This is a genomic window from Priestia sp. FSL W8-0524 (assembly GCF_038005965.1).
Lineage (GTDB): Bacteria > Bacillota > Bacilli > Bacillales > Bacillaceae_H > Priestia > Priestia zanthoxyli.
Window position 1 is genome coordinate 4,965,001 of record NZ_JBBOUG010000001.1, and the last position, 57,500, is coordinate 5,022,500.

General features: G+C 39.8%; 51 protein-coding genes, 11 tRNA genes and 6 rRNA genes (2 of these 68 only partly in view). 65 read left to right on the top strand and 3 right to left on the bottom strand.

The genetic code is table 11. From position 1 onward, the window contains the following. The 24 genes from NST66_RS25900 to rsmI form a co-directional block, all read left to right on the top strand. Positions 1–1,023: ribosomal RNA gene (locus NST66_RS25900) — 23S ribosomal RNA — on the top strand (it extends 1,913 nt beyond the left edge of the window). 110 nt (positions 1,024–1,133) lie between these two features. Next, positions 1,134–1,249, top strand: a 5S ribosomal RNA gene (gene rrf, locus NST66_RS25905). A 9-nt stretch (positions 1,250–1,258) separates the two neighbouring features. Then, positions 1,259–1,334: transfer RNA gene (locus NST66_RS25910), tRNA-Val, on the top strand. 3 nt (positions 1,335–1,337) lie between these two features. Next, positions 1,338–1,413 (top strand) — tRNA-Thr (locus NST66_RS25915). A 7-nt stretch (positions 1,414–1,420) separates the two neighbouring features. Then, positions 1,421–1,496, top strand: a tRNA-Lys gene (locus tag NST66_RS25920). 13 nt (positions 1,497–1,509) lie between these two features. Further along, positions 1,510–1,591 (top strand) — tRNA-Leu (locus NST66_RS25925). A gap of 23 nt (positions 1,592–1,614) precedes the next feature. Beyond that, positions 1,615–1,689 (top strand) — tRNA-Gly (locus NST66_RS25930). 14 nt (positions 1,690–1,703) lie between these two features. Continuing rightward, a tRNA-Leu gene (locus tag NST66_RS25935) sits at positions 1,704–1,792 on the top strand. A 9-nt stretch (positions 1,793–1,801) separates the two neighbouring features. Beyond that, positions 1,802–1,878 (top strand) — tRNA-Arg (locus tag NST66_RS25940). Between the two features lie 4 nt (positions 1,879–1,882). Further along, positions 1,883–1,959, top strand: a tRNA-Pro gene (locus NST66_RS25945). Between the two features lie 5 nt (positions 1,960–1,964). After that, positions 1,965–2,040: transfer RNA gene (locus NST66_RS25950), tRNA-Ala, on the top strand. An 84-nt stretch (positions 2,041–2,124) separates the two neighbouring features. Further along, positions 2,125–3,676, top strand: a 16S ribosomal RNA gene (locus NST66_RS25955). Between the two features lie 225 nt (positions 3,677–3,901). Then, a 23S ribosomal RNA gene (locus tag NST66_RS25960) occupies positions 3,902–6,837 on the top strand. 63 nt (positions 6,838–6,900) lie between these two features. After that, a 5S ribosomal RNA gene (gene rrf / locus NST66_RS25965) occupies positions 6,901–7,016 on the top strand. Together the 16S, 23S and 5S rRNA genes with 9 tRNA genes alongside form the textbook arrangement of a ribosomal RNA operon. Positions 7,017–7,154: 138 nt before the next feature. Further along, positions 7,155–7,337 (top strand): sigma factor G inhibitor Gin, encoded by a 183-nt coding sequence (locus tag NST66_RS25970; RefSeq protein ID WP_013081329.1) that lies wholly within the window; start codon positions 7,155–7,157, stop codon positions 7,335–7,337. A 153-nt stretch (positions 7,338–7,490) separates the two neighbouring features. Then, positions 7,491–8,915 (top strand): aminotransferase class I/II-fold pyridoxal phosphate-dependent enzyme, encoded by a 1,425-nt coding sequence (locus tag NST66_RS25975; RefSeq protein ID WP_028412631.1) that lies wholly within the window; start codon positions 7,491–7,493, stop codon positions 8,913–8,915. A 16-nt stretch (positions 8,916–8,931) separates the two neighbouring features. Beyond that, complete coding sequence (tmk, locus tag NST66_RS25980; protein ID WP_328174372.1) at positions 8,932–9,558, top strand: dTMP kinase; 627 nt, start codon at positions 8,932–8,934, stop codon at positions 9,556–9,558. A gap of 63 nt (positions 9,559–9,621) precedes the next feature. Beyond that, positions 9,622–9,951, top strand: coding sequence for a cyclic-di-AMP receptor (locus NST66_RS25985; RefSeq protein WP_013054845.1), 330 nt, complete (start codon positions 9,622–9,624; stop codon positions 9,949–9,951). Between the two features lie 33 nt (positions 9,952–9,984). Next, positions 9,985–10,977, top strand: a complete 993-nt coding sequence (holB, locus tag NST66_RS25990; protein WP_328174371.1) for a DNA polymerase III subunit delta' — start codon at positions 9,985–9,987, stop codon at positions 10,975–10,977. Between the two features lie 4 nt (positions 10,978–10,981). Then, positions 10,982–11,809 (top strand): PSP1 domain-containing protein, encoded by an 828-nt coding sequence (locus tag NST66_RS25995; protein WP_013054847.1) that lies wholly within the window; start codon positions 10,982–10,984, stop codon positions 11,807–11,809. 14 nt (positions 11,810–11,823) lie between these two features. Further along, positions 11,824–12,189: a DNA replication initiation control protein YabA gene (gene yabA / locus NST66_RS26000; protein WP_013054848.1), complete on the top strand. Its 366-nt coding sequence runs from the start codon at positions 11,824–11,826 to the stop codon at positions 12,187–12,189. Between the two features lie 78 nt (positions 12,190–12,267). Continuing rightward, the gene (locus NST66_RS26005; RefSeq protein ID WP_028412633.1) at positions 12,268–13,014 is read left to right on the top strand and encodes a tRNA1(Val) (adenine(37)-N6)-methyltransferase; all 747 of its coding nucleotides are present in this window, start codon (positions 12,268–12,270) and stop codon (positions 13,012–13,014) included. Beyond that, positions 13,001–13,288 carry a GIY-YIG nuclease family protein gene (locus NST66_RS26010; protein ID WP_013054850.1) on the top strand — a complete coding sequence of 96 codons (288 nt, stop codon included), beginning with the start codon at positions 13,001–13,003 and terminating at the stop codon, positions 13,286–13,288. Before NST66_RS26005 ends, NST66_RS26010 begins: the two co-directional genes overlap by 14 nt. Continuing rightward, entirely contained in the window at positions 13,266–14,138 is an 873-nt protein-coding gene (gene rsmI, locus NST66_RS26015; RefSeq protein WP_016762698.1) for a 16S rRNA (cytidine(1402)-2'-O)-methyltransferase, read from the top strand. Before NST66_RS26010 ends, rsmI begins: the two co-directional genes overlap by 23 nt. 32 nt (positions 14,139–14,170) lie before the next feature. On the opposite strand, the gene NST66_RS26020 is transcribed toward rsmI, so the two are convergent. Next, entirely contained in the window at positions 14,171–14,461 is a 291-nt protein-coding gene (locus NST66_RS26020; protein ID WP_170836841.1) for an AbrB/MazE/SpoVT family DNA-binding domain-containing protein, read from the bottom strand. A 566-nt stretch (positions 14,462–15,027) separates the two neighbouring features. Between NST66_RS26020 and metG the strand changes: the two genes are divergently transcribed. The 25 genes from metG (at position 15,028) to NST66_RS26145 (ending at position 38,406) form a co-directional block, all read left to right on the top strand. Then, complete coding sequence (gene metG / locus NST66_RS26025; RefSeq protein WP_028412634.1) at positions 15,028–17,010, top strand: methionine--tRNA ligase; 1,983 nt, start codon at positions 15,028–15,030, stop codon at positions 17,008–17,010. 71 nt (positions 17,011–17,081) lie between these two features. Then, complete coding sequence (locus tag NST66_RS26030) at positions 17,082–17,852, top strand: TatD family hydrolase (RefSeq protein WP_028412635.1); 771 nt, start codon at positions 17,082–17,084, stop codon at positions 17,850–17,852. 223 nt (positions 17,853–18,075) lie between these two features. Continuing rightward, positions 18,076–18,639, top strand: coding sequence for a ribonuclease M5 (gene rnmV / locus NST66_RS26035; RefSeq protein WP_340843741.1), 564 nt, complete (start codon positions 18,076–18,078; stop codon positions 18,637–18,639). Beyond that, a complete protein-coding gene (gene rsmA, locus NST66_RS26040) occupies positions 18,633–19,511 on the top strand; it encodes a 16S rRNA (adenine(1518)-N(6)/adenine(1519)-N(6))-dimethyltransferase RsmA (protein WP_028412637.1) in 879 nt (292 codons plus the stop codon). Before rnmV ends, rsmA begins: the two co-directional genes overlap by 7 nt. Positions 19,512–19,588: 77 nt before the next feature. After that, positions 19,589–20,461 (top strand): sporulation peptidase YabG, encoded by an 873-nt coding sequence (yabG, locus tag NST66_RS26045; RefSeq protein ID WP_340843742.1) that lies wholly within the window; start codon positions 19,589–19,591, stop codon positions 20,459–20,461. Positions 20,462–20,734: 273 nt separating this feature from the next. Continuing rightward, entirely contained in the window at positions 20,735–20,968 is a 234-nt protein-coding gene (gene veg, locus NST66_RS26050; protein ID WP_013054859.1) for a biofilm formation stimulator Veg, read from the top strand. Positions 20,969–21,162: 194 nt separating this feature from the next. Further along, entirely contained in the window at positions 21,163–21,333 is a 171-nt protein-coding gene (locus tag NST66_RS26055) for a small, acid-soluble spore protein, alpha/beta type (RefSeq protein ID WP_034264017.1), read from the top strand. A gap of 193 nt (positions 21,334–21,526) precedes the next feature. After that, positions 21,527–22,396 (top strand): 4-(cytidine 5'-diphospho)-2-C-methyl-D-erythritol kinase, encoded by an 870-nt coding sequence (gene ispE / locus NST66_RS26060; protein WP_013054861.1) that lies wholly within the window; start codon positions 21,527–21,529, stop codon positions 22,394–22,396. Between the two features lie 56 nt (positions 22,397–22,452). Further along, complete coding sequence (purR, locus tag NST66_RS26065) at positions 22,453–23,274, top strand: pur operon repressor (RefSeq protein WP_013054862.1); 822 nt, start codon at positions 22,453–22,455, stop codon at positions 23,272–23,274. Positions 23,275–23,295: 21 nt separating this feature from the next. Then, positions 23,296–23,673: a RidA family protein gene (locus NST66_RS26070; protein ID WP_013054863.1), complete on the top strand. Its 378-nt coding sequence runs from the start codon at positions 23,296–23,298 to the stop codon at positions 23,671–23,673. 155 nt (positions 23,674–23,828) lie between these two features. Further along, positions 23,829–24,119, top strand: a complete 291-nt coding sequence (gene spoVG / locus NST66_RS26075; protein ID WP_013054864.1) for a septation regulator SpoVG — start codon at positions 23,829–23,831, stop codon at positions 24,117–24,119. Positions 24,120–24,313: 194 nt separating this feature from the next. Further along, positions 24,314–25,693 (top strand): bifunctional UDP-N-acetylglucosamine diphosphorylase/glucosamine-1-phosphate N-acetyltransferase GlmU, encoded by a 1,380-nt coding sequence (gene glmU / locus NST66_RS26080; RefSeq protein WP_014462060.1) that lies wholly within the window; start codon positions 24,314–24,316, stop codon positions 25,691–25,693. Positions 25,694–25,711: 18 nt separating this feature from the next. Then, positions 25,712–26,665 carry a ribose-phosphate diphosphokinase gene (locus NST66_RS26085; RefSeq protein WP_014462059.1) on the top strand — a complete coding sequence of 318 codons (954 nt, stop codon included), beginning with the start codon at positions 25,712–25,714 and terminating at the stop codon, positions 26,663–26,665. Between the two features lie 187 nt (positions 26,666–26,852). Continuing rightward, the gene (locus NST66_RS26090; RefSeq protein ID WP_028412640.1) at positions 26,853–27,482 is read left to right on the top strand and encodes a 50S ribosomal protein L25/general stress protein Ctc; all 630 of its coding nucleotides are present in this window, start codon (positions 26,853–26,855) and stop codon (positions 27,480–27,482) included. Between the two features lie 139 nt (positions 27,483–27,621). Continuing rightward, positions 27,622–28,179 carry an aminoacyl-tRNA hydrolase gene (gene pth / locus NST66_RS26095; RefSeq protein WP_028412641.1) on the top strand — a complete coding sequence of 186 codons (558 nt, stop codon included), beginning with the start codon at positions 27,622–27,624 and terminating at the stop codon, positions 28,177–28,179. A 59-nt stretch (positions 28,180–28,238) separates the two neighbouring features. Continuing rightward, positions 28,239–28,469 carry an anti-sigma-F factor Fin family protein gene (locus NST66_RS26100; RefSeq protein WP_340843743.1) on the top strand — a complete coding sequence of 77 codons (231 nt, stop codon included), beginning with the start codon at positions 28,239–28,241 and terminating at the stop codon, positions 28,467–28,469. Between the two features lie 69 nt (positions 28,470–28,538). Further along, positions 28,539–32,069: a transcription-repair coupling factor gene (mfd, locus tag NST66_RS26105; protein ID WP_028412642.1), complete on the top strand. Its 3,531-nt coding sequence runs from the start codon at positions 28,539–28,541 to the stop codon at positions 32,067–32,069. Between the two features lie 249 nt (positions 32,070–32,318). After that, entirely contained in the window at positions 32,319–32,855 is a 537-nt protein-coding gene (spoVT, locus tag NST66_RS26110; protein ID WP_028412643.1) for a stage V sporulation protein T, read from the top strand. 229 nt (positions 32,856–33,084) lie between these two features. Beyond that, positions 33,085–34,689: a putative polysaccharide biosynthesis protein gene (locus NST66_RS26115; RefSeq protein WP_028412644.1), complete on the top strand. Its 1,605-nt coding sequence runs from the start codon at positions 33,085–33,087 to the stop codon at positions 34,687–34,689. Between the two features lie 12 nt (positions 34,690–34,701). Beyond that, a complete protein-coding gene (gene mazG, locus NST66_RS26120) occupies positions 34,702–36,162 on the top strand; it encodes a nucleoside triphosphate pyrophosphohydrolase (protein ID WP_340843744.1) in 1,461 nt (486 codons plus the stop codon). Between the two features lie 20 nt (positions 36,163–36,182). Next, positions 36,183–36,449, top strand: coding sequence for an RNA-binding S4 domain-containing protein (locus NST66_RS26125; protein ID WP_013054875.1), 267 nt, complete (start codon positions 36,183–36,185; stop codon positions 36,447–36,449). 99 nt (positions 36,450–36,548) lie between these two features. Then, positions 36,549–36,854, top strand: a complete 306-nt coding sequence (yabP, locus tag NST66_RS26130; RefSeq protein WP_013054876.1) for a sporulation protein YabP — start codon at positions 36,549–36,551, stop codon at positions 36,852–36,854. After that, positions 36,851–37,474: a spore cortex biosynthesis protein YabQ gene (gene yabQ, locus NST66_RS26135; protein ID WP_028412646.1), complete on the top strand. Its 624-nt coding sequence runs from the start codon at positions 36,851–36,853 to the stop codon at positions 37,472–37,474. Before yabP ends, yabQ begins: the two co-directional genes overlap by 4 nt. A 4-nt stretch (positions 37,475–37,478) precedes the next feature. Further along, positions 37,479–37,850 (top strand): FtsB family cell division protein, encoded by a 372-nt coding sequence (locus tag NST66_RS26140; RefSeq protein ID WP_013054878.1) that lies wholly within the window; start codon positions 37,479–37,481, stop codon positions 37,848–37,850. 88 nt (positions 37,851–37,938) lie between these two features. Next, on the top strand, positions 37,939–38,406 hold the full coding sequence (locus tag NST66_RS26145; protein WP_013054879.1) for a S1 domain-containing RNA-binding protein: 468 nt from the start codon (positions 37,939–37,941) through the stop codon (positions 38,404–38,406). A 121-nt stretch (positions 38,407–38,527) separates the two neighbouring features. Here the strand turns inward: NST66_RS26145 and NST66_RS26150 are convergent. Together NST66_RS26150 and NST66_RS26155 are read right to left on the bottom strand one after the other, a co-directional pair. Continuing rightward, a tRNA-Glu gene (locus NST66_RS26150) sits at positions 38,528–38,599 on the bottom strand. Positions 38,600–38,609: 10 nt separating this feature from the next. Then, positions 38,610–38,683 (bottom strand) — tRNA-Met (locus NST66_RS26155). Positions 38,684–38,995: 312 nt separating this feature from the next. On the opposite strand from NST66_RS26155, the gene spoIIE reads away from it, so the two are divergent. The 16 genes from spoIIE to NST66_RS26235 all read left to right on the top strand — a co-directional run. Next, on the top strand, positions 38,996–41,473 hold the full coding sequence (gene spoIIE / locus NST66_RS26160; protein ID WP_013054880.1) for a stage II sporulation protein E: 2,478 nt from the start codon (positions 38,996–38,998) through the stop codon (positions 41,471–41,473). A 71-nt stretch (positions 41,474–41,544) separates the two neighbouring features. Next, entirely contained in the window at positions 41,545–42,285 is a 741-nt protein-coding gene (locus NST66_RS26165; protein ID WP_340843745.1) for a VWA domain-containing protein, read from the top strand. Next, positions 42,254–43,219 (top strand): protein kinase domain-containing protein, encoded by a 966-nt coding sequence (locus NST66_RS26170; protein WP_034263697.1) that lies wholly within the window; start codon positions 42,254–42,256, stop codon positions 43,217–43,219. Before NST66_RS26165 ends, NST66_RS26170 begins: the two co-directional genes overlap by 32 nt. Positions 43,220–43,315: 96 nt before the next feature. Further along, positions 43,316–44,692 (top strand): tRNA lysidine(34) synthetase TilS, encoded by a 1,377-nt coding sequence (tilS, locus tag NST66_RS26175; protein WP_028412648.1) that lies wholly within the window; start codon positions 43,316–43,318, stop codon positions 44,690–44,692. A gap of 27 nt (positions 44,693–44,719) precedes the next feature. Beyond that, positions 44,720–45,259: a hypoxanthine phosphoribosyltransferase gene (gene hpt, locus NST66_RS26180; protein WP_028412649.1), complete on the top strand. Its 540-nt coding sequence runs from the start codon at positions 44,720–44,722 to the stop codon at positions 45,257–45,259. A gap of 93 nt (positions 45,260–45,352) precedes the next feature. Next, positions 45,353–47,263, top strand: a complete 1,911-nt coding sequence (ftsH, locus tag NST66_RS26185; protein WP_013054885.1) for an ATP-dependent zinc metalloprotease FtsH — start codon at positions 45,353–45,355, stop codon at positions 47,261–47,263. A 221-nt stretch (positions 47,264–47,484) separates the two neighbouring features. Further along, positions 47,485–48,252: a type III pantothenate kinase gene (locus NST66_RS26190; RefSeq protein ID WP_013054886.1), complete on the top strand. Its 768-nt coding sequence runs from the start codon at positions 47,485–47,487 to the stop codon at positions 48,250–48,252. A gap of 12 nt (positions 48,253–48,264) precedes the next feature. Next, complete coding sequence (gene hslO / locus NST66_RS26195; RefSeq protein WP_028412650.1) at positions 48,265–49,143, top strand: Hsp33 family molecular chaperone HslO; 879 nt, start codon at positions 48,265–48,267, stop codon at positions 49,141–49,143. Positions 49,144–49,344: 201 nt separating this feature from the next. After that, a complete protein-coding gene (gene cysK / locus NST66_RS26200) occupies positions 49,345–50,283 on the top strand; it encodes a cysteine synthase A (RefSeq protein ID WP_013054888.1) in 939 nt (312 codons plus the stop codon). Positions 50,284–50,380: 97 nt separating this feature from the next. Then, complete coding sequence (pabB, locus tag NST66_RS26205; RefSeq protein WP_340843746.1) at positions 50,381–51,796, top strand: aminodeoxychorismate synthase component I; 1,416 nt, start codon at positions 50,381–50,383, stop codon at positions 51,794–51,796. Between the two features lie 2 nt (positions 51,797–51,798). After that, entirely contained in the window at positions 51,799–52,380 is a 582-nt protein-coding gene (gene pabA / locus NST66_RS26210) for an aminodeoxychorismate/anthranilate synthase component II (protein ID WP_013054890.1), read from the top strand. 4 nt (positions 52,381–52,384) lie between these two features. Next, the gene (pabC, locus tag NST66_RS26215; RefSeq protein WP_033580816.1) at positions 52,385–53,248 is read left to right on the top strand and encodes an aminodeoxychorismate lyase; all 864 of its coding nucleotides are present in this window, start codon (positions 52,385–52,387) and stop codon (positions 53,246–53,248) included. 21 nt (positions 53,249–53,269) lie between these two features. Continuing rightward, positions 53,270–53,629, top strand: coding sequence for a dihydroneopterin aldolase (folB, locus tag NST66_RS26220; protein ID WP_028412654.1), 360 nt, complete (start codon positions 53,270–53,272; stop codon positions 53,627–53,629). After that, positions 53,630–54,175 carry a 2-amino-4-hydroxy-6-hydroxymethyldihydropteridine diphosphokinase gene (gene folK / locus NST66_RS26225; RefSeq protein ID WP_033580815.1) on the top strand — a complete coding sequence of 182 codons (546 nt, stop codon included), beginning with the start codon at positions 53,630–53,632 and terminating at the stop codon, positions 54,173–54,175. A 272-nt stretch (positions 54,176–54,447) separates the two neighbouring features. Beyond that, positions 54,448–55,932, top strand: a complete 1,485-nt coding sequence (lysS, locus tag NST66_RS26230) for a lysine--tRNA ligase (RefSeq protein WP_013054894.1) — start codon at positions 54,448–54,450, stop codon at positions 55,930–55,932. 282 nt (positions 55,933–56,214) lie between these two features. Beyond that, a 16S ribosomal RNA gene (locus tag NST66_RS26235) occupies positions 56,215–57,500 on the top strand; it runs 266 nt beyond the window's last position.

The following is a 57,500-nucleotide window of genomic DNA, read 5'->3' on the forward strand; positions in this document are numbered from 1 at the left end:
AGCTCTGAATCGAAGCCCCAGTAAACGGCGGCCGTAACTATAACGGTCCTAAGGTAGCGAAATTCCTTGTCGGGTAAGTTCCGACCCGCACGAAAGGCGTAACGATCTGGGCACTGTCTCAACGAGAGACTCGGTGAAATTATAGTACCTGTGAAGATGCAGGTTACCCGCGACAGGACGGAAAGACCCCGTGGAGCTTTACTGTAGCCTGATATTGAATTTTGGTACAGCTTGTACAGGATAGGTAGGAGCCTGAGAAGCCGGAGCGCTAGCTTCGGTGGAGGCGTCGGTGGGATACTACCCTGGCTGTATTGAAATTCTAACCCGCGGCCCTGATCGGGCCGGGAGACAGTGTCAGGTGGGCAGTTTGACTGGGGCGGTCGCCTCCTAAAATGTAACGGAGGCGCCCAAAGGTTCCCTCAGAATGGTTGGAAATCATTCGTAGAGTGTAAAGGCACAAGGGAGCTTGACTGCGAGACCTACAAGTCGAGCAGGGACGAAAGTCGGGCTTAGTGATCCGGTGGTTCCGCATGGAAGGGCCATCGCTCAACGGATAAAAGCTACCCCGGGGATAACAGGCTTATCTCCCCCAAGAGTCCACATCGACGGGGAGGTTTGGCACCTCGATGTCGGCTCATCGCATCCTGGGGCTGTAGTCGGTCCCAAGGGTTGGGCTGTTCGCCCATTAAAGCGGTACGCGAGCTGGGTTCAGAACGTCGTGAGACAGTTCGGTCCCTATCCGTCGTGGGCGTAGGAAATTTGAGAGGAGCTGTCCTTAGTACGAGAGGACCGGGATGGACACACCGCTGGTGTACCAGTTGTCTTGCCAAAGGCATCGCTGGGTAGCTATGTGTGGACGGGATAAGTGCTGAAAGCATCTAAGCATGAAGCCCCCCTCAAGATGAGATTTCCCATAGCGCAAGCTAGTAAGATCCCTGAAAGATGATCAGGTTGATAGGTCAGAGGTGGAAGCGTGGCGACATGTGTAGCTGACTGATACTAATCGATCGAGGACTTAACCAAACTTTAAAAGCGTAAGCTTTACTCAGCAACCTGTTATCTAGTTTTGAAAGAACAAAACTTTTTCAAAAAAAGTCTTGCTTTCTTTTTTAAATCATGTATAATATAATATGTCTGGTGGCGATAGCGAAGAGGTCACACCCGTTCCCATACCGAACACGGAAGTTAAGCTCTTTAGCGCCAATGGTAGTTGGGACTTTGTCCCTGTGAGAGTAGGACGTTGCCAGGCTTTTATATCGGAGGATTAGCTCAGCTGGGAGAGCACCTGCCTTACAAGCAGGGGGTCGGCGGTTCGATCCCGTCATCCTCCACCATTTGCCGGTGTAGCTCAACTGGTAGAGCAACTGACTTGTAATCAGTAGGTTGGGGGTTCAAGTCCTCTTGCCGGCACCAGTTTTTCGAGCCATTAGCTCAGTTGGTAGAGCATCTGACTTTTAATCAGAGGGTCGAAGGTTCGAGTCCTTCATGGCTCACCATTTATATTCACACGCGGGTGTGGCGGAATTGGCAGACGCGCTAGACTTAGGATCTAGTGTCTTACGACGTGGGGGTTCAAGTCCCTTCACCCGCATCTTTACTTAATTTCATATATGTGCGGAAGTAGTTCAGTGGTAGAACACCACCTTGCCAAGGTGGGGGTCGCGAGTTCGAACCTCGTCTTCCGCTCCACATATATAAGTCCTGCCGGGGTGGTGGAATTGGCAGACACACAGGACTTAAAATCCTGCGGTAGGTGACTACCGTGCCGGTTCAAGTCCGGCCCTCGGCACCATTTTAATAAGCGCCCGTAGCTCAATTGGATAGAGCGTTTGACTACGGATCAAAAGGTTAGGGGTTCGACTCCTCTCGGGCGCGCCATAAACGGGAAGTAGCTCAGCTTGGTAGAGCACTTGGTTTGGGACCAAGGGGTCGCAGGTTCGAATCCTGTCTTCCCGACCATTTATGGGGCCTTAGCTCAGCTGGGAGAGCGCCTGCCTTGCACGCAGGAGGTCAGCGGTTCGATCCCGCTAGGCTCCACCAATCGGAATTTTGAACTTTGAAAACTGAACAAAGCGACAAACGTCAACGTTAATTTTTATTTTTTAAATGAGCAAGTCAAACATTTCTTCGGAGAGTTTGATCCTGGCTCAGGATGAACGCTGGCGGCGTGCCTAATACATGCAAGTCGAGCGAACTGATTAGAAGCTTGCTTCTAAGACGTTAGCGGCGGACGGGTGAGTAACACGTGGGCAACCTGCCTGTAAGACTGGGATAACTTCGGGAAACCGAAGCTAATACCGGATAGGATCTTCTCCTTCATGGGAGATGATTGAAAGATGGTTTCGGCTATCACTTACAGATGGGCCCGCGGTGCATTAGCTAGTTGGTGAGGTAACGGCTCACCAAGGCAACGATGCATAGCCGACCTGAGAGGGTGATCGGCCACACTGGGACTGAGACACGGCCCAGACTCCTACGGGAGGCAGCAGTAGGGAATCTTCCGCAATGGACGAAAGTCTGACGGAGCAACGCCGCGTGAGTGATGAAGGCTTTCGGGTCGTAAAACTCTGTTGTTAGGGAAGAACAAGTACGAGAGTAACTGCTCGTACCTTGACGGTACCTAACCAGAAAGCCACGGCTAACTACGTGCCAGCAGCCGCGGTAATACGTAGGTGGCAAGCGTTATCCGGAATTATTGGGCGTAAAGCGCGCGCAGGCGGTTTCTTAAGTCTGATGTGAAAGCCCACGGCTCAACCGTGGAGGGTCATTGGAAACTGGGGAACTTGAGTGCAGAAGAGAAAAGCGGAATTCCACGTGTAGCGGTGAAATGCGTAGAGATGTGGAGGAACACCAGTGGCGAAGGCGGCTTTTTGGTCTGTAACTGACGCTGAGGCGCGAAAGCGTGGGGAGCAAACAGGATTAGATACCCTGGTAGTCCACGCCGTAAACGATGAGTGCTAAGTGTTAGAGGGTTTCCGCCCTTTAGTGCTGCAGCTAACGCATTAAGCACTCCGCCTGGGGAGTACGGTCGCAAGACTGAAACTCAAAGGAATTGACGGGGGCCCGCACAAGCGGTGGAGCATGTGGTTTAATTCGAAGCAACGCGAAGAACCTTACCAGGTCTTGACATCCTCTGACAACTCTAGAGATAGAGCGTTCCCCTTCGGGGGACAGAGTGACAGGTGGTGCATGGTTGTCGTCAGCTCGTGTCGTGAGATGTTGGGTTAAGTCCCGCAACGAGCGCAACCCTTGATCTTAGTTGCCAGCATTTAGTTGGGCACTCTAAGGTGACTGCCGGTGACAAACCGGAGGAAGGTGGGGATGACGTCAAATCATCATGCCCCTTATGACCTGGGCTACACACGTGCTACAATGGATGGTACAAAGGGCTGCAAGACCGCGAGGTCAAGCCAATCCCATAAAACCATTCTCAGTTCGGATTGTAGGCTGCAACTCGCCTACATGAAGCTGGAATCGCTAGTAATCGCGGATCAGCATGCCGCGGTGAATACGTTCCCGGGCCTTGTACACACCGCCCGTCACACCACGAGAGTTTGTAACACCCGAAGTCGGTGGAGTAACCGTAAGGAGCTAGCCGCCTAAGGTGGGACAGATGATTGGGGTGAAGTCGTAACAAGGTAGCCGTATCGGAAGGTGCGGCTGGATCACCTCCTTTCTAAGGATTTTTACATGACGTACGTTTTGACACTTTGTTCAGTTTTGAGAGTTCAATCTCTCAATTATAGAAAGCACACTACTTTCTTCTTATTAGATAAGAAGAATTTTGGTTGCGATTGTTCTTTGAAAACTAGATAACAGTAATTGCTGAGGAAAAGTGAAACTTTTCTTTAATCAAACCAATAAATAACACAACTTTATGTTGTACCATTTATTCGCTAATGGTTAAGTTAGAAAGGGCGCACGGTGAATGCCTTGGCACTAGGAGCCGATGAAGGACGGGACTAACACCGATATGCTTCGGGGAGCTGTAAGTGAGCTTTGATCCGGAGATTTCCGAATGGGGAAACCCACTGTTCGTAATGGAACAGTATCTTTATCTGAATACATAGGATATTGAAGGCAGACCCGGGGAACTGAAACATCTAAGTACCCGGAGGAAGAGAAAGCAAATGCGATTTCCTGAGTAGCGGCGAGCGAAACGGAATTAGCCCAAACCAAGAGGCTTGCCTCTTGGGGTTGTAGGACACTCTATACGGAGTTACAAAGGAACGAAGTAAATGAAGCGACCTGGAAAGGTCCGTCGAAGAAGGTAACAACCCTGTAGTTGAAACTTCGTTCCCTCTTGAGTGGATCCTGAGTACGGCGGAACACGTGAAATTCCGTCGGAAGCTGGGAGGACCATCTCCCAAGGCTAAATACTACCTAGTGACCGATAGTGAACCAGTACCGTGAGGGAAAGGTGAAAAGCACCCCGGAAGGGGAGTGAAAGAGATCCTGAAACCGTGTGCCTACAAGTAGTCAGAGCCCGTTAACGGGTGATGGCGTGCCTTTTGTAGAATGAACCGGCGAGTTACGATCCCATGCAAGGTTAAGCTGATAAGGCGGAGCCGTAGCGAAAGCGAGTCTGAATAGGGCGTTTAGTATGTGGTTGTAGACCCGAAACCAGGTGATCTACCCATGTCCAGGGTGAAGTTCAGGTAACACTGAATGGAGGCCCGAACCCACGCACGTTGAAAAGTGCGGGGATGAGGTGTGGGTAGCGGAGAAATTCCAATCGAACCTGGAGATAGCTGGTTCTCTCCGAAATAGCTTTAGGGCTAGCCTCATGTTGTGAGAGTCTTGGAGGTAGAGCACTGATTGGACTAGGGGCCCCCAACGGGTTACCGAATTCAGTCAAACTCCGAATGCCAAAGACTTATCCATGGGAGTCAGACTGCGAGTGATAAGATCCGTAGTCAAAAGGGAAACAGCCCAGACCACCAGCTAAGGTCCCCAAGTATACGTTAAGTGGAAAAGGATGTGGAGTTGCTTAGACAACCAGGATGTTGGCTTAGAAGCAGCCACCATTTAAAGAGTGCGTAATAGCTCACTGGTCGAGTGACTCTGCGCCGAAAATGTACCGGGGCTAAACGTATCACCGAAGCTGTGGATTGACATCTTTGATGTCAGTGGTAGGAGAGCGTTCTAAGTGCAGCGAAGTCAGACCGTAAGGACTGGTGGAGCGCTTAGAAGTGAGAATGCCGGTATGAGTAGCGAAAGACAAGTGAGAATCTTGTCCACCGAATGCCTAAGGTTTCCTGAGGAAGGCTCGTCCGCTCAGGGTTAGTCGGGACCTAAGCCGAGGCTGAAAAGCGTAGGCGATGGCCAACAGGTTGATATTCCTGTACCACCTCCCCGCCGTTTGAGTAATGGGGGGACGCAGTAGGATAGGGTAAGCGCGCTGCTGGATATGCGCGTTCAAGCAGTTAGGCTGATGAGTAGGCAAATCCGCTCATCATAAAGGCTGAGCTGTGATGACGAGGGAATTATAGTACCGAAGTTCCTGATTCCACACTGCCAAGAAAAGCCTCTAGCGAGGCGGGAGGTGCCCGTACCGCAAACCGACACAGGTAGGCGAGGAGAGAATCCTAAGGTGATCGAGAGAACTCTCGTTAAGGAACTCGGCAAAATGACCCCGTAACTTCGGGAGAAGGGGTGCTCTGGTAGGGTGTATAGCCCGAGAGAGCCGCAGTGAATAGGCCCAGGCGACTGTTTAGCAAAAACACAGGTCTCTGCGAAGCCGCAAGGCGAAGTATAGGGGCTGACGCCTGCCCGGTGCTGGAAGGTTAAGAGGAGGGGTTATCCTTTGGGAGAAGCTCTGAATCGAAGCCCCAGTAAACGGCGGCCGTAACTATAACGGTCCTAAGGTAGCGAAATTCCTTGTCGGGTAAGTTCCGACCCGCACGAAAGGCGTAACGATCTGGGCACTGTCTCAACGAGAGACTCGGTGAAATTATAGTACCTGTGAAGATGCAGGTTACCCGCGACAGGACGGAAAGACCCCGTGGAGCTTTACTGTAGCCTGATATTGAATTTTGGTACAGCTTGTACAGGATAGGTAGGAGCCTGAGAAGCCGGAGCGCTAGCTTCGGTGGAGGCGTCGGTGGGATACTACCCTGGCTGTATTGAAATTCTAACCCGCGGCCCTGATCGGGCCGGGAGACAGTGTCAGGTGGGCAGTTTGACTGGGGCGGTCGCCTCCTAAAATGTAACGGAGGCGCCCAAAGGTTCCCTCAGAATGGTTGGAAATCATTCGTAGAGTGTAAAGGCACAAGGGAGCTTGACTGCGAGACCTACAAGTCGAGCAGGGACGAAAGTCGGGCTTAGTGATCCGGTGGTTCCGCATGGAAGGGCCATCGCTCAACGGATAAAAGCTACCCCGGGGATAACAGGCTTATCTCCCCCAAGAGTCCACATCGACGGGGAGGTTTGGCACCTCGATGTCGGCTCATCGCATCCTGGGGCTGTAGTCGGTCCCAAGGGTTGGGCTGTTCGCCCATTAAAGCGGTACGCGAGCTGGGTTCAGAACGTCGTGAGACAGTTCGGTCCCTATCCGTCGTGGGCGTAGGAAATTTGAGAGGAGCTGTCCTTAGTACGAGAGGACCGGGATGGACACACCGCTGGTGTACCAGTTGTCTTGCCAAAGGCATCGCTGGGTAGCTATGTGTGGACGGGATAAGTGCTGAAAGCATCTAAGCATGAAGCCCCCCTCAAGATGAGATTTCCCATAGCGCAAGCTAGTAAGATCCCTGAAAGATGATCAGGTTGATAGGTCAGAGGTGGAAGCGTGGCGACATGTGTAGCTGACTGATACTAATCGATCGAGGACTTAACCAAACTTTTAAAAGCGTAAGCTTTACTCAGCAAACTGTTACCTAGTTTTGAGAGAACAATCTCTTGTCTGGTGGCGATAGCGAAGAGGTCACACCCGTTCCCATACCGAACACGGAAGTTAAGCTCTTTAGCGCCAATGGTAGTTGGGACTTTGTCCCTGTGAGAGTAGGACGTTGCCAGGCACTTGAAAAAAGACTAGCTATTTTAGCTAGTCTTTTTTTATTATTCACAAAGTATAAGCTATCTACATAAAATGGGGTAAATGAACTGCATAAAGAAGTTACATCTTGTCGATACTTATTTAGTGGAGGTGGAGAGTAATGGAAAAACAAATTAAAACATGTTCCGTTTGTCATGAACAGCATACAAAGGGTATTGAGGTGTTTTCCAGCTTTATATGCCAACACTGCGAGGTAGAGATTGTAGAGGTGGATTCATCTCATTTTCGTTATCAATTGTTAGTAAATCAATTAAAGAGAATATCAGGAGCGTTTTCTTACTAAAAGCCCTTTTTTATAAGGGCTTCTTTATATGGCTCAAAAAAATCATCTAAGTTTGTTATAATGAAAGAAAAATGAATTTTGATAGGAAAAATGCTTACATATTCTTTTATCAAGTTAACAATGTTATATTTACAAAAAGTAAGGAATGGATGTATGGATACATATTTACCTTTATATAACCGTTTAGTAAGGCATAGCGAAAAGAGGTCACTCTCTTACCACGTGCCCGGCCATAAAAATGGTCAAATTCTCCCTTCACATATTCAGTCTTCTTACGCAGATTTTTTGCAATACGATCTAACGGAAATTAGCGGATTAGATGATTTACATGAAGCAGAATCTGTTATTAAAGAAGCACAAGAGTTAACGGCAAAGTTGTATGGAGTAGATGAAAGCTTTTTTTTAGTTAATGGTTCTACTGTAGGCAACCTCTCAGCAATTTTATCTCTTTGTCAAGAAGGAGATAAAATTGCTGTTCAAAGAGATTCTCATAAATCTATTTTTAATGCTATTACTTTATCAAAGGCATCACCTATTTTTTTAGCTCCTGAAATAGATTCAAAAACACATCTTAGTACAGGTGTATCCATTAAAACAATTAAAGCGGCTTTAGAGCGTTCTGAGGATATAAAAGCATTTGTATTAACAAATCCTACTTACTACGGGGTGGCACGAGATTTAAAGGAGACCATTGACTTTATTCATAGCTACAATATTCCTATAGTTATTGATGAAGCTCATGGAGCCCATTTTATTTTAGGCAATCCTTTTCCGTCGTCAGCTGTTACGTATGGAGCTGACCTTGTCGTTCAGTCAGCACATAAAACGCTACCAGCTATGACAATGGGTTCTTATTTACATATGCAGGGAACATTAGTGAATAAGCAAGCGGTGCGCCATTACCTACAAGTACTTCAGTCAAGCAGTCCTTCATACCCTATTATGGCTTCTCTCGATTTGGCACGGTATTATCTGCAGCAGTTTACACAGCATGATATCGATAGAATGACTGACAATATTCATTCGTTTGTTGAAAAGATTAATAAGATTGATACACTTTCAACTATTAATGTGGAAACAGATCAAACTGCTACCGACCTTTTGAAAATGACATTGACTTGTTCAGCGGCAACAGGATATGATTTGCAAAAGGAACTGGAAAAACAAGATATTTATACAGAACTAGCTGACGTTAACTATGTATTGTTTGTTCTACCGTTAAGCAGCAGTTGGGACTTTAATGATACAATTAAGCGGGTTAGACAAGCAGTAGCAAATATACAGCGTAAGTCGTATGAAAAACCACTAATCAAACCATTTCGTTTTTCAAGGGCAACGGTTCTCCTGTCTATGGAAGAAAGAAAATTAAGGACAAAGCATATGTGTTCGTTTGAAGAAGCGATTGGGTGTGTAAGCGCACAATCTATTATTCCATATCCTCCTGGAATTCCTATTTTAATGGAGGGAGAAACGATTACGAGCAATCATATTGACTATATTTTGCATATTCAAAGGTTAAATGGTCATATTCAAGGCGGCTCTTGTATGGAAGAAGGAAAGATAGAAGTATTTAAATAGAGAAAGGAATTTATACATGTCAGGAACGTTTATTACATTCGAAGGGCCAGAGGGTGCTGGTAAGACGACCATCATCCATATGGTTCAACAAAAATTAATACAAGATGGCTATAACATTGTATTAACAAGAGAGCCTGGAGGCATACGAATTGCTGAACAAATTCGTGAAATCATCTTAAATCCATCTAACACGGAAATGGATGCCAGAACAGAAGCACTTCTTTACGCTGCGGCTAGGAGACAACATCTTGTAGAAAAAGTGATTCCTGAGCTAAATAAAGGGAATATAGTATTATGTGACCGTTTTATTGATAGCTCACTTGCTTATCAAGGAAATGCGCGGGGGATAGGTGTAGAAAATATTTTTGCTATCAATCAATTTGCTATTGAGCAAACGATGCCACAGGCCACTTTATATTTTGATATTGAGCCTGAGGTAGGATTAGAAAGAATTAATAAAGGTCGAAAAGATGAGATTAATCGATTAGATTTAGAATCCTTAGACTTTCATTACAAAGTACGAGATGGATATCTATCTCTTTTGAGTCAATTTCCAGAGCGTATTCGCCGAATTGATGCAAATCAATCCATTGAAAAGGTCTGTGAAGAAGCTTATAAACAGATACAATTGATTTTAAAATAAATACAGATGATTGTTATTCTTGCTATACTATTCTTAACAATAAAGTAAAATGAGGTGTTATTCATGAAATTAGTAATGGCCGTTATTCAAGATTCAGATAGCTCAAAGCTTTTAAATGCACTTGTAGAAAGAGGATTTCGTTCAACCAAATTATCAAGTACGGGCGGATTTTTAAAATCAGGGAATACAACAATTATGATTGGTACAGATGATCATAAAGTAGATGAAGTACTTGATATTATTAAGGGCCAATGTGAAAACCGCAGACAGATGATTTCTCCTGTGGCACCGATGGGTGGTAATGCAGATTCATACATTCCGTATCCTGTTGAAGTTGAAGTGGGCGGAGCTACAGTATTCGTACTACCAGTAGATCAATTTCATCAATTTTAAGAGAGAAGATTTTAAATAGAAAGTGATGATTGAATGGGAAATACATGGGAACAGCTTGAAGCTCTTCAGCCGAACGTATTAAAGATTTTGCAAAACAGCTTACTTAAAGAGCGAGTTGCTCATGCTTATTTATTTGAAGGAAGCAAAGGAACAGGTAAAAAACAAATTAGTTTTTTGTTTGCTAAAGCACTGTTTTGCCAAAGTCCAGTTAATCATAGGCCATGCCATGAGTGCAGTAACTGCCGGCGAATTGATTCAGGTAATCATCCAGATATTCACTTGATTGAGCCAGCTGGTTTATCGATTAAAAAAGAGCAAATTCAATTCTTGCAATCAGAATTCACAAAAACCGGTGTTGAATCTAATAAAAAGTTATATATTGTGAATCATGTTGATAAAATGACAGTAAGCGCAGCAAATAGTTTACTGAAATTTTTAGAAGAGCCTGGCAACGGAACTTATGCAATTTTATTAACAGAAAATATACAGCGCTTATTAGATACGATTATCTCACGTTGCCAAGTAATATCATTTCGATCTCTTACACCAGAACAGTTAGCTAAAAAACTAGTAGAAAATGGCCTTTCCGCAGTAGATGCGTCCATCCTGTCTAATTTAACAAACAGCATTGATGAAGCAATTGAATTAAGTAAAGATGAATGGTTTGGACTTGCAATAAAGTTAGTGATACAATTATATGAAGTGTTAACAACGAGACCTCAACAAGCTCTTCTTTTTATTCATGAAAAGTGGGTAACACATTTTAAAGAAAAAGAACAAGCTCATATTGGTTTAACTTTATTGATGCTTCTTTACCGTGATTTGTTGACGCTGCAAGTTGGACAAGAGTCTAAAATCGTCTATCGTCATAAAATAGAAGAATTAAAACAGCAAGCTCTTCAGACAACGCAGGAAAAAGCGATTTATCGCTTAGAGGTTATCTTGAAGGCCAAAAATAAATTAAATTCAAATATGAATCTACAGTTATTAATGGAACAGCTGGTGTTGGATTTGCAGGAGGGATAAAAGCTTGTATGATGTAGTAGGCGTTCGCTTTAAAAAAGCGGGAAAAATATATTATTTTGACCCTGGAGAACTTACAATTCCAGATGGTGAGTTTGTTATTGTAGAAACAGTTCGTGGTGTTGAATTTGGCAGAGTGGTTATTAACAAAAAGCAAGTAAGTGAACATGATGTCGTGCTTCCTTTGAAAAAAGTAATCCGCATTGCTGAACAAAAAGACAGGCTGATTGTGGATGAAAATAAACAAGCTGCTAGAGAAGCGTATGACGTATGCGTGCAAAAAATTCAATCACACGATTTAGATATGAAGTTAGTAGATGTAGAATATACGTTTGATCGTAATAAAGTCATTTTTTATTTTACAGCAGACGGCCGTATTGATTTTAGAGAGCTAGTTAAAGATTTAGCTGCTATTTTCCGTACGCGAATTGAGCTTCGTCAAATTGGTGTACGAGACGAGGCAAAACTGTTGGGCGGGATAGGTCCTTGTGGACGTATGCTATGTTGCTCAACGTTTTTAGGTGATTTTGAGCCGGTTTCTATTAAGATGGCCAAAGACCAAAACCTATCGCTTAATCCAACGAAAATTTCTGGTTTATGCGGACGTTTGATGTGTTGTTTAAAATATGAAAATGATGAGTATGAAACGGCAAAAGAACAGCTTCCTGATATAGGCTCAACAATTAAAACTTCAGATGGTTCAGGACGTGTAGTAGGTTTGAATATTTTGGAAAGAATTATTCAAGTGGAACTGTCAGATCACGAACAAATTTTAGAGTATACTCTGGATGAGATCAATAATGAAGGTGCTGTTTCGTTTCAAGCCACAGATTAACGAGGTGGGCAAAGGTGGATAAAAAAGAGATTTTTGATTCGGTGACAAACATGGAGGAACAAATTGGTCATTTATATAAGCAGTTAGGTGAGTTGAAAGAGCATCTTGCTGAGCTAATTGAAGAAAATCATCATCTGCAAATAGAAAATGATCATTTGCGCCGTCGCCTTGACCAGACAAACTTCGAAACGAAGCTGAAAAATAGACATTCAAAAGCAAGCGCTCAAACAAAAGAGCAAAAACAAATTGATATCGGAGAAGGATATGACAATTTGGCTCGCCTTTACCAAGAGGGTTTTCATATTTGTAACATTCATTATGGAAGTGTGCGTAAAGATGGAGACTGTTTGTTTTGCTTGTCATTTTTAAATAAAAAGTAACAACACCTCTCCCTTTTGGAGAGGTTCTTTTTATGAGTAAAAGATGTAAATAATAGATGTACAAGGAGAAGAACGATTATGGTTGAGTTATATGGAGATGAACGTTTAGATTATCTATTAGCCGATGAGGAAATGCGCATTATTCAAAGTCCATCTGTCTTTTCCTTTTCATTGGATGCTGTGCTTTTATCTCACTTTGCTTATGTCCCAATTCGTAAAGGCAACTTGGTTGATTTATGTTCAGGAAACGGTGTAATCCCACTGTTTTTATCTAAACGAACAAAGGGAAAAATCATTGGTGTAGAAATTCAAGAGCGGCTACATAGTATGGCACAAAGAAGTATTGCGTATAATCAGCTGGATGGGCAGATTAAAATGATACATGGTGATTTAAAAAATGCACCTCAAGAACTGGGTTATGGAAAATATGATGTTGTAACATGTAATCCTCCTTATTTCACCACATCCAATAAAGAAGAAATAAATGAAAACGAACACTTTGCAATCGCTCGCCACGAAATTCATTGTTCGTTGGAAGATGTGATTAGAGCCAGTAGTCAACTAGTTAAGCAAGGCGGAAAAGTAGCATTGGTTCACCGTCCAGGGAGACTATTAGATATCGTTACGTTAATGAGGCAATACCGTTTAGAGCCAAAGAGACTTCAGTTTGTCTATCCTAAAGATGGGAAAGAAGCAAATACACTTTTAATTGAAGGTACGAAGGATGGAAGTCCAGATTTAAAGATTCTTCCTCCGCTGGTGGTCTACCAAGATAATGATGAATACACGGACGAATTAAAAAGGATTTTATATGGAACAGAATAATCATTATTTTTATGTAGTTGAATGCAAGGACTGTACGTATTACGCTGGTTACACGAATAATTTGCAAAAACGTATTTCTGTCCATAATGAAGGGAAAGGGGCAAAATATACGAGAGCAAGAAGGCCTGTTTCATTAATTTGGCATGAGGTGTTTACTTCTAAAACAGAAGCTATGCAAAAAGAGTATTGGTTCAAACAGTTAAGCAGAGTGCAAAAACAGGCTTACATTCGAAGGGAGCAAGAAAAGCAGAATGAAATCACAAAAAAGTTATGATGTATCGAATGAACGAGGCGTTTTATATTTAGTTCCCACTCCTATTGGAAACTTAGAGGATATGACATTTCGTGCGATTCGAATTTTAAAAGAAGTTGATTATATTGCCGCAGAAGATACGAGACAAACGAAAAAACTATGTAACCACTTTGAAATCGATACGCCTATTACAAGTTATCATGAACATAATAAACATACAAAAAGTGAACAGCTGTTAAGCGACTTGGACAGTGAAAAAAATATTGCTTTAGTAAGCGACGCGGGTATGCCCTGTATTTCAGATCCTGGTTATGAGTTAGTGGTAGCTGCCGTTAAAGAAGGATATACGGTTGTTCCGCTGCCGGGGCCTAACGCAGCATTAACGGCTTTAATTGCTTCTGGTCTACCTACAGGGCAGTTTTATTTCTATGGATTTTTAAACAGAAATAAAAAACAGCGTAAAGAACAGCTTCAAGAGCTTCAGTATATTAAAGAAAGCATGATATTTTATGAAGCCCCTCATCGATTAAAAGAAACGCTAAAGAGTATAGAAGAAATTTTAGGGAACCGATCTATTGTGTTATGTAGAGAGTTAACCAAACGCTATGAAGAATTTTTAAGAGGAAGCGTATTAGAAGCAATTGAATGGACAAATGCCACAGATATTAGAGGGGAATTCTGCTTAATTCTTGAAGGGACAAATGAAGAAGCGCCAGATGAAAGTAATCTATGGTGGGAACAGCTCACCATTATCGAGCACGTTGATCACTATGTAGAAGAAGGACTTTCAAACAAAGAAGCGATTAAGCAAGTGGCAAAAGACCGAGATGTATCAAAACGAGACATTTATAGTGAATATCACGTACATTAAAAAAAGCTGTCTATCATAGACAGCTTTTCGTTTTATTTAGAAGCTTGTAAAGAATCTTGAAGTTCTTTCATGATTTGTTCTGCACCTTCACGGCTTAGAATTAATTTGCCGCTAGCAAGTTGAATGTTATCATCAGATACTTCACCTGTTACTTGGCAAGTCATGTTTGGTTTATATTTTTTTAAGATGATGCGCTCTTCATCTACATAGATTTCTAGAGCATCTTTCTCTGCAATTCCTAATGTACGACGTAATTCAATTGGAATTACTACGCGTCCTAATTCATCAACTTTACGAACAATACCTGTAGATTTCATGTTAATCGTTCTCCTCTCAATGATCATTTTTCTATGTTATTACTTTCGTCATTATTCGACAATTTCAACGTACTTTCATAATACCAGCGTTTCCAAAACTAGTCAATCATTTTATATGTAAAAAAATGTAGCTGGGAAAAAATTTTTTCCCCGACTCGTTTAGAAGCTAATTGTGACCGTCAGTCAAGGAATGACAAGGGGTTTCATTGGAAAAAAGATTAATCGCCTAAATAGCTTGATATTAACTATTTTGAAGATAGGGTAAATATAATTCGACATAAAACGACAAAATTAGACCTATTTGTCGTTTTTATCAAAGTGACTTTTTGAATGGGGGTATATTTTTTATAAAAATAGGGCGAAGCTGATACAATTAACAGGATTATTTTTTGGGAAAATAACGATTATTTAAAAATGAAGTGAATCCGTCATATTCCCGTGTATATAGGAAGAGAATGTTTTGAAATTATCATGTAAAATAGTATGATAGATAGTAGAATAAGAAGACAGGGTTTATATGATTACATCCATATAAATCAAAATGTTGAAATGGAATGTTGGAGGTTATGAACATGGCAGATGGAAATAATACATTTTACATTACTACGCCGATTTATTATCCGAGTGGTAAATTACATATAGGGCACGCATACACGACGGTAGCGGGAGATGCAATGGCTCGTTATAAACGTTTGAGAGGGTTTGACGTACGTTATTTAACAGGTACGGATGAACATGGTCAAAAAATTCAGCGAAAAGCAGAAGAGAAAAACGTGACACCTCAGCAATACGTAGATGATATTGTCTCTGGAATCAAAGAGCTGTGGGATAAGATGGATATTTCGTATGACGATTTTATCCGTACAACAGAACCAAGACATAAAGAAATCGTGGAAAAGATTTTCGCGCGCCTTTTAGAACAAGGTGATATTTATCTTGATGAGTATGAAGGTTGGTATTCAGTTCCCGATGAGACGTACTATACAGAGCATCAACTAGTAGATCCAATCGTTGAAAATGGAAAAGTTGTAGGTGGGAAAAGCCCGGATAGCGGACACCCTGTAGAGCTCGTTCGAGAAGAGTCCTATTTCTTTAAAATGGGGAAATACGTAGATCGTTTACTAGCTTTTTATGAAGAGAACCCTTCATTTATTCAACCGGAGTCTCGTAAAAACGAAATGATCAATAATTTTATTAAGCCGGGTCTTGAAGACTTAGCTGTTTCTCGTACGACGTTTGATTGGGGGGTAAAAGTTCCAGGTAACCCAAAACACGTTATTTACGTATGGATTGATGCGCTTTCTAACTATATCACCTCTCTTGGGTATGATACTGAGAATGATGAAAACTATCGAAAATACTGGCCGGCTAACGTACATTTAGTAGGAAAAGAAATCGTACGTTTCCATACCATTTATTGGCCAATCATGTTGATGGCACTTGATTTGCCACTTCCTAAGAAAGTATTTGCTCACGGCTGGTTATTAATGAAAGATGGAAAGATGTCGAAGTCAAAAGGGAATGTAGTAGACCCAGTGACATTGATTGACCGCTATGGGTTAGATGCCCTTCGTTACTACTTGCTTCGTGAAGTTCCATTCGGTTCAGACGGTGTATTCACACCAGAAGCGTTTGTTGAACGTATTAACTTTGACTTAGCAAATGACCTTGGCAACCTAGTTAACCGTACAGTGGCGATGATTAATAAGTATTTTGATGGTGTTATTCCGACTTATGAAGGAAATGTAACAGAGTTTGATGCACTTATCGTACAAGCTCAAAAAGATACAGTGAATAAATATGAAGAAGCGATGGAGGATATGGAGTTTTCAGTGGCTCTTGCTTCTATCTGGCAATATGTAAGCCGCACGAATAAATACATTGATGAAACGCAGCCTTGGGCGTTAGCAAAAGATGAGAATAAGCGTGCAGAACTTGCTTCCGTTATGACACATCTAGCTGAATCAATTCGTCACATTGCGGTATTACTACAGCCATTCTTAACACGGACACCTGAGAAAATTTTTGCTCAGATCGGTGTAAAAGAAGATGTGTTAAAAACGTGGGAAAGCACGACGCGCTTTAATATGCTTAAAGAAGGCACAAAAGTAGAAAAAGGTGAGCCAATGTTCCCTCGTCTAGATCGAGAAGAAGAGGTAGCGTTTATTAAAGAGCAGATGCAAGGAAGTGCTCCGAAGGAAGAAAAACCTGTTGTGAAGGAAGAGCCTTCTGAAGAGATTACGATTGATGATTTCATGAAAGTAGAGCTTCGTGTAGCGCAAGTTACGCAAGTAGAACCAGTTAAGAAGGCAGATAAACTATTAAAGCTGCAGCTTGATCTGGGCTATGAAAAACGCCAAGTTGTATCAGGTATTGCCAAGTTTTATAAGCCTGAAGAATTAGTAGGTCGCAAAGTAATTTGTGTAACCAACTTAAAACCTGTAAAATTGCGCGGCGAACTATCACAAGGAATGATTTTAGCCGGTGAAGATGAGAATGGTCTTTCACTAGCAAGCGTAGATCAAAACTTAGCAAACGGCACGAAGATAAAATAAGTATAGGTAAAAGGGGTGTTTCACGTGTAACATGCGAGGACCCCCTTTTATTCATGGAAAGGATCGATTAGATGTTATTTGATACACATGTTCATTTAAACGCAGAACAGTATGAAGACGATTTGCAAGAAGTAATTAATCGCGCGTTAGAAAAAGGTGTTCAAAACATGGTGGTTGTTGGATTTGATGAACCTACCATTAAAAAAGCTATTCAAATAGCTGAAACGTACGACTTTATCTATGCTAGTGTAGGCTGGCATCCAGTAGATGCAATTGATATGACGGATGAGCATTTAGCTTGGATTGAAGAGTTAGCTCAGCATCCGAAAGTTGTGGCTTTAGGAGAGATGGGATTAGACTATCATTGGGATAAATCACCTAAAGAGGTTCAAAAGGACGTATTTCGCCGTCAAATTCGCTTAGCGCGCAAAGTGAATTTACCTATCATTATTCATAATCGTGATGCCACCGAAGACGTGGTAACCATTTTAAAAGAAGAGCACGTAGAGGAAGTAGGCGGTATTATGCATTGCTTCACGGGTAGTATTGAAGTAGCGAAGCAGTGTATGGATATGAATATGTATATTTCTTTTGGTGGACCTGTTACATTTAAAAATGCAAAAAAACCAAAAGAAGTTGCTGCAGAACTTCCTTTAGATAAACTATTAATTGAAACAGACTGTCCTTATCTAACTCCTCATCCATTCCGCGGCAAGCGCAATGAACCTGGTTATGTGTCATACGTAGCGGAGCAAATTGCAGAGTTAAAAGGCATAACGTATGAAGAGTTGGCTGACATTACAACAGCTAACGCTAAAAAACTATTTGGCATTAATGATTAAAACTTTTTCTCATATAACAATCATTTTCGTGTTAAAGTAAAGATAGGCGCAGAGGAGAATGTTATCCTCTGCCTTTTTCAGTTAAAATAACAGATAGATGCTTTTTAATTTAGTTGATAATAAGATAAAACGTTGATTTCATAGAAGAAAAATGATGTGAGTAACGAGCATTTCATTTTTACTGAAAAGCAAATGAACAAAACTGAATGTTTTGGAGGAAGAAATGAAGATTAAAGAAATTATTGTAGTAGAAGGTCGGGACGATACCGTAGCGATTAAACGTGCAGTGGATGCGGATACTATCGAGACAAATGGATCAGCTATAAATGAAGAAACCATTGAAAAAGTAAAATTAGCTCAAAAAACAAGAGGCGTAATTATTTTTACAGATCCAGATTATCCAGGACAGCGAATTCGAAATATTGTTTCAGAACGTGTTCCAGGATGTAAACATGCATTTTTAGATAAAGAAGAGGCTCGCCCTAAAAACGGCAAAGGTATTGGAGTTGAACATGCTTCTATTGCGTCTATTCAAAAAGCACTAAAAGATGTAAAGCAAGAGTGGGTAGAAGCAGATATGGAGATTTCTCAAGAGGATTTAATCGTAGCTCGTTTGGTAGGAGATAGTAAAGCCAAGTCTCGACGTGAAAGAATAGGAAAGTTATTAAAAATAGGCTATGCCAATGGAAAGCAGCTTCATAAACGATTACAGATGTTCCAAATTTCAAAAGAGGAGTTTATCAAAGCTGTTGAGCAGATAAATAAGGAGGAAAAGGAATCGTGTTAAAAGATATTGCAACGCCTAATCGAACCAAGGAAATTTTAAAGAAATACGGTTTTACATTTAAAAAGAGTTTGGGACAAAATTTTTTAATTGATACGAACATTTTACATCGCATTGTTGATCATGCAGAAATAACAGAAGAAACGGGAGCAATTGAAATTGGACCCGGTATCGGAGCGTTAACTGAACAGCTAGCAAAGCGCGCAAAAAAAGTACTGGCATTTGAAATCGACCAGCGTCTGCTTCCGATTTTAGCCGACACTCTTTCTCCTTACCCAAATGCAAAAGTTATTCATCAAGATGTGTTAAAAGCGGATTTAAAAGAGACGCTCGAACAAGAATTCGAAAACATAGAAGATTTAATGGTCGTTGCGAATTTACCGTATTACGTGACGACACCCATTTTGATGAAATTATTAGAAGAGCAAATTCCGGTACGGGGAATCGTTGTTATGCTTCAAAAAGAAGTTGCCGACCGTATAGCAGCTAAACCGGGAACAAAGGAGTACGGTTCACTTTCTATTGCGATTCAATACTATACAGAGGCTGAGACGGTTATGATTGTGCCTAAAACAGTATTTAATCCGCAGCCTAATGTAGATTCAGCTGTTATTCGGCTGCTGAGAAGACCGAAGCCAGCGGTAGAAGTACAAGATGAAGCATTCTTCTTCCAAGTTGTACGAGCAAGTTTTGGACAGCGCCGAAAAACCATTTTAAACAATCTAGTGAACAACTTGCCAAATGGGAAACAGAAAAAAGCGGACATTGAGCAAGCACTTGCAACTGCTGAAATTGATCCGAAAAGAAGAGGCGAAACGCTGTCTATTCAAGAATTCGGAGCGTTAAGTGACCAACTTTTAAAATCATTTCGCTAAATCATCACATTTTTATCATGAAGTCATAGGCTATGAAGAGAATTTATTTTTGAAGTAGCAAAGACGGAGTGAAGCATATGAACATCAAAATTGGTGATATAGTTACACGACCTTCTTATCAAAGAGATTTGCTTTTTCGTGTTATAGCTATTAATGACAGCGAAGTGGGGAAATATGCGACTTTAATAGGAGAAGACGTTCGGTTGATTGCCGACGCTCCTTGTACAGATTTAGAGGTTGTGGATGCTAAAGAACAGGATCAAAGAAAAAAACAAGAAGAAGAACTTTTAGAAAGATCCTTGGAGCTTATTCAACAGGATTATCGGCTCGTTCGAGAGAAAACTGAATATAGTATGACTAATGGATACAGCCATTCACATCGCTTGTTTCAAATTCCTGGAAAGGTCCTGCACGTAGACGGAGACCCTAATTATTTACGTAAATGTTTGTTGGTTTATGAAAAAATTGGTGTTCCTGTTTATGGTGTTCATTGCGTAGAGTCAGAGATGCCGGAGAAAGTTGGAAAGTTAATTGAGGATGTAAGGCCTGATATTCTGGTGCTGACAGGGCATGATGCTTATTCCAAAGGAAAAGGAAATAAGGATGATCTTCTTGCTTATAGACATTCCAAGCACTATATTCGAACAGTCCAAGAAGCAAGAAAAAGAGTTGGTAATTTAGATCAGCTGGTGATTTTTGCAGGTGCCTGTCAATCGCATTTTGAATTATTGATTCAAGCTGGAGCAAACTTTGCTAGTTCACCTTCGCGTGTAAATATTCATGCGCTTGACCCCGTGTATGTAGTAGCAAAACTAAGTTTTACTCCTTTCACGGATCGTATTAATGTATGGGACGTCTTACGTAATACATTAACGGGTGCTAAAGGTTTAGGAGGAGTAGAAACAAAAGGGCTGCTTCGCACGGGCATGCCTTATGAAAGCGATGAGTAGAAATAAAAACAACTGGTTACAGCATGTACACGCATGATGTGCAACCAGTTGTTTTTTCGTATGAAGCCAAAGTATACGCTGAATTTCACAAAATCATTTTCAATATTTGCTAAAGATATACATATTTCGTTAAAAAACGAGCATACTAACAGCGAAATGTAGATTCATGTTGAAAATTATTTATTGACACAATTAGAGATAGATTGTTATAATTTTATGTTTTTGACTATTTTTCTAACATGTGTTACACTATACATAGTGAGGTGGACCAATATGGCGAAAACTTTGTCTGATATTAAGCAAGCGCTGGATTTGCACCTAGGCCAACGATTAACTTTAAAAGCAAACGGTGGTCGTAGAAAAACAGTAGAACGTTCAGGTGTATTAACAGAAACGTACCCATCTGTTTTTATCGTTGAATTAGATCAAGAGGAAAACTCTTTGGAGCGCGTTTCGTATAGTTACGCAGATGTGTTAACGGAAACAGTGCAACTAAAATTTTTCTAAGAATGACATAGGCAATATAGCAAGTGGTGATGAGCAGTGGACATTGGTTTACTGCTTTTTTATTGGTCTTTTTTTCAAATTATATATACATTATTTTTTATACATACTATACATATCGTCCTCGCATTTTCATGTATAAAGAGCGAGGAGATTCAGGTTGAAATTTCATTTTATACGTAAAGGAGCCATGTGCAATGTCAAGGCGTAGAGGGATTATGTCATCGAAGCTGAAAGAAGAACTGGCTAAAGAACTTGGTTTTTACGATACTGTACAAGCAGAAGGTTGGGGCGCTATTCGGGCAAAAGACGCAGGCGATATGGTGAAGCGAGCAGTGGAGCTTGCACAGCAGCAGCTAAGGCAATAGTGAAAATCAATGCTTATGCGATTATTTAAAGTGAAATGAGGAAAACCGAAGTGTATAACCGCTTCGGTTTTTTTGTCCCAAAATGAAAGATAAAACAGAGGATTAAACAAAGATGTTTAAATGAACAGCTATATCTTGTTCATTTTATGATAAAATAGCGTTAAACTCGATAAGATGAAGTAGGTGAAGTAAGTTGAAATTAATGGTGAAAGCACCGGCTAAAATAAATTTGTCACTTGATGTGTTACATAAACGCCCAGATGGTTACCATGAAGTTAAGATGATTATGACAACAATTGATTTAGCGGACAGAATTGAACTTTCTGATCGTGAAGATGGACGAATTGTTATTTATTCTCATAATCGCTTTGTTCCAGATGACCAGCGAAATCTCGCTTATCAGGCAGCGCAGATTTTGAAGCGACGTTATAACATTTCAAAAGGTGTAAATATATTAATTGATAAACATATTCCAGTAGCTGCTGGATTAGCTGGAGGCAGCAGTGACGCGGCTGCTACATTACGCGGTTTAAATACGTTATGGGAATTAGGGTTATCATTAGACACACTTGCAGAAATAGGGGCTGAGATTGGCTCTGACGTATCTTTTTGCGTGTACGGAGGGACAGCTCTTGCTACAGGGCGCGGAGAGATTGTAGAGCATATTGAGGCACCTCCAAGCTGCTGGGTGATTTTGGCTAAGCCTGAAATAGGTGTTTCTACAGCAGATGTATATCGAAACTTAAAAATTGAGGAAATGGATCATCCTAAAGTAGATGAGATGGTTCACGCCATACAATCAGGAAATTATGATCAAATGTGTAGCCTTGTCGGAAATGTATTGGAAGCAGTAACGCTGAAAATGCATCCGGAAGTAGCTCTCATTAAAGAACAAATAAAGCGTTTTGGCGCCGATGCTGTACTCATGAGTGGCAGTGGGCCAACTGTATTTGGACTTGTACAGCATGATTCACGTATGCATCGCATTTATAATGGATTACGTGGCTTTTGTGATAAAGTTTATGCAGTTAGGTTACTAGGTGAACGAATAACGCTTGAATAAATCCGTATGTTAATGTTATATTTACATTACAATATTCGGATTTTCAGGAGGATGTTATGAAGTTTCGACGTAGTGGACGATTAATTGATATGACCAACTATTTCATTCAAAACCCTCAGCGCCTTATCCCTCTTACGTATTTTGCAGATAAATATGATTCCGCAAAATCATCTATTAGCGAAGATATGGCGATTATTAAACAAACTTTTGAACAGCAGGGTATCGGAACTTTGGTTACGCTACCAGGGGCTGCCGGCGGAGTTAAATTCATTCCAAAGATGACGAATGAAGAAGCCGGTCAGCTTGTTCAAGAATTATGTGGGTTGATTGAAAAACCTGAGCGTTTATTGCCAGGTGGATATTTATATTTAACTGATATTTTAGGGAACCCCCGCGTTGTGAATAAAATCGGTCGCTTGTATGCATCGCTTTTTGCTAACCGCAAAATCGATGTTGTGATGACTGTAGCAACAAAAGGTATTCCTATTGCGTATGCGGTTGCTCAGTATTTAGACGTGCCCGTTGTTATTGTGCGCAGAGACAGTAAAGTAACTGAAGGATCGACCGTTAGTATTAACTACGTGTCAGGTTCATCTAAGCGCATTCAAACGATGCTGTTAGCTAAGAGAAGTTTAGCGGTGGGGTCAAATGTACTCATCATTGATGACTTCATGAAAGCCGGCGGTACGGTAAATGGAATGGTTAGTTTGCTTGAAGAGTTTGATGCAACTGTTGCTGGTATTGGAGTTTTAGTAGAATCAGAAGATATTGAAGAACGTTTAGTGGATGAGTATGTGTCTCTTGTACAATTAACAGATGTAAATATTAAAGATAAACAAATTCGTGTACAGGAAGGCAATTACTTAAAATATATTTGATCAAGTAAGGGAGAGGAACATATGTTACAGGTTCAAACAAAAAATGCACCGCAAGCTATTGGTCCATATTCACAGGGAATTGTTGTGAATAACTTGTTTTACAGTTCAGGTCAAATTCCACTTCGTCCAGATGGTACGTTGGTCGAAGGCGATGTTCAAGTACAAGCTACTCAAGTATTTGAAAATCTAAAAGCAGTTCTTGAAGAAGCAGGAGCTTCTCTAAATACAGTTGTAAAGGCAACCGTGTTCATTAAAGATATGAACGACTTCGCAGCATTAAATGAAGTCTATGGTGACTACTTCGGCGACCATAAGCCGGCACGTTCATGTGTAGAAGTAGCGAGACTACCTAAAGATGTACTTGTTGAAATTGAAGTTATTGCGCTTGTTAAAGGGTAATTAAATTAACAAATTTCTAACAAAAAGCAAGTAACTTCCAATTGTTCACTTTTTTTGCGAAAATTTTCTAAAAATTTTTTCTGAATAGCAGGAAAACACAAAATTCTGTGGAATTAAGTATGTAAAGCTTCGCATAGAAAAAGGTGGTGAACAAGATGGAAGTAACTGACGTAAGATTACGCCGCGTGAACACTGAAGGACGTATGAGAGCGATTGCTTCAATCACATTAGATGGTGAATTTGTTGTTCATGATATTCGTGTGATTGATGGTAATAATGGCTTATTTGTAGCCATGCCAAGTAAACGTACACCGGATGGTGAGTTCCGTGATATTGCACATCCAATCAATTCAAATACTCGCGGAAAGATTCAAGATGCTGTTTTAGCAGAATATCATCGTTTAGGTGAGGTAGAAGTTGAATTCGAAGAAGCGGGTGCTTCGTAAACATATGATACATTAAGAGTCTACTGAAAAGTAGGCTCTTTTCTTTTTGATTACCGCTTATATAATTTCACACCTTTGTAAAACTTTAGCATTACCAAAAAATAAAATTCATGACTTATAAATGATTCCTTGAAATGCTGTCATTTTTGATATAATATTCTTAATGGATAAAAAGGTAAAATTGGAGGCCTGTTATGTCAAAAAGATATGCAGTCATATTGGCAGCTGGTCAGGGTACACGTATGAAGTCATCTTTATATAAAGTGTTACACCCTGTGTGTGGCAAACCGATGGTGCAACACGTAATTGATCAGTTATCACGCTTAGATTTAACAAATTTAATTACAGTTGTAGGTCACGGTGCCGAAAAAGTGAAATCACATGTTGGAGATAAAAGCTTATTTGCTTTACAAGAAGAGCAGTTAGGAACAGCTCATGCAGTAATGCAAGCAGAATCTTTACTTGCACATGAAAAAGGTACGACAATTGTTGTATGTGGAGATACTCCGCTTATTACAGCTGAAACAATTGAATCTTTATTAAAGCATCATGAAGCAACAAATGCAATGGCAACTATTTTAACGGCTCATGCAGAAGATCCAACAGGATATGGACGCATCATTCGAAATGAACAAGGCTCTGTTGAAAAGATTGTTGAGCATAAAGATGCCACAGAACAAGAGCGTCTTGTACAGGAAATTAATACTGGTACGTACTGTTTTGATAATGAGAAATTATTTGAGACACTTTCAAAAGTTTCAAATGATAATGTACAGGGAGAGTACTATTTACCTGATGTTATCGAAATTCTAAAAAATGAAGGTCAAATTATTTCTGCATATCAAACATCCGATTTTGCTGAAACATTGGGCGTTAATGATCGATTTGCTCTGTCTCAAGCAGAAGAAACAATGAAAAAGCGTATCAACAAGCAGCATATGTTAAATGGAGTGACGATTGTGGATCCTTCTAACACGTACATTTCAGCAGATGCTGTCATTGGCAGAGATACGGTTATTTATCCTGGTACGGTTATTCAAGGAACAGTTGTAATTGGAGAGAACTGTGAAGTAGGACCTAACAGTGAAATTAAAGACTGCAAAATAGGTAATAATACTTCTATTCGCCATTCTGTTGCTCACGATAGTGAAATTGGTCACGAAGTCACAATTGGCCCATTTGCACATATTCGTCCTCAATCATTAATTGGAGATGAAGTGCGCGTAGGAAACTTTGTAGAAATTAAAAAAGCATCTTTTGGCAAAGGTAGCAAAGCTTCTCATTTAAGTTATATTGGAGACGCAGAGGTCGGAAAAGGTGTAAACTTAGGGTGCGGATCTATTACAGTTAACTACGATGGGAAAAATAAATTTTTAACAAAGATTGAAGATGGGGCATTCGTAGGATGTAACTCAAACTTAATTGCACCTGTAACAATTGGTGAAGGCGCCTATGTTGCAGCTGGTTCAACCGTAACGGATGATGTGCCAGGAAAAGCATTATCAATTGCTCGTGCGAAACAAGTAAATAAAGAAAACTATGCTGAAAAGCTTGATATTAATAAAAAATCCTGACGGAGGTTTCACAATAAAATGTCAAATGTATATGCTGATGAAAATTTAAAGTTATTTACGCTAAATTCAAACAAGGCTTTAGCTGAAGAGATCGCAAAAGTAATTGGTGTGGAATTAGGTAAATGTTCGGTTGATCGTTTCAGTGACGGTGAAATTCAAATTAACATTGAAGAAAGTATCCGTGGTTGTGATGTATTTATCATTCAATCAACAAGTGCTCCAGTTAACGAACACTTAATGGAATTATTAATTATGATTGATGCATTAAAACGTGCATCAGCTAAAACAATTAACATCGTTATGCCTTACTATGGCTATGCTCGTCAGGATCGTAAAGCTCGTGCACGTGAACCAATCACTGCCAAATTAGCAGCAAATATCATTGAAAAAGCGGGAGCTACTCGTATTATCACATTAGATTTACATGCTCCTCAAATTCAAGGTTTCTTCGATATTCCAATTGACCATTTAGTAGGTGTTCCAATTTTAGGTGAATACTTCAAGAGTAAAAACCTTGATGACGTTGTTGTTGTATCTCCGGACCACGGTGGCGTAACGCGTGCTCGCCGTTTAGCGGAACGTCTAAAAGCGCCGATCGCTATCATTGACAAACGTCGCCCACGTCCAAACGTAGCAGAAGTTATGAACATTGTTGGACAAGTGGAAGGGAAAACAGCAATCTTGATTGATGACATGATTGATACAGCTGGTACAATTACAATTGGTGCAAGTGCATTAATTGAAGCAGGTGCAAAAGAAGTATATGCTTGTTGTACACACCCAGTTCTTTCAGGCCCTGCGATTGAGCGTATTCAAAACTCTACAATCAAAGAGCTAGCTGTAACAAACTCTATTGCTTTAACAGAAGATAAGAAAATTGGTAAAGTAACAGAACTTTCAGTAGCTCCGTTAATTGGTGAAGCGATTATTCGTGTTCACGAAGAGCAATCAGTTAGTACGTTATTTGATTGATAAACAGAACCTCTTTCCATTTGGAAAGAGGTTTTTTAAAAAAAAATTAAATGGGCTAATCCTTGGTTTTAAAGGGATTTGGACGGGATGAGCAAAGAGTATATTGCTGATTGAAACGAGTTTTATGTTTAGCAGCCTTCTAAAAAGGGTACATTTTAAGTAGAAAACATACTGGAAGGTGAATAAAATGAGTATTTCAATTCAAGCAAATAAAAGAACGGATTTCAAAAATTCTACAAATAGAAAAATTCGCGACGAAGGAAACTTCCCAGCGGTTGTTTACGGAAATAAAACAGAATCCACGCCTATTTACTTAAACAGTGCTGATTTTATTAAGACTATTCGTGAAGCAGGACGCAATGGAGTGTTAACATTACAAGTGGACAAGCAAAAATATTCCGTAATGTTACATGATATTCAAACCGATCCATTAAAAAACGAAATTGTCCACGCCGATTTCCAAGTGGTCGACATGAAGAAAGAAATTGATACTGAAGTTTCTTTATCTCTAGTAGGAGAAGCAAAAGGAACAAAAGAAGGCGGCGTATTACAGCAGTCTCTATATGAAATTTCATTAAAAGGCTTGCCGCAAGATATCCCATCATCTATTGATGTAGATGTATCAGATTTGGGAATTAACGATACAATTACAGTAGGGGATATTAAGGTAGATAAAAAGCTAGAAATTACGCATGATGCAGAAGATACAGTTGCTTCTGTACTACCTCCTCAACAGGAAGAAGAGCCGGATAGCGGCGAAGTTCAGGATGCTGAAGGCGACGTTGAAGCAACAAAAGAAAAAGATAGCGAAGAATAATATAAAAAGACGTAACCAAAAGGTTACGTCTTTTTGTGTGAATTGATTATAATAAAAGTGATACTATATAGTAATGTAAAACATTAAAGACATTTACCTATTATGTACAACTTACATAGAGTGGAAAGGAGTATCTATTTTGAAATTAATCGTTGGTTTAGGGAATCCTGGAAAAGAATATGACCGTACTCGTCATAACATAGGATTTATGGCAATTGATAAAATTGCCGAACAGTTTATGATTTCATTAGATAAAACAAAGTTTAACGGAATATATGGAACAGGTATAATAAGAGGAGAAAAAGTCATATTATTAAAGCCTCTAACATATATGAATTTATCAGGAGAAAGTATTCGCCCGTTAATGGACTATTTTGATATAGACGTCGAAGACTTGCTTGTTATTTACGATGACTTAGATTTGCCGTGCGGAAAAGTAAGATTGCGTACAAAAGGAAGTCCAGGCGGCCATAACGGAATAAAATCAATTATTCAGCATTTAAAAACCCAAGAGTTTAACCGAATTCGTATTGGGATTGATCGTCCGAAAAACGGTATGAAAGTAGTTGACTATGTACTAGGGCGCTTTACAGAAGATGAAATGGTTCATATGGAAGAAGCGATGAAAACGTCTGTGCACGCGAGTGAAGACTTTTTAGGTCAAACGTTCTTAGAAGTAATGAATCGCTATAATTAAGCAGAATAAAATTTCTCTCAATCGTCCATACTAACACTAAAAGATTTGGGAGGATTTGTATGTCTATTCATTATTTCTGTAGACATTGTGGCGCAAAAGTCGGTATGATAGAAAAGACAGCTCACAATACAGAAGCACTCGGTTTTAATCACCTGACCGCAGATGAACGAAAAGACTTTATTAACTACCATAATAGTGGAGACATCGTGGTTAAAATTATTTGTGAAGACTGTCAAGAAGCGCTAGAACGAAATCCAGACTATCATCAGTACGAAACATTTATACAATAAAAAGCTTTGGTCTCAAACCAAAGCGTTTTTCTGTTTAGTTTAGACATATCATGGGAGGAGGGAATTCCTTTGCGAGGGATTAGACAGCAATTTGAAGAAAATAAAGAAATTGGAGCTGTTGTCAGCAGTTTAGAAGAAGGTTTGAAAGAACAGTTAGTAACGGGAATTTCCGGTTCAGCTCGATCTGTATTAATGGCACTCTTAAATGAGGATAAAAAATACCCCTTATTAGTAGTGACTCATAATTTATATCAAGCCCAAAAAGTGTATGAAGACCTTTTGCACCTTTTACCGGAAAAAGACGTTTTCTTATACCCTGTTAACGATTTAGTTGCTACAGAAGTGGGGATTGCAAGTCCAGAATTAAAGGCTCAGCGAATTGAAGTACTCAATTATTGGAGTCAACATACAGGTGGAGTAGTTGTAACCCCGCTTGCAGGAATTCGAAAGCTGCTGCCTCCTAAAGCAAGATGGGAGCAAACGCAGCTGCCGTTTCAAATGGGAATTGACATCGACGTCGATCATTATTTAAAAAGGTTAGTTGAGTTGGGTTATGAGCGGGCATCGATGGTTTCAGCTCCGGGTGAGTTTAGTGTGCGCGGAGGAATCATTGATATTTATCCGTTAACAGAAGAGCTACCTGTCCGAATTGAACTATTTGATACCGAGATCGATTCCATTCGTACGTTTACAATTGAGGATCAACGCTCTCAAGAACAGTTAAAAGAAATTTCAATCGGCCCTGCTACGGAAATCATTGTGAGCCAAAATGAAGTGGCCCAAGGAATTGAAGAACTAGAAGCACAGCTGGCTTCGACGCTGCAGCAAGTGAAAAACGCAGCGCTAAAAGCTACCTTAACAGAAAATATTAAAGGTGAAATTGAACAGCTGCGTCAAGGTCAACTTCTTGAAAATATGTTCAAGTATTTATCATTCTTTTACGAATCGCCTGCTAGTTTACTAGATTATTTACCAGAAGGTGGCCTTGTCATCTTTGATGAAACAACTCGAATTCAAGAGACGTCTGATCAGCTTGAAACAGAGGAAGCTGAATGGATAACAGAATTATTAGGACAGGGGCAAATTGTTCGAGATGTTCAATTATCTCATAAGCTCCCATCTCTTATTCAGCGAGCAAAACATCAGTTTTTATACTTATCGTTATTTTTGAAGCACGTATCGTATACGAGTCCGCAAAATATTATTAATATTTCATGTAAGCAGATGCAGCAGTTTTACGGCCAAATGAACTTATTAAAAAGTGAAATTGAACGTTGGAAAAATGCTAATTATACGGTAGTCCTCTTAGGAGCAGATAAAGAGCGCGTGAAAAAACTCGAAGGTGTGCTAGCAGATTATGATATTGATTCATCTATTTTAGATGGAAATGGTCAGCTTGTGCCAGGTCTTGTTCAAATTATTGAAGGCGATTTACAAATGGGCTTTGAACTGCCGATGCAAAAACTAGCAGTTTTAACCGAGGAAGAATTGTTTAAAAAGCGGATCAAGAAATCAAAGCGTCGTCAAAAGCTTTCCAATGCAGAGCGTATTAAAAGCTATTCAGAGTTAAACGTAGGTGACTATGTCGTTCACGTGAACCACGGTATTGGCCGTTATTTAGGAATGGAAACGTTAGAGATTAACGGTAATCATAAAGATTATATCCATATCAAATATGAAGGCTCTGACAAGCTGTACGTTCCTGTTGAACAGATTGATCAAGTACAAAAATATGTAGGCTCTGAAGGGAAAGAGCCGAAAGTATATAAACTTGGCGGAAATGACTGGAAGAAAGTGAAACGAAAAGTTGAGTCTTCTGTTCAAGACATCGCTGATGACTTAATTAAACTGTATGCAGAGCGCGAAGCAAGTAAAGGTTATGCATTTTCCCCGGATGGCGATTTACAGAGAGAATTTGAAACAGCTTTCCCTTATCAAGAAACCGAAGATCAGCTTCGTTCTGTACAAGAAATTAAAAAGGATATGGAACATGAAAGACCAATGGATCGTCTGCTTTGTGGGGACGTTGGATACGGAAAAACGGAAGTAGCCATTCGTGCTGCGTTTAAAGCTGTGACAGATGGAAAACAAGTGGCTATTTTAGTGCCAACCACTATTTTAGCTCAGCAGCATTATGAAACCATCCGTGAGCGTTTTCAAGACTACCCAATTAATATTGGGCTATTGAGCCGCTTTCGCAGCCGTAAACAGCAGCAGGAAACAATTAAAGGGCTAAAAAACGGGACCGTAGATGTAGTGATTGGTACACATCGTTTACTATCTAAAGATGTGATTTATAAGGATTTAGGGTTGTTAGTTATCGATGAAGAGCAACGTTTTGGTGTAACGCACAAGGAAAAAATCAAGCAAATGAAAGCAAACGTTGATGTCCTTACACTTACAGCAACACCTATTCCACGAACATTACATATGTCTATGTTGGGCGTAAGGGATTTGTCTGTTATTGAAACGCCGCCTGAAAATCGTTTTCCGGTTCAAACATATGTAGTGGAGTATAATCCGGTTCTAGTTCGTGAAGCGATTGAGCGTGAGTTAGCGCGTGATGGCCAAGTTTACTTTTTATATAATCGCGTAGAAGATATTGAACGAAAAGCAGAAGAAATTTCGATGCTCGTGCCTGATGCTAGGGTAACGTATGCCCATGGAAAAATGAATGAAACAGAACTCGAAGCAGTTATCTTAAGCTTTTTAGAAGGCGAATATGACGTGATTGTGAGTACAACTATTATCGAAACAGGAGTAGATATTCCAAATGTAAATACGCTTATTGTCAACAATGCTGATAAGATGGGATTATCACAACTGTATCAATTAAGAGGACGCGTAGGTCGTTCAAATCGCGTGGCATATGCGTACTTTACGTATCATAAAGACAAAGTACTGACAGAAGTAGCTGAAAAGCGTCTGCAAGCTATTAAAGAATTCACCGAATTAGGTTCTGGTTTTAAAATTGCTATGCGTGATCTTTCAATACGTGGCGCCGGAAACCTACTGGGTGCTCAGCAGCATGGATTTATCGATTCTGTCGGTTTCGATCTCTACTCACAAATGCTTAAAGAAGCGATAGAGGAAAGACGCGGGTCTGACGGAGAAAGTGTGAAATTTAATGTGGAAATGAATCTGGACTTAGACGCGTATATCCCTGATCAGTACATTACAGACGGCCGCTTGAAAATTGAGATGTATAAGCGCTTTAGAGGAATTGAAGCACTAGAGGATATTCAAGAATTGCAAGATGAAATGATTGATCGTTTTGGGGAGTATCCGGCTGAGGTTGAGTATTTGTTTAAAGTAGCTGAAACAAAAGTATATGCAACGCAGAACCTAGTAGAATCTATTCTTCAGTCAAAACAAGAAATTTCTATTCTGCTTTCTGAAGAAGCGAGCTCAACGATAGACGGCCAAAAATTATTCATGCTAGGTGATCAATTTGGCAGAATGGTCAGCTTAGGTATGGAAGGCAAGAAAGTAAAATTAGTGGTTAACGTAAAAGGACTTGCTCAAAAAGAATGGCTCAATATTGTGTATCAGTTAGTAAAAGGAGTAGCCACTGTTAAAAAAGAACAAGTTACGAATTAAAAAGAAGGCTCATTTTTGAGCCTTCTTTTTATATAGCCGAAATAAAAATGTCCAAATCCCCATGTTTTGGCGGTTTTTTGGACATTTTTTTAATAAAAGCACACTTTTTAACAAAAAAAGAGATGGTTGGTGAATAGAAGTTGTAGAGTGAAGAATACTAACCTCAACAAAGGTGAACCTTTTATCATATAGCCATCAGTGATATTCACCAACTATTTTAATCATCATATGAAAGAGAGGCTTCAATGAATGAAAGCAACAGGTATTGTTCGTCGTATTGATGATTTGGGTCGCGTTGTGATTCCAAAAGAAATTAGAAGAACACTTCGCATCCGAGAGGGAGACCCGCTAGAGATTTTCGTCGATCGCGATGGAGAAGTTATTTTAAAGAAATATTCGCCAATTAGTGAATTAGGAGATTTTGCAAAAGAGTATGGCGAAGCGCTATACGATAGCTTAGGTCATCCTGTACTTATTTGTGACCGCGATGTATTTATTGCGGTAGCAGGAAGCTCTAAAAAAGAATACTTAAATAAAAACATTAGTTCTTTAGTAGAATCTGTTATGGAAAGCCGCAGTTCTTCTTTAGTAACTGATGGGAAAAACCTTGAATTTGTCGATGGATACGAAGAAAATATTTCTTCTTACACAATCGGTCCGATTATTGCAAATGGAGATCCGATTGGAGCTGTTGTCATCTTCTCAAAAGAGAAGTCTCTTGGTGAAGTAGAGCATAAAGCAGCCGAAACGGCAGCTAGCTTCTTATCTCGTCAAATGGAGCAGTAAGCGTAATTATCTTTATTTTACATTATTTACTGAAAAGGTAGCAGTTTCTGCTACCTTTTTTCATGCTGTCTTACCTTAGAAATAAAGAGAACATGATATAATGGTACGGTATTTTATTTATTGGAAAGTGCAGGATGTTTTATAAGAACAAAGCGCTATTCTTCTACAGTTAGCGGCTCATAAAAAGCGTTGTTCACATAATTACAAGCTGCAGGTGAAAGGTGTAGGAATGCAGAAACAATCAAAGCTCTATTCTATTTTTAACGGCGCGATTATTTTAACGCTCGCAGGTTTATTTACGAAAATCTTAAGTGCTACTTACCGTATTCCATATCACCATATTGCGGGAGATATAGGGTTTTATATCTATCAGCAAGTTTATCCGCTATATGGAATTGCGCTACAGCTAGGTACATACGGTTTCCCTGTAATTATTTCAAAGTTAGTAGCCGATTATGTGGCAACAAATCGGAGAAAGGAAATCCGAGGAATACTTCAAGTTTCATTTGCTTTTTTGTTTGTAGTAGGCTGCATAATGTTTTCCCTCCAATATATCTTTGCAGAAACGATTGCCGAGTGGATGGGAGATCGTCAGTTAACGCTTCTCATTCAAATTATTTCATTTTCGTTTTTACTTATTCCGTTTATTGCTGTCATTCGTGGTTATTATCAAGGATTATATAATATGTTTCCTACTGCGTTGTCTCAAATCGCAGAACAAATTGTGCGAGTAGGGACTATTTTGTGCCTATCTATTTTCTTTATCCACCATGGGTATGGTCCTTATACTGCAGGAGCAGGAGCTATTTTTGGTTCCATAACAGGCGGTATAACATCTCTTATTATTTTATGTTTATTTGTTTTTAGAACAAAGACAAATTCTAAGGGAGTATTTCAACGCATAAAAAAAGCAGACATCAAAAAAGTAGTGAAAATCCTTATTATTCAAGGTTTATTAATTTGTATCAGCGCTATGGGTCTGCTGTTTATTCAGCTTATTGATTCCTTTACATTATATTCCGGTCTGACGGCGCATGGCATGGCTGAACAGGCAGCAAAAGTTTCAAAAGGTATTTATGACCGTGGACTTCCGTTGATTCAATTAGGTACAGTAGTAGGTACAGCTTTTTCACTTTCACTTGTACCCGTTATTTCTTCAGCCATTGCGAAAAAGAACTTGTCATTTGTGCTTGAAAAAGTTCAGCTGTCTCTCCGACTATCGCTTGTAGTCGGAGTTGGAGCAGCCTTTGGCTTGATTGCGCTGATGAAACCCATTAATATGCTTTTATATAGTAACTCCGACGGAACGGACGTTTTACAAATTTTGAGCTTGTTAGTTATATTTACAACCGTAGCAGCAACTGCTGGAGCTGTGCTTCAGGGGATGGGAGCTGTTTTCGCACCTGTAATAGCCGTCATCGCTGGCATGACGGTTAAACTGATATTGAATCTTTGGCTAATACCAGATTTTCAAACCATAGGAGCAGCCATTGCTTCCTCAGCTGGATTCGCTATTGTTGCAGCAATCAATCTATTTTGTCTGTATAAAAAGCTAGCTGTATCGCTCGTTCCGAAAAAGGCGAGTGGAGGTATTTTTATAACGGGCATAGCAATGGTCATTCTTTTGCAAAGCTATTTATTTTGTTTACATCACTTTGTATGGTCTAATGGTTTAGATACGAGCAAACAAGTGGTTGAAACAGGATCTGGTGTTTTAATAGGCGGTTTGTTTTATTTGTTTATCATTATGAAACAACATATTTTTACCGAAGAGGAATTACGTTTACTTCCAATGGGAAGTGTTTTAGCTAAATACGTATTAAAAAATAAATAAGAAGGTGAAGCAATGACAGGTAAAGTAACAGTTATTGGTTTAGGAGCAGGCGATTTAGAGCAGCTACCCGTAGGCATCTATCGCTTGCTGCAGCAGGAAAAGCATATTTATATGCGCACAAAAGAACATCCTGTAATCAAAGAATTAGAAAGTGAAGGCTTGACGTACGTATCCTATGATGACGTATACGAATCTTATGATGGATTTGAAGAGGTATATGAACATATATCAAATGATTTAATCGATAAAGCTTCAGTAGAAGAAGTGGTTTATGCCGTTCCCGGGCATCCTTTAGTGGCAGAACGTACGGTTCAATTACTTTTACAAAAAGGAAAAGAACGCAGCATTCCTGTTGAAATTAAAGGGGGACAAAGCTTCTTAGATCCAATTTTTGGTGCACTAAAGATCGATCCTATTGAAGGATTTCAGCTGCTAGACGGAACAGGCTTAAAGCGAAGCGAAATAGAGTTAACGGGTCATGTTCTAATTGCTCAAGTGTACGATCAGTTCGTTGCTTCAGAGGTAAAACTAACGCTGATGGAACACGTTCCTGATGATTACCTCGTTTACATTGTAACGGCAGCGGGAAGCAGTGAAGAAAAAATCCAGCCGATCAAGCTGTATGAATTAGATAGAGAAATGTCGCTCAATAACTTAACGACTATTTATGTCCCTCCAGTAGCGGACGAAACGGTTTTATACCATCAATTTGACTCATTCAGAAGGATTATTGCCACGCTCAGAGGGCCAAACGGATGTCCTTGGGATCAAAAACAAACGCATGAATCGCTCAAGCGCTATTTGCTAGAAGAGTCTTATGAGTTATTAGATGCAATTGACCGTCAAGATGACGATAATATGATTGAAGAGCTCGGTGATGTATTGCTGCAGGTATTGCTTCATGCACAAATCGGTGAAGATGAAGGAATGTTTTCAATTGATGACGTCATTCGCAGTGTTTCAGAGAAAATGGTAAGACGCCATCCGCATGTATTTGGGGAAGTGAGCGTGAATGATGCAGATGAGGTCTTAAAAAATTGGGATGAAATCAAAAAAGAAGAAAAAGGAGAGGAGCCTTCTTCTCTGTTAGCTTCTGTACCTGGGGCTATGCCTTCTTTAATGAAAGCGCACGGATACCAAAAACAAGCTGCAAAAGTTGGTTTCGATTGGTCAGAAGTTGAACCTATGTGGGAAAAAGTACAGGAAGAACTTGCTGAATTCCAAGATGAAGTACAGCATGCTGATAAAGAAAAAATGAGCGATGAATTTGGAGATATTTTATTTGCTTTAGTGAATATTGCAAGATTTTATAAAATCGACTCTGAAGCTGCATTAGCTAAAACGAATACAAAATTTTTAAATCGATTTCAATATATTGAAGAAAAAGTGAGAGCTTCTGAAAAACCATTTGAATCTTTTTCGTTAAAAGAGTTAGATGAATTTTGGGAAGAAGCCAAAAAAACAGGTTTGTAAAACAGAAAGGTGAGGGAATTATGAGGTTAGATAAATTTTTAAAAGTATCACGTTTAATTAAGCGCCGTACATTGGCAAAAGAAGTATCAGACAAGGGCCGTATTACGATTAATGGTATCGTTGCAAAAGCAAGCACAAATGTGAAAGTAGGAGATGAATTAGCCATCACATTTGGCACGAAGAAAATTACCGTTAAAATAGAGGCTCTTCAAGAAGCAGCTAAAAAAGAAGAAGCAGCTAATTTGTACTCAATTGTCAAAGAAGAGCGTATTTCATCTGAAGTATAACTGATGAAGGCTTGTTCTAAATCACCTTTCTCATTCATATGTTTTAAACAACAGATAACAAGAGCGAATGCTCTTAATGAATGAGGTGGGGATGAAGATATGAGCCAATTTTATGAAACAAGCAATTCAAATAAAGACCATACTCCAAATCATGATTTAGTGATGAAGGGTCGGCGTCTCTTAGATATCACGGGTGTGAAGCAGGTAGAGAGCTTTGACAATGAGGAATTTTTACTTGAAACAGTGATGGGTTTCTTGTCAGTTAGAGGGCAAAATCTGCAAATGAAAAATTTAGACGTTGATCAAGGAATTGTATCGATAAAAGGAAAAATCTTTGATATAGTTTACTTAGATGAGAACCAATCGGAGAAGGCTAAAGGATTCTTTAGTAAGTTGTTTCGATGAGTTTAAACATTCAGCTCTATACAATGCTTGCGATGGTATCGATGGGAAGCGGTTTAGGTGCTTCTCTCGATACTTATCGTTACTTTGTTAATCGCTCTAAATCACGCCCATGGTTTGTATTTGTAAATGACGTATTGTTTTGGATGGTGCAAGCTCTTCTCATTTTTTATGTGTTGTTTTTAGTGAATGAAGGAGAACTGCGTTTGTATGCGTTTCTTGCTTTGTTTTGCGGCTTTGCCGCGTATCAAAGCTTATTTCAATCACTGTATTTAAAAGTATTAACATTTACTGTCTCGAGCGTATTAAGTTTATATCGAGGTGTTTTAACGCTTAGTAATATTTTTTTGGTCAAGCCTATCCGCTTCTTTATTCATATTCTACTTGTAGTCGCTTTAGGGATCTACCGAGCTGTTCATAAGCTGCTCGTATTCTGTCTAAAGCTTATTTACTTACCGACTAGGTGGGTTCTTTTCGTATTTTGGAGAATGATGCCTAAACCTGTAAAACGATTTTTACATATGGGTTTTCGGTATATAGAAGGAATTTACAATCGTGCAAAGAATATGATAATGAGAGTCGTTGCATGGGTGAACACTTTAAAAAACAAGGGGGACGACTAATTCAATGAGTGCGGTACGAAAAAAAAAGGTCGCGAAGTTAAATACTGATTATAGCCATAAACAAGAACAAATTAAACAAAATACAGATCGAAAGCGTATCGGTTTAATTAGGCGTTTGACTGTTTTCGGAGTGTTGGCCTTAATCATTGGTGGATTGATGGTATCAGCTTTAATTACGCAAACCTCAGCTATTGAGAACAAAAAAGCTGAGAAGGTAAAATTAGAACAGCAGCTGACAAAATTACAAAGCAAGCAAAAACAGTTAAAAGGTGAAATCGTCAAGTTAAATGACGATGATTATATTAAAAAGATTGCCCGCAGAGATTATTTTTTATCAGAAGACGGGGAAATTATCTTTAATGTAAAAAAAGACTAAACGTATGGTTCGTTGACAGTGTATTTTTGCTTTTTGTATAATATAATAAATTGATTTCTTTTATCATTTAAGGAGGAGCATTTTTTTTATGTCAATCGAAGTAGGCAGCAAGTTACAGGGAAAGGTAACAGGTATTACGAACTTTGGAGCTTTTGTTGAGTTACCAGGAGGTTCAACAGGCTTGGTTCATATCAGTGAAGTAGCTGATAATTACGTAAAGGACATTAACGACCATTTAAAAGTGGGCGACGAAGTTGAAGTCAAAGTAATTAACGTTGAGAAAGATGGTAAAATTGGTCTTTCAATTAAGAAAGCGGTAGACAAACCAGAACGTCCAGAAAGACCAGAGCGTCCTGCAAGAGCGCCACGCTCAGACCGTCCACGTGATTCACGCCCACAACGTAATAACAATCGTGGTGGCGGTAATGATTTCCGTACAAAAGAAACATTCGAACAAAAAATGAATCGTTTCTTAAAAGACAGTGAAGAACGTTTATCTTCCCTAAAACGCCATACCGAATCAAAACGCGGTGGACGCGGTGCAAAACGCGGTTAACTTGCTGCTTATATCAAATAGATAGCGAGTTTTTGGAAAGTACCTTTTATCTAAAAGGTGCTTTTTTTATATGTAAAAAAGAGTAGAAAAAAAGCATGTACTTGTTGTACATGCTTTTTGATGACCCGTACGGGATTCGAACCCGTGTTACCGCCGTGAAAGGGCGGTGTCTTAACCGCTTGACCAACGGGCCGTTATTCGAGTAGCGGCGGAGGGGATCGAACCCCCGACCTCACGGGTATGAACCGTACGCTCTAGCCAGCTGAGCTACACCGCCATTATACGTTCTCTAAAAGACATTTATAATAATATAAAAAAGCAGGGTTATTGTCAATAACTTTTTTGTTATTTTTATAGACTTTTATTTGCTTTTAAAAAAGAATGATGAGCATAGGCTTTCTCTGGGGCGAACAGTATCTCTCATATTTTTTAAATCTCCATGTAAGATTGTACATCTTTTTGTATAGTTTTCAATATAATACTAGAAAATAGTCGAACGATTATAGGTATTTTGCTAGTCCGTTTGACAAAATTTCACCTTTCGCCGCGATATAATAACGAATAAGTATAATTAGCGGGTGGTGGGAGAATGCAAAAGACGGAAAGAGATTTTGCAAGTCCAACAACAGAGGCGGTATTTAACCGAACTAGATTAGAAATGTCCCGTGTATTTACAAAGGCGGGTATGAAAACGGAAAAGGTGTTATTTCAATGGGGATTATTGCTGCTAGTCGTAGGTTTCTTATTAGGACGAGCGTTAATTTTAATGAAAATCATGCCATTTGCTTTGCCATTCTTTGCAGCCGTAATGGCTATAAAGAAAGAAAAAGCACCGTTAGCAAGTTTAGCCGTATTGGCAGGGGCATTTAGTGTTTCCATTCAAAATGGAGGTACCGTATTTGCTACACTATTTGTTTTCTTACTAATTCATCGATTTAGCGGCATACTGACAATGGATCCGTTAAAGAAACTGCCGTTCACTGTATTTAGCGCGATGTTACTTACAAAACTAACTATTTTTTATGTGTTTACCAAGGAATTCACCATGTATGATTTTACATTTGTGGCAGTAGAAGCAGGGTTGAGCTTTATCTTAACAATGATTTTCCTACAAAGCGTGCCTTTAATTTCATATCGAAAGCGAAAACAATCATTAAAAACAGAAGAAGTGATTTCTCTTATTATTTTGTTGGCATCTGTTATGACAGGGACAATAGGGTGGATGATTTACGGCCTTTCGGCTGAACATATATTATCTCGTTACTTAGTACTAGTTTTTGCGTTTGTATCTGGCCCTACGATAGGAGCTACGGTCGGGGTCGTAACCGGTTTAATTTTAAGTTTCGCGAATGTTTCTAGTTTGTACGAAATGAGTTTACTCGCTTTTTCTGGCTTGCTTGGAGGACTTTTAAAAGACGGTAAAAAGCTAGGGGCAGCTCTAGGGCTGGTTGTTGGTTCATTGCTAATTGGCCTATATGCTCAGGCAGATCAAGGATTGACGACTAATTTGTATGAATCACTGACGGCCGTTGTCCTATTTTTATTAACCCCATCTTTTGTTTTGAAAAACTTAAGTAAACTAGTACCAGGGACATCTGAAAATATGCTTGAACAACAGCAGTACGTGCGTAAGATCCGAGATGTAACAGCAAATCGCGTAGAACAGTTTTCAAATGTTTTTCAAGCACTTTCCAAAAGCTTTACGCAAAATGGATTTTACGATGAAAAGCCAAGCGCTGATAAAGAAGTTGATTATTTCTTAAGCAGCGTTACCGAAAGGACGTGCCAATTTTGTTTTAAAAAAGAACAATGCTGGGCACAGCAGTTTGATACAACCTATGAATATATGAAGGAAATTATGCTTGAAGTTGATAATGGCACTCTTGAACAAAATCCAAGGCTAATTCGAGAAATGGACAAACATTGCGTGAAATCGAAAAAAGTCATCGATGTGATTGAGCATGAACTTACGTATTTTAAAGCCAATCAGCACTTAAAAGCACAAATTCAAGAAAGTAGAAGGATTGTAGCAGAACAGCTTCACGGTGTCTCTGAAGTTATGGGGAATTTTGCAAAAGAAATTAAGCGAGAGCGCGAAAATTTAAATGTACAAGAAGAACAGATTTTAGAAGCTCTTCGTAACTTTGGGATGGAAATCAATCAAATTGAAATTTATAGCTTAGAACCTGGAAATGTAGATATTGAAATGTGGGTGCCATATTGTCACGGAAGAGGAGAATGCGAGAAAATTATTGCGCCAATGCTTACGGATATTTTAGGTGAAAGTATTGTAGTAAAGAACGAAGAATGTGCTAAATATCCTCAAGGCTATTGCCACGTTTCGTTTGGCTGTACAAAAGCATACGTTGTTGATACAGGCGTAGCACATGCTGCTAAAGGCGGAGGGTTTGTATCCGGTGACAGCTATTCCATGATTGAGCTAAACGCCGGTAAATATGCACTAGCTATTAGTGATGGCATGGGAAATGGAGAGCGTGCCCACTATGAAAGCAGCGAAACGCTTCAGCTGTTAAAACAAATTTTACAAACAGGAATAGAAGAGACAATTGCAATCAAATCGATTAACTCTATTTTATCCCTGCGTACAAACGATGAGATCTTTTCGACCTTAGATTTAGCGATGATTGATTTACAAGATGCCAATGTAAACTTCTTGAAAATCGGTTCTACGCCAAGCTTCATCAAACGCGGAGATAAGGTTATTAAAATACAGGCAAGCAATTTGCCAATGGGCATTATTGAAGAATTTGAAGTGGATGTTGTGAATGAACAAATGAAGGCGGAAGACTTGTTAATTATGATGAGTGACGGTGTATTTGAAGGACCGAAACACGTTGAGAACTACGAAATGTGGATGAAGCGAAAAATTGGCGAGCTTCAAACAAACGATCCACAAGAAATTGCAGACTTAATTATGGAAGAAGTTATTCGAACAAAATCAGGTTTAATTGAAGATGATATGACGGTAGTTGTGGCAAAACTTCAGCACAATACCCCGAAATGGTCATCGATTCCTTCTTACGCTTATCGTAAAAAAGCACAATAGTTAGATAGAAGTATATTTTATCTCCTCCTCGTCTATCATGTTAATACTGATAATGAGGAGGGGATTTTTTTATGAAAAAAGGTACATTGAAACAGATGTTGGTCATTACGGACGGTGGTTCGAATACAGGTGAAGATCCGGTAGCAATGGCTGCACTAGCTAAAGAACAAGGAATTAGTGTAAACGTTATTGGTGTGATGGAAGAGGATACAATTGATGAGCAAAGCACGAATGAAATAGAAGGCATTGCCATGTCAGGCGGTGGCGTGAGTCAAATTGTTTACGTAAAACAGCTGTCTCAAACTGTTCAAATGGTTACAAGGCAGGCAATGACGCAAACACTTCAAGGCGTTGTAAATAAAGAACTTCAGCAAATTCTAGGTTCCTCTAATTCAAGATTAGAAGAGTTATCTCCTGAGAAGCGTGGAGAAATCATGGAAGTGGTTGATGAACTTGGGGAAACGGTTGACTTAGAGATTCTTATTTTAGTTGACATGAGCGGAAGTATGAAAAATAAGCTCCCTACTGTAAAGGAGTCGCTGTTAGATTTATCGTTAAGCTTGAATGCTCGCATGGGGCACAATCAATTTTCAATCTTTTTATTTCCTGGGAAAAAGAAAGATGTAGAGAAGCTAATGGAATGGAATCCAAGATTAGAGTCGCTTTCAACGATTTTCCCAAAACTAACAGCAGGAGGTATTACGCCTACTGGACCGGCTATCAAAGAGGCTACTCATTATTTCACCAAAAAGCGCTCATTGAGAGGGTTGTTAAAAAATAATGAACAATACATTGAAGAATCAGGTATGTAACCTATCTCCGGGAACAGAAATTCAAGGGAAATGGCATCACGTCCATTATAAAATTCTTGAGAAATTAGGCGTGGGAGCAACTGGAGTTGTCTACTTAGTCCAATTAGTAAACGGAACGCTAGCGGCGTTAAAAATAAGCTTTTCCAACATGTCCGTTACAGCAGAAGTGAATGTATTAAAAAAGTTGTCTCAAGTCAAAGACAAAGTGCTAGGACCGCGTTTACTTGATGTAGATGATTGGAGCTATGGTTCTCACGCTCTTTCTTTCTATGTAATGGAGTATGTGAAAGGGCAGCCTCTCCTTTCTTTTATCTCAACAAGAGGGACAGAATGGTTGCAAGTGTTTGCAAGTCAGCTCTTAACAGACTTAGAAAACCTTCATGAAGAAGGGTGGGTATTTGGCGATTTAAAACCCGAAAACCTGGTCGTAACATCTAACCCTGTAAAAGTTCGATGGATCGACGTGGGAGGAACAACTCTGCAAGGGCGGTCAATAAAAGAATTTACCGACTTTTATGATCGAGCGCACTGGGGGCTTGGCTCCCGAAAAGCAGAACCGACCTATGATTTGTTTGCCGTATCTATGGTTTTGATTCACGCGGCTTATGGCAAGCGAATTAATAAAACAGACAAACCGGCTGAACAATTAAAACAATTTATATTAACAACAAAGCAGTTGGAGCCTTTCGGAGACGTTTTGTATCAAGCGGTTACGGGAAAGTATAAGTCAGCTAAAGAAATGAAAACAGAGGTGTTATCGGTCGAAAAAAGAAGAGGGGCAAAAAGTAGAGGAACAAAGCCTCAAAACGTTCGTCAACCGTCTGCCCCTCGTGTTAAAGTAAAGAAGAAGCGTTCTCACGTGTTAGAGACGCTACTACTTTGTACGTCTGTAATGTTGATTTATATTTTGTATCTATTTATTCAAGTGCTATAAAGTTTGGAGAAATTGTGAAACTTTCCTTATAGTCATTCGTATAAAGTAAATTAATGATACATTATTGCGTGTACATTATAAGGATGAGTCATTCCTATGGAAAAGCAAGTGAACAATTTTATGACAAAACATCAGTTATTATCCGCAGGCTCTACGGTGGTTGTAGGTATTTCTGGTGGTCCTGATTCTTTAGCGCTGCTGCATTTCTTATGGAGTCTGAAAGAGCAAAAATCTCTTACGATTATTGCTGCTCATGTTGATCATATGTTCCGGGGCCAAGAGTCACAGCAAGACATGGAATATGTGCAGAACTACTGCAAACAATTGAATATTAAATGTGAGGCGAAGCAGATTGATGTTACTGCCTATCAGAAGGAAAGAAAGCTATCTTCTCAAGTAGCTGCCAGAGAATGCCGCTATGCATTTTTTACTCATGTTATGAAGAAGCACAAAGCAAACCTTCTTGCATTAGGACATCACGGAGATGATCAGATTGAAACGATGTTAATGCGAATGGTTCGAGGTAGTACGATGAATGGATACGCAGGGATGCAGCCCAAGCGGCCATATGGGCATGGATTTATTATTAGGCCTTTCCTAGCCGTAACGAAAGAAGAAATCAATCGCTACTGTAAGCTACATGGGCTTACACCTCGAATTGATCCGAGTAATGAGAAAGACTCGTACACGAGAAATCGGTTTCGTCATTACGTTTTGCCATTTTTAAAGCAAGAAAACGTCGCTGTACATGAAAAATTTCAACAATTTAGCGAGAACTTGCATGAAGATCAAGCATACTTAGAGGAATTAACGACCGATGTGATGAATAAAGTAATGAGAAAGAAATTGCAAAATGAAATTCTCATTGATAGAGATTGTTTTCTAAGGATACGCAAGCCTTTACAAAGGCGTGGTATTCAACTAATATTAAACTATCTCTATAAAGAAATTCCTCCAACCCTTTCCTCAGCGCATGTTGACACGTTAGTAGGATTTTGTGAAAGTGAAAAACCGTCTGGGACGCTTGACTTTCCAAATGGTTTACGCATTATCCGATCTTACAACGACTGTCTTTTCACCTTTAATGAGGGGAACATCGAGCCATATGAATTTATTGTTCCGATTCCAGGGGTCGTTGAGCTTCCAAATGGTCACCAGCTTATTTGTGAAATACATAATAAAGTCGAAGATATAAAAGGAAACGATGTTTTTCTTTTAGATGAAGCTCACGATTTACAATCATTAAAGGTAAGGACACGAAAAAATGGCGATAAAATGCGAGTAAAGGGCATGAAGGGACATAAAAAAGTAAAGGATATTTTTATCGATGAAAAAATCCCTTTACACTTCAGAGATCATTGGCCGGTAGTGGAAGATAGCCAAGGAACTATTTTGTGGCTACCTGGTTTGAAAAAATCTGCTTATGAACTGCATACACATAAGTCCAGATATGTTATTTTATACTATAAGTAGCGAAAACTTCTAGGAGGCAAGTAAGGAATGAAGCAGGATATTCAAGAAATTTTGATTTCAGAAGAAGAAATACAACAGAAAGTAAAAGAATTGGGTAAGCTATTATCTGAGGAATACGCTGACCGTTTTCCTTTGGTAATCGGTGTACTAAAAGGCGCTATGCCTTTTATGTCTGATCTAATTAAGCGTGTTGATACATATTTAGAAATGGATTTTATGGATGTATCAAGTTATGGCAATGCGATGGTTTCTTCTGGTGAAGTAAAAATCCTAAAAGATTTAGATACATCAGTTGAAGGTCGAGACATTCTTATCTTAGAGGATATTATCGACAGCGGCTTAACACTTAGCTATCTTGTAGAGTTATTCAAGTACCGTAAAGCTAAGTCAATTAAGATTGTCACACTCTTAGACAAACCAACAGGTCGTAAAGCAGCTATTAAAGCAGATTACGTTGGATTTGAAGTACCTGATGCGTTCGTAGTAGGGTATGGATTGGATTATCAAGAAAAATATCGTAACCTGCCGTATATTGGGGTTCTTAAACCGCAAGTATACAGCAATTAAGAAGCACATATCCAAGTGCAATTTATTGGATAGGATAAATGTTCTATGTTAGTATTGAATACAGTATTTGTTTATCGTGGGAGGAGGTAAGAAATGAATCGGATCTTCCGTAATACCATCTTTTATTTACTTATATTTTTAGTCATTATTGGCGTGGTAAGCTTCTTTAGTGGCTCTAATCAAAAAGCAGAACCAATGAGATACGATACATTTGTTCAACACTTAGACAAAGGTGATGTGAAATCACTCTCTATGAAGCCTGAAAGAGGCGTGTATGTTGTGCAAGGAAAGTTAGATTCTTATAAAAAGGATCAAACGTTCCAAACTTACATCGTAGATGGTGACAAAGCACTTGATCGTATTGACGCTGCTTCAGAAAATAATCAAGTAGAAGTTGATTTTAAACCTGCTGATGAAACAAGCGGCTGGGTAACGTTCTTTACGTCAATCATTCCGTTTGTTATTATTTTCATCCTATTCTTCTTCTTACTGAACCAAGCTCAGGGCGGCGGAAGTCGTGTTATGAACTTCGGTAAGAGTAAGGCTAAGCTTTACAGCGAAGAAAAGAAAAAGGTTAAATTTAAAGACGTAGCTGGTGCAGACGAAGAAAAGCAAGAACTTGTGGAAGTTGTTGAGTTCTTAAAAGATCCTCGTAAATTCGCAGAGCTAGGTGCAAGAATTCCGAAGGGTGTCTTACTTGTGGGACCTCCTGGTACTGGTAAAACATTATTAGCAAGAGCTGTTGCTGGTGAAGCAGGCGTTCCTTTCTTCTCTATCAGTGGTTCGGACTTTGTTGAAATGTTTGTTGGGGTCGGTGCTTCTCGTGTTCGTGATTTATTCGAAAATGCGAAGAAGAATGCTCCATGTATTATCTTTATTGATGAAATCGATGCTGTAGGTCGTCAACGTGGCGCAGGTCTTGGTGGTGGACACGATGAGCGTGAACAAACATTGAACCAGTTGCTTGTTGAGATGGATGGTTTTGGTGCTAACGAAGGTATCATTATTATTGCAGCAACAAACCGCCCGGATATTTTAGATCCAGCGTTATTACGTCCAGGCCGCTTCGACCGTCAAATTACGGTAGATCGTCCAGATGTAAACGGCCGTGAAGCAGTGCTTAAAGTACATGCTCGCAATAAGCCTTTAGATGAATCAGTAAACTTAAAAGCAATTGCTATGCGTACGCCAGGTTTCTCAGGTGCAGATTTAGAAAACTTGTTAAACGAAGCTGCCTTAGTAGCTGCTAGACAGGACAAAAAGAAAATTGAAATGGTCGATATTGACGAAGCAACAGACCGCGTAATTGCAGGTCCAGCTAAGAAAAGTCGAGTTATTTCTAAAAAAGAACGCAATATTGTTGCTTATCATGAAGCAGGACATACAATTATCGGTGTCGTATTAGACGAAGCTGATATGGTACATAAAGTAACCATTGTTCCACGTGGGCAAGCTGGTGGATATGCTGTTATGTTACCAAAAGAAGATCGCTACTTTATGACGAAGCCAGAGCTGCTGGATAAAATTGTTGGATTGCTTGGTGGTCGCGTAGCTGAGGAAATTATTTTCGGCGAAGTGAGTACAGGTGCTCACAATGACTTCCAGCGTGCAACAAGCATCGCTCGTAAAATGGTAACAGAATACGGTATGAGTGAAAAGTTAGGACCAATGCAATTCGGTCAATCACAACAAGGCCAAGTATTCTTAGGTCGTGATTTACACAGTGAACAAAACTACAGTGATGCGATTGCTCATGAAATTGATAATGAAATCCAACGTTTCATTAAAGAAAGCTATGAGCGTGCGAAGCAGATCTTAACGGAAAACCGTGACAAGTTAGAGCTTGTAGCTCAAACATTGTTAGAAGTAGAAACGTTAGACGCTGAGCAGATCAACCACTTAGTAGATCATGGAACTCTTCCAGACCGTTCTAGTCACGTAACAGATGAAGATGTTAAAGTAAACATCCAAACAAAGACAGACGATGAAGAGCCAAAAGCATAAGATCAAAAAAGATCAGTGGAGACAATCTCCACTGATCTTTTTTATTTGGTAGAAGTTAGGTTTGGCAAAAAGTTTTTCATATATATAGTGGATAAGTAGGATATCCACTAGAGAATTGTGTCATTATATTCCTATTTTATCTAGAATATACACGTCTATTTACCAGTTATGGTATGATGGTTTCAGTGTGAATACTGAATTTAAATAAAGTGGTGATTGAAATGATTTTTGTATTAGATGTTGGAAATACCAATACGGTATTAGGTGTATACGATGGAGATGAATTAAAGTACCATTGGCGTGTAGAAACAAGCCGTAATAAAACAGAAGACGAGTATGGCATGACAATCAAAGCCTTGCTTGAGCACGTTAGTTTATCTTTTAAAGATATTCATGGTATTATTATTTCCTCTGTTGTTCCTCCTATTATGTTTGCATTGGAGAGAATGTGTCAAAAGTATTTTCATTTAAAGCCGCTTGTTGTTGGTCCTGGAATTAAGACGGGTTTAAATATTAAATATGAAAATCCACGTGAAGTGGGAGCAGACCGTATTGTCAATGCTGTTGCTGGAATTCAGCTGTACGGAAGCCCTTTAATTATCGTTGATTTTGGTACCGCAACCACATATTGCTACATTGATGAAAATAAGCAATATATGGGTGGTGCAATTGCCCCTGGTATTAATATTTCGACAGAAGCTCTTTATTCAAGAGCATCTAAGCTTCCGCGTATTGAAATTGCGCGACCAAATAGCATTGTTGGGAAAAATACAGTATCTGCGATGCAAGCAGGTATTTTATATGGATACGTTGGACAAGTAGAAGGAATTGTAGCAAGAATGAAAGAGCAAGCAACAGTAAATCCTAAAGTTATTGCTACTGGAGGACTCGCAACATTGATTGCTAAAGAGTCGGATATTATTGATATTGTGGATCCATTTTTGACTTTAAAAGGATTACAAATAATCTATACAAAAAATATGGAGTAAGAGGTGTATATTATGGGCGACTATTTAGTAAAAGCACTAGCTTACAATAGTCAAGTTCGCGCTTATGCGGTAAAAACAACGGATACAGTTGGAGAAGCGCAGCGCCGTCACTATACATGGCCTACAGCCTCTGCAGCATTGGGACGTTCAATGACTGCGGGAGTTATGATGGGGGCTATGCTAAAAGGTGAGCAAAAGCTAACAATTAAAATTGAAGGCCGCGGCCCAATTGGTGTTATCTTAGTAGACAGCAATGCCAAGGGTGAAGTGCGTGGATATGTAACGAACCCGCAAACGCACTTCGATTTAAATCAGCATGGAAAATTAGATGTAGCACGTGCTGTAGGTACAGATGGTACGCTGAGTGTTGTAAAAGATATCGGGATGCGTGATCAATTTAATGGACAAGTACCTATCGTATCGGGAGAATTAGGAGAGGATTTCACGTATTATTTCGTGACATCTGAGCAAGTTCCATCTTCAGTAGGTGTAGGTGTACTTGTTAACCCTGATAACACAATCTTAGCTGCGGGTGGATTTATCATTCAGCTTATGCCAGGAACAGATGATCAAACGATTACAGCTATTGAACAACGTTTACAAACGATTGAACCCATTTCAAAACTAATCCAAAAAGGTCTTTCTCCTGAGGAAATCTTAGAAGAAGTTCTTGGAAAAGAAAACGTAAAGTTTCTAGAGACAATGCCTGTAGAGTTCAAATGTCAGTGCTCAGAAGAAAGAATTGCTAATGCCATTATCAGCTTAGGAAAAGAAGAGATTCAATCGATGATTGAGGAAGACGGCCAAGCTGAAGCACAGTGTCATTTTTGTAATGAAACCTATCGTTTTGATAAAAAGCAGCTAGAAGAAATGAAAGAACAAGCAATTTAAATGAAATAAAAGATTCTTTAAAGGCGTCATTTTATAAATGAACGCCTTTTTTTATAAGTGTTAAGTCCTATTTATGTATATATTGATCTAAAAATATAACAAAAATAGGTAAATGGAAAGACAAAATGATTGACAATTTAGAAAACATCTGATAAATTGTATACAAAATCAATAAAATTAGTTGGTATTAGGAGTGGTCATATGGCACGTATTGCAAATTCAATTACAGAGTTAATTGGTCAAACACCAATCGTAAAACTAAACCGTCTAGTTGAAGAAGATATGGCGGATGTATATTTAAAATTAGAATTTATGAACCCAGGAAGCAGCGTAAAAGATCGTATCGCATTAGCAATGATCGAAGATGCTGAAGCAAAAGGTGTATTAAAGCCTGGAGACACCATCATTGAACCAACAAGCGGTAACACAGGAATTGGCTTAGCAATGGTAGCTGCAGCAAAAGGATACCGTGCTATTTTAACAATGCCTGAAACGATGAGTATTGAGCGTCGTAATCTGCTTCGTGCGTACGGTGCAGAGTTAGTGTTAACACCAGGTCCAGAAGGAATGAAAGGTGCGGTTAATAAAGCAACTGAGCTTGCAAAAGAGCACGGCTACTTTATTCCTCAGCAGTTCCAAAATGAAGCTAACCCAGAAGTGCACCGTCAAACAACGGCTAAAGAGATCATCGAGCAGTTTGGCGATCAGCTAGATGGATTTGTGGCAGGTATTGGTACTGGCGGTACTATTACAGGTGCTGGCGAAGTATTAAAAGAAAAGTATCCAAACATCAAAATTTATGCGGTAGAGCCAGCTGATTCTCCGATCTTAAGTGGTGGTCAACCAGGACCTCATAAAATTCAAGGAATCGGTGCAAACTTTGTTCCGGATACGCTTAACACGGAAGTATATGACGAAGTTGTCGCTGTTCAAAACGACCAAGCTTTTGAATATGCACGTAAAGTAGCAAAAACAGAAGGCGTACTAGTAGGTATCTCTTCTGGGGCTGCGATTTATGCTGCGTTAAAAGCTGCAAAACAGCTAGGAAAAGGTAAAAAAGTGTTAGCGATTATTCCAAGTAACGGTGAGCGTTACTTAAGTACTCCATTGTTCCAATTCGAGGAACAAACACAAGCATAAAAACCATAAAAGAACAGCTTCTATATGAAGCTGTTTTTTTTCATCTGAGAATCATGTAAAATGAAAGCAGGTGATTTATTTTTAGGAGAGTGAACAAATGCAGCAAAGAATGACTTGGGGCGAATCTATTTCTATCTCTAAAAACCAATGGTTCAAAAAATATCAAGAGTTGTCAAAAGAGGAACCGAATCATATCCTGCTTGAAAGCGGTCGAGGCGGAAAGTTTCAAATGATGGGATTAAAACCTGGAGCCATTTTGCGAGGCGAACAAAACGAGCTTCATATCAAAACGGATGGCCAAGCTACTGTTCAAAAAGGTAATCCGCTTCATCTTATGCGAGACTGGATGAAGAAGTTTGAAGCAGAGGTGAATCCAGATCTTCCTCCTTTTCAAGGTGGAGCAATTGGCTTTATTAGCTATGATTATATCCGCTATGTAGAAACCATACCTGATCTTGCTGAAGATTCATTGAAAACGCCGGACGTTTATTTCCTTATTTTCGATGACGTATTTGTATACGATCAAGAAAAGGAAAAGCTCTGGATTATCGTTAACGATGAAGCAGATTGTAAAGAGCAGGCACATAAGCGTATTGATCAATACAAAAAGGACTGGATGGAGGCAAGTGCTGAAGGGCTCTCATATGAGCGTATTCATCGTGTTGCCGAAAAGAGTGAGGTTTCAATGTCTGAAGCTGCTTTTTCAGATGCCACAACTCGCGTACATGAGTACATCGGTCAAGGCGATGTGTTTCAAGTGAACTTATCTGTTCGACAGTCTCAACAGCTTCAAACTCATCCTATGCATATCTACGAACAGGTACGAAAAATCAACCCGTCTCCTTATATGTCTTATATGCAGACAGAAGAATTTCACATTGTGAGCTGTTCACCAGAACTATTAGTGAAAAAAGCCGGTGACGAAATCAGTACGAGACCAATTGCGGGAACGCGCTCTCGCGGTAAGGATGATCAAGAAGACCAACAGTTAGCGGATGAGCTTATTCATAACGAAAAAGAGCGTGCAGAGCATGTGATGCTTGTTGATTTGGAGCGTAATGACCTTGGTAGAGTAAGCGACTATGGTACCGTTCATGTTGACGAGTTTATGGTTATTGAAAAGTATTCACATGTGATGCATATTGTGTCTAATGTAAAAGGCAAGCTCGCGCGCAATAAAGATTTTGTAGATATTGTAGATGCGGTTTTTCCTGGAGGAACGATTACTGGAGCGCCTAAAGTTCGTACAATGGAAATCATTGAAGAACTTGAACCTGTAAGGCGAGGAATTTATACAGGATCGATTGGTTGGATTGGGTTTAATGGAGATATGGAATTAAATATTGCGATTCGCACTATGATTATTCAAGACGGCCAAGCTTATGTGCAGGCTGGTGCGGGTGTTGTAATTGATTCAAATCCGAAACACGAATACAAAGAATCACTGAAAAAAGCAATTGCACTATGGAAAGCAAAAGAGCAGAGCGAAAATGAGCTGAGTGAGGGTGAGTAAAGATGATATTAATGATTGATAATTATGATTCTTTTACGTTTAATTTAGTACAGTATTTAGGTGAGCTAGGGCATGAGCTTCTTGTAAAAAGAAATGATGAAATTACACTTTCTGAAATTGAAGTGCTAAATCCAGATTTCTTGATGATCTCCCCGGGACCTTGTAGTCCTAACGAAGCGGGAATCAGTTTAGAAGCCATCGAGTATTTTGCAGGTAAGATTCCAATATTCGGCGTATGCTTAGGGCATCAGTCGATTGGGCAAGCTTTTGGAGGGAATGTGATTCGTGCGGATAAATTAATGCACGGTAAAACATCTGAAATGCATCATGATGGCCGTACTATCTTTAAAGGTCTTGATAATCCGTTCACGGCAACTCGATATCATTCTTTGATTGTAGAAAAAAGTTCACTGCCGGATTGCTTTGAGATTTCAGCGTGGACAGCAGAAGATGAAATTATGGCGATTCGCCATAAATCATTACCTATTGAAGGGGTACAGTTCCACCCTGAATCTATCATGACTTCTTACGGTAAAGAAATGCTGAAGAATTTTATTGAAACTTACGAAAAAAAGCGAGTGTAATGATATGTATATATACGTCAATGGTGAAGTAAAGCCTGCGTCTGAAGCCACTATTTCTCCGTTTGATCACGGATATATGTATGGTCTAGGGCTATTTGAAACGCTACGAGTTTATGATGGTCATCCATTTTTAGTGGAAGACCATCTGGATCGACTGCGTAGCAGCTTACGTGAATTAAATATTGTATGGGACTACTCCACACAGGACGTGTTGGCAATTATTAATAGTCTGTTAATGAAAAACAATGAGAGAAATGCGTATGTTCGATTAAATGTTTCAGCAGGAAATGGCGGAATTGGACTGCAAGTGGAAGAATACGACAAGCCATCTACAATTGTATACATGAAATCAATGCCTCATCCATCGAGCCCCCTTGTAAAAGAGGGGCTTATTCTTGAGACAAAGCGAAATACGCCCGAAGGAACCGTGAGGTTGAAGTCTCATCATTATTTAAACAATGTACTGGCTAAGCGAGAAGTTGGTTCAGACTTAAATAAAGAGGGTATTTTTTTAACAAAAGAAGGGTTCTTAGCCGAAGGTATTGTGTCCAATTTATTTTTTGTAAAAGATGATTGTGTATATACACCGTCTCTTGAAACAGGTATCTTAAATGGAATTACGAGACAGTTTATCTTTACGCTTTTAAAAAAGAAAAACATAGAAGTTGTAGAAGGTTTATTTACGGCGGAACAGCTTTTGGAGAGTGATGAAGCTTTCGTTACAAATTCCATTCAAGAAATCGTACCTCTTCGAAGTATAAAGGATAAGAAGTTTTCAGTCGGAGACCATACGTTAACAGCTCAGTTGCAAAAAGAGTATCGCTCTTACACGATGTCGCTAATGAGTCGACGCGAGCTACATGTATAAAAGCGAAAGGAGAGGCTAAAGATGGATAAAATTTATGTGAATGATATGCGTTTCTATGGATATCATGGTGTATTTCCAGAAGAAAATAAATTAGGGCAGCGTTTTCACGTGGATTTAACTGTAGAACTAGATTTAAAACAAGCTGGTACTACGGACAATTTAGAATACTCGGTGAGCTATGCAGATTTATACCAAACATGCCAGGAAGTTGTAGAGAAGCGCACGTTCAAGTTAGTTGAAACGGTGGCCGAAACGATTGCATCTGAATTGCTTGCTAATTACGAACTCGTGCAGGCTTGTACAGTAAAGGTATATAAGCCTGATCCGCCAATTCCCGGTTATTATCAATCGGTAGCTATTGAAATTAAAAGGAGCCGTTGAATGACAACAGAAGCATATATTGCATTAGGATCAAATATTGAAAATCGAATGGAACATTTGAAGTCGGGAGTTACTGGCTTGATGAAACATTCTGAGGTTAAGGTAGTGGCTGTTTCATCTGTTTATGAAACGGCCCCGGTCGGGTATACGAATCAAGCAAGCTTTTTAAACATGGTAGTAAAAATACAAACAACGTATTCGTCAGAGCAACTTTTAGATTGTTTGCAAGCCATTGAACAAGCGGCAGGTCGAAAAAGAGAGATTGTATGGGGACCTAGAACCCTTGATTTGGATATCTTACTTTATAGTAATGAAATCATTCATACGGATAGGCTGAACGTCCCTCATCCCCGAATGTTTGAACGGGCGTTTGTGATGGTTCCTCTGAACGAACTAGCTCCATCTCTTATTCTCCCTGTAGCAGAAGAAAAAGTTGAAACCATCACAAAACGGTTATCGGATTTAAAAGATGTAAAATTATTTCGAGAGCAAACAACTGATATACTAGATATGTTCGAAAATAATAGGAATGATTTACATAAGTAAAAATGAATCTTATTAGTTGATTCATTTTTATATTGGCGTAAAGTAGAGTTCACAGTGAAAACTTTAAGGTTTGGGTTCGCAGGTTGTTGGTTTATTCGGTAGCTTGTTAGAGAAATCGAAGAAAAAGAGAAGCGAAGCAAGAATAAAGCGATTTGACATAGAGAAACGACTGAACCTATAATAATTTTAAAGAAACGTAGTAGTTGCCAGTAAACATGCTGGCCTTTTTTCTGTTTCGGAAAACTTAATTATACGATGGAGATGAGTAAACGATGAGTCATGAAGAATTAAATGATCAATTTCTCGTTCGTCGCGAAAAAATGAGCAACCTACGAGATCAGGGTATTGATCCGTTTGGTCAACGTTTTGAACGTACACATACATCACAGCAATTAATTAGTGAGTATGACGAGTTAACAAAAGAACAGTTAGAAGAAAATGAAGTGCCTGTGTCACTAGCTGGTCGTATTATGACAAAGCGTGGAAAAGGAAAAGCAGGTTTCGCTCACGTTCAAGATTTAACAGGACAAATTCAGCTTTATGTACGTAAAGATGCAATTGGCGAAGAACAGTACGAAATCTTCAGCAGCGTAGATATCGGTGACTTGGTAGGGGTTGAAGGTGTTTTATTCAAAACAAAAGTTGGCGAACTTTCTATTAAAGTAAAAGATTTCACGTTACTAACAAAAGCGCTTCGTCCACTTCCAGATAAATATCATGGTTTAAAAGATATTGAACAGCGCTACCGTCAACGTTACTTAGATTTAATTACAAACCCAGAAAGTAAACAAACATTTATCTCAAGAAGCCGCATTATTCAATCGATGCGCCGTTACTTAGATAATCACGGATACTTAGAAGTTGAAACACCGATGATGCATTCAATCGCAGGTGGAGCAGCAGCTCGTCCGTTTGTGACACACCACAATGCTCTTGATATGGAACTTTATATGCGTATTGCGATTGAACTTCATTTAAAACGTTTAATCGTAGGTGGATTAGAAAAAGTATATGAAATTGGCCGTGTATTCCGTAATGAAGGTGTATCTACACGTCACAATCCTGAATTTACAATGATCGAATTGTACGAAGCGTATGCGGACTACAAAGATATCATGGCTTTAACAGAGAACTTAATTGCACACATTGCGCAAGAAGTACTTGGCACAACAAAGATTCAGTATGGTGATCAAGAGGTAGACCTAACGCCAGAATGGACAAGACTTCATATGGTCGATGCTATTAAACAATATACGGGCGTAGACTTCTGGGGAGAAACATCTGTTGAAGAAGCTCGTGCTTTAGCAAAAGAACACGGGGTAGAAATCACTGAACATATGCAATATGGACATATTGTAAATGAATTCTTTGAACAAAAAGTAGAAGAGCAGTTAATTCAACCGACGTTCATTTACGGACATCCTGTAGAAATCTCTCCACTTGCTAAGAAAAATGCGGAAGATCCGCGTTTTACTGACCGTTTTGAGCTGTTTATCGTGGCGCGTGAACACGCGAACGCATTTACAGAGCTAAATGATCCAATTGACCAACGTGAGCGCTTTGAAGCTCAGTTGAAAGAGAAAGAACAAGGAAACGATGAAGCACATGAGATGGATGATGACTTCATTGAGGCATTAGAATACGGTATGCCACCTACAGGTGGTCTAGGAATCGGTATTGACCGCCTTGTTATGTTACTAACAAATGCACCGTCAATCCGTGATGTACTATTATTCCCACATATGCGTCAACGCTAAAAAAAGAGATGGCTACGGCCATCTTTTTTAGGTATTAATATTAGAAAATTTAAACTTTTAATTTACCTCTTGTTTTTATGAAAACGATTTGGTATATTTATATCTGTTGCTAACGCAGATAAGCGAAAACAACAAAAAGAAATAAAAAAGTTGTTGACATTACGTTGATAACTTGATAAGATAGTAAAGTCGCTTAAGAGCGGCGGTTGAACTTTGAAAACTGAACAAAGCGACAAACGTCAACGTTAATTTTTATTTTTTAAATTGAGCAAGTCAAACATTTCTTCGGAGAGTTTGATCCTGGCTCAGGATGAACGCTGGCGGCGTGCCTAATACATGCAAGTCGAGCGAACTGATTAGAAGCTTGCTTCTAAGACGTTAGCGGCGGACGGGTGAGTAACACGTGGGCAACCTGCCTGTAAGACTGGGATAACTTCGGGAAACCGAAGCTAATACCGGATAGGATCTTCTCCTTCATGGGAGATGATTGAAAGATGGTTTCGGCTATCACTTACAGATGGGCCCGCGGTGCATTAGCTAGTTGGTGAGGTAACGGCTCACCAAGGCAACGATGCATAGCCGACCTGAGAGGGTGATCGGCCACACTGGGACTGAGACACGGCCCAGACTCCTACGGGAGGCAGCAGTAGGGAATCTTCCGCAATGGACGAAAGTCTGACGGAGCAACGCCGCGTGAGTGATGAAGGCTTTCGGGTCGTAAAACTCTGTTGTTAGGGAAGAACAAGTACGAGAGTAACTGCTCGTACCTTGACGGTACCTAACCAGAAAGCCACGGCTAACTACGTGCCAGCAGCCGCGGTAATACGTAGGTGGCAAGCGTTATCCGGAATTATTGGGCGTAAAGCGCGCGCAGGCGGTTTCTTAAGTCTGATGTGAAAGCCCACGGCTCAACCGTGGAGGGTCATTGGAAACTGGGGAACTTGAGTGCAGAAGAGAAAAGCGGAATTCCACGTGTAGCGGTGAAATGCGTAGAGATGTGGAGGAACACCAGTGGCGAAGGCGGCTTTTTGGTCTGTAACTGACGCTGAGGCGCGAAAGCGTGGGGAGCAAACAGGATTAGATACCCTGGTAGTCCACGCCGTAAACGATGAGTGCTAAGTGTTAGAGGGTTTCCGCCCTTTAGTGCTGCAGCTAACGCATTAAGCACTCCGCCTGGGGAGTACGGTCGCAAGACTGAAACTCAAAGGAATTGACGGGGGCCCGCACAAGCGGTGGAGCATGTGGTTTAATTCGAAGCAACGCGAAGAACCTTACCAGGTCTTGACATCCTCTGACAACTCTAGAGATAGAGCGTTCCCCTTCGGGGGACAGAGTGACAGGTGGTGCATGGTTGTCGTCAGCTCGTGTCGTGAGATGTTGGGTTAAGTCCCGCAACGAGCGCAACCCTTGATCTTAGTTGCCAGCATTTAGTTGGGCACTCTAAGGTGACTGCCGGTGACAAACCGGAGGAAGGTGGGGATGACGTCAAATCATCATGCCCCTTATGACCTGGGCTACACACGTGCTACAATGGATGGTACAAAGGGCTGCAAGACCGCGAGGTCAAG

What these genes read in the sequence shown, in the direction of transcription:
- NST66_RS25970 (WP_013081329.1), top strand. Translation starts at nt 7,155, where the DNA reads ATGGAAAAACAAATTAAAACATGTTCCGTTTGTCATGAACAGCATACA.
- NST66_RS25975 (WP_028412631.1), top strand. Translation starts at nt 7,491, where the DNA reads ATGGATACATATTTACCTTTATATAACCGTTTAGTAAGGCATAGCGAA.
- tmk (WP_328174372.1), top strand. Translation starts at nt 8,932, where the DNA reads ATGTCAGGAACGTTTATTACATTCGAAGGGCCAGAGGGTGCTGGTAAG.
- NST66_RS25985 (WP_013054845.1), top strand. Translation starts at nt 9,622, where the DNA reads ATGAAATTAGTAATGGCCGTTATTCAAGATTCAGATAGCTCAAAGCTT.
- holB (WP_328174371.1), top strand. Translation starts at nt 9,985, where the DNA reads ATGGGAAATACATGGGAACAGCTTGAAGCTCTTCAGCCGAACGTATTA.
- NST66_RS26005 (WP_028412633.1), top strand. Translation starts at nt 12,268, where the DNA reads ATGGTTGAGTTATATGGAGATGAACGTTTAGATTATCTATTAGCCGAT.
- NST66_RS26010 (WP_013054850.1), top strand. Translation starts at nt 13,001, where the DNA reads ATGGAACAGAATAATCATTATTTTTATGTAGTTGAATGCAAGGACTGT.
- rsmI (WP_016762698.1), top strand. Translation starts at nt 13,266, where the DNA reads ATGAAATCACAAAAAAGTTATGATGTATCGAATGAACGAGGCGTTTTA.
- metG (WP_028412634.1), top strand. Translation starts at nt 15,028, where the DNA reads ATGGCAGATGGAAATAATACATTTTACATTACTACGCCGATTTATTAT.
- NST66_RS26030 (WP_028412635.1), top strand. Translation starts at nt 17,082, where the DNA reads ATGTTATTTGATACACATGTTCATTTAAACGCAGAACAGTATGAAGAC.
- rnmV (WP_340843741.1), top strand. Translation starts at nt 18,076, where the DNA reads ATGAAGATTAAAGAAATTATTGTAGTAGAAGGTCGGGACGATACCGTA.
- yabG (WP_340843742.1), top strand. Translation starts at nt 19,589, where the DNA reads ATGAACATCAAAATTGGTGATATAGTTACACGACCTTCTTATCAAAGA.
- veg (WP_013054859.1), top strand. Translation starts at nt 20,735, where the DNA reads ATGGCGAAAACTTTGTCTGATATTAAGCAAGCGCTGGATTTGCACCTA.
- NST66_RS26055 (WP_034264017.1), top strand. Translation starts at nt 21,163, where the DNA reads ATGTCAAGGCGTAGAGGGATTATGTCATCGAAGCTGAAAGAAGAACTG.
- purR (WP_013054862.1), top strand. Translation starts at nt 22,453, where the DNA reads ATGAAGTTTCGACGTAGTGGACGATTAATTGATATGACCAACTATTTC.
- NST66_RS26070 (WP_013054863.1), top strand. Translation starts at nt 23,296, where the DNA reads ATGTTACAGGTTCAAACAAAAAATGCACCGCAAGCTATTGGTCCATAT.
- spoVG (WP_013054864.1), top strand. Translation starts at nt 23,829, where the DNA reads ATGGAAGTAACTGACGTAAGATTACGCCGCGTGAACACTGAAGGACGT.
- glmU (WP_014462060.1), top strand. Translation starts at nt 24,314, where the DNA reads ATGTCAAAAAGATATGCAGTCATATTGGCAGCTGGTCAGGGTACACGT.
- NST66_RS26085 (WP_014462059.1), top strand. Translation starts at nt 25,712, where the DNA reads ATGTCAAATGTATATGCTGATGAAAATTTAAAGTTATTTACGCTAAAT.
- NST66_RS26090 (WP_028412640.1), top strand. Translation starts at nt 26,853, where the DNA reads ATGAGTATTTCAATTCAAGCAAATAAAAGAACGGATTTCAAAAATTCT.
- NST66_RS26100 (WP_340843743.1), top strand. Translation starts at nt 28,239, where the DNA reads ATGTCTATTCATTATTTCTGTAGACATTGTGGCGCAAAAGTCGGTATG.
- spoVT (WP_028412643.1), top strand. Translation starts at nt 32,319, where the DNA reads ATGAAAGCAACAGGTATTGTTCGTCGTATTGATGATTTGGGTCGCGTT.
- NST66_RS26115 (WP_028412644.1), top strand. Translation starts at nt 33,085, where the DNA reads ATGCAGAAACAATCAAAGCTCTATTCTATTTTTAACGGCGCGATTATT.
- mazG (WP_340843744.1), top strand. Translation starts at nt 34,702, where the DNA reads ATGACAGGTAAAGTAACAGTTATTGGTTTAGGAGCAGGCGATTTAGAG.
- NST66_RS26125 (WP_013054875.1), top strand. Translation starts at nt 36,183, where the DNA reads ATGAGGTTAGATAAATTTTTAAAAGTATCACGTTTAATTAAGCGCCGT.
- yabP (WP_013054876.1), top strand. Translation starts at nt 36,549, where the DNA reads ATGAGCCAATTTTATGAAACAAGCAATTCAAATAAAGACCATACTCCA.
- yabQ (WP_028412646.1), top strand. Translation starts at nt 36,851, where the DNA reads ATGAGTTTAAACATTCAGCTCTATACAATGCTTGCGATGGTATCGATG.
- NST66_RS26140 (WP_013054878.1), top strand. Translation starts at nt 37,479, where the DNA reads ATGAGTGCGGTACGAAAAAAAAAGGTCGCGAAGTTAAATACTGATTAT.
- NST66_RS26145 (WP_013054879.1), top strand. Translation starts at nt 37,939, where the DNA reads ATGTCAATCGAAGTAGGCAGCAAGTTACAGGGAAAGGTAACAGGTATT.
- spoIIE (WP_013054880.1), top strand. Translation starts at nt 38,996, where the DNA reads ATGCAAAAGACGGAAAGAGATTTTGCAAGTCCAACAACAGAGGCGGTA.
- NST66_RS26165 (WP_340843745.1), top strand. Translation starts at nt 41,545, where the DNA reads ATGAAAAAAGGTACATTGAAACAGATGTTGGTCATTACGGACGGTGGT.
- NST66_RS26170 (WP_034263697.1), top strand. Translation starts at nt 42,254, where the DNA reads ATGAACAATACATTGAAGAATCAGGTATGTAACCTATCTCCGGGAACA.
- tilS (WP_028412648.1), top strand. Translation starts at nt 43,316, where the DNA reads ATGGAAAAGCAAGTGAACAATTTTATGACAAAACATCAGTTATTATCC.
- hpt (WP_028412649.1), top strand. Translation starts at nt 44,720, where the DNA reads ATGAAGCAGGATATTCAAGAAATTTTGATTTCAGAAGAAGAAATACAA.
- ftsH (WP_013054885.1), top strand. Translation starts at nt 45,353, where the DNA reads ATGAATCGGATCTTCCGTAATACCATCTTTTATTTACTTATATTTTTA.
- NST66_RS26190 (WP_013054886.1), top strand. Translation starts at nt 47,485, where the DNA reads ATGATTTTTGTATTAGATGTTGGAAATACCAATACGGTATTAGGTGTA.
- hslO (WP_028412650.1), top strand. Translation starts at nt 48,265, where the DNA reads ATGGGCGACTATTTAGTAAAAGCACTAGCTTACAATAGTCAAGTTCGC.
- cysK (WP_013054888.1), top strand. Translation starts at nt 49,345, where the DNA reads ATGGCACGTATTGCAAATTCAATTACAGAGTTAATTGGTCAAACACCA.
- pabB (WP_340843746.1), top strand. Translation starts at nt 50,381, where the DNA reads ATGCAGCAAAGAATGACTTGGGGCGAATCTATTTCTATCTCTAAAAAC.
- pabA (WP_013054890.1), top strand. Translation starts at nt 51,799, where the DNA reads ATGATATTAATGATTGATAATTATGATTCTTTTACGTTTAATTTAGTA.
- pabC (WP_033580816.1), top strand. Translation starts at nt 52,385, where the DNA reads ATGTATATATACGTCAATGGTGAAGTAAAGCCTGCGTCTGAAGCCACT.
- folB (WP_028412654.1), top strand. Translation starts at nt 53,270, where the DNA reads ATGGATAAAATTTATGTGAATGATATGCGTTTCTATGGATATCATGGT.
- folK (WP_033580815.1), top strand. Translation starts at nt 53,630, where the DNA reads ATGACAACAGAAGCATATATTGCATTAGGATCAAATATTGAAAATCGA.
- lysS (WP_013054894.1), top strand. Translation starts at nt 54,448, where the DNA reads ATGAGTCATGAAGAATTAAATGATCAATTTCTCGTTCGTCGCGAAAAA.